Source organism: Marinifilum flexuosum, from assembly GCF_003610555.1.
Classification (GTDB): Bacteria; Bacteroidota; Bacteroidia; order Bacteroidales; family Marinifilaceae; genus Marinifilum; species Marinifilum flexuosum.
This window is the reverse complement of record NZ_RAPQ01000012.1, coordinates 1-56,598: the sequence shown is the minus strand read 5'-3', so window position 1 is coordinate 56,598 and position 56,598 is coordinate 1. Positions and strand designations below refer to the sequence as shown.

General features: G+C 36.5%; 62 protein-coding genes and 7 tRNA genes (1 of these 69 only partly in view). 27 read left to right on the top strand and 42 right to left on the bottom strand.

Going from position 1 to position 56,598, the window contains the following annotated elements:
• From BXY64_RS18325 to BXY64_RS18195, 29 genes are all read right to left on the bottom strand, one after another.
• Window positions 1–1,285 carry the 5' portion of a phage portal protein gene (locus BXY64_RS18325; RefSeq protein ID WP_120241431.1) on the bottom strand. Its footprint begins 17 nt before the window's first position, so only the first 1,285 of its 1,302 coding nucleotides appear in the window; it begins with the start codon at window positions 1,283–1,285; the stop codon falls past the left edge of the window.
• A 348-nt stretch (window positions 1,286–1,633) separates the two neighbouring features.
• Window positions 1,634–1,846 (bottom strand): hypothetical protein, encoded by a 213-nt coding sequence (locus BXY64_RS18320; RefSeq protein WP_147376041.1) that lies wholly within the window; start codon window positions 1,844–1,846, stop codon window positions 1,634–1,636.
• Between the two features lie 49 nt (window positions 1,847–1,895).
• Window positions 1,896–2,345, bottom strand: coding sequence for a hypothetical protein (locus BXY64_RS18315; protein WP_120241429.1), 450 nt, complete (start codon window positions 2,343–2,345; stop codon window positions 1,896–1,898).
• Between the two features lie 198 nt (window positions 2,346–2,543).
• Entirely contained in the window at window positions 2,544–2,828 is a 285-nt protein-coding gene (locus BXY64_RS18310) for a hypothetical protein (RefSeq protein ID WP_120241428.1), read from the bottom strand.
• A gap of 351 nt (window positions 2,829–3,179) precedes the next feature.
• The gene (locus BXY64_RS18305; protein WP_120241427.1) at window positions 3,180–3,626 is read right to left on the bottom strand and encodes a hypothetical protein; all 447 of its coding nucleotides are present in this window, start codon (window positions 3,624–3,626) and stop codon (window positions 3,180–3,182) included.
• Complete coding sequence (locus BXY64_RS18300) at window positions 3,626–4,951, bottom strand: PcfJ domain-containing protein (protein ID WP_120241426.1); 1,326 nt, start codon at window positions 4,949–4,951, stop codon at window positions 3,626–3,628. Before BXY64_RS18300 ends, BXY64_RS18305 begins: the two co-directional genes overlap by 1 nt.
• Window positions 4,951–5,355, bottom strand: coding sequence for a PcfK-like family protein (locus tag BXY64_RS18295; RefSeq protein ID WP_120241425.1), 405 nt, complete (start codon window positions 5,353–5,355; stop codon window positions 4,951–4,953). Before BXY64_RS18295 ends, BXY64_RS18300 begins: the two co-directional genes overlap by 1 nt.
• Before the next feature lie 25 nt (window positions 5,356–5,380).
• Window positions 5,381–5,830 (bottom strand): hypothetical protein, encoded by a 450-nt coding sequence (locus tag BXY64_RS18290; RefSeq protein WP_120241424.1) that lies wholly within the window; start codon window positions 5,828–5,830, stop codon window positions 5,381–5,383.
• Window positions 5,831–5,898: 68 nt separating this feature from the next.
• Window positions 5,899–6,042, bottom strand: coding sequence for a hypothetical protein (locus tag BXY64_RS21390; RefSeq protein WP_170150702.1), 144 nt, complete (start codon window positions 6,040–6,042; stop codon window positions 5,899–5,901).
• A 263-nt stretch (window positions 6,043–6,305) separates the two neighbouring features.
• Window positions 6,306–6,554 (bottom strand): hypothetical protein, encoded by a 249-nt coding sequence (locus BXY64_RS18285; protein WP_120241423.1) that lies wholly within the window; start codon window positions 6,552–6,554, stop codon window positions 6,306–6,308.
• Window positions 6,555–6,557: 3 nt separating this feature from the next.
• Window positions 6,558–6,845 carry a hypothetical protein gene (locus BXY64_RS18280; protein ID WP_120241422.1) on the bottom strand — a complete coding sequence of 96 codons (288 nt, stop codon included), beginning with the start codon at window positions 6,843–6,845 and terminating at the stop codon, window positions 6,558–6,560.
• A 30-nt stretch (window positions 6,846–6,875) separates the two neighbouring features.
• A complete protein-coding gene (locus BXY64_RS18275) occupies window positions 6,876–8,603 on the bottom strand; it encodes a terminase large subunit (protein ID WP_120241421.1) in 1,728 nt (575 codons plus the stop codon).
• On the bottom strand, window positions 8,603–9,091 hold the full coding sequence (locus BXY64_RS18270; protein ID WP_120241420.1) for a phage terminase small subunit P27 family: 489 nt from the start codon (window positions 9,089–9,091) through the stop codon (window positions 8,603–8,605). Before BXY64_RS18270 ends, BXY64_RS18275 begins: the two co-directional genes overlap by 1 nt.
• A 1-nt stretch (window position 9,092) precedes the next feature.
• Complete coding sequence (locus BXY64_RS18265) at window positions 9,093–9,356, bottom strand: hypothetical protein (RefSeq protein WP_120241419.1); 264 nt, start codon at window positions 9,354–9,356, stop codon at window positions 9,093–9,095.
• A gap of 2 nt (window positions 9,357–9,358) precedes the next feature.
• Window positions 9,359–9,634 carry a hypothetical protein gene (locus tag BXY64_RS18260; protein ID WP_120241418.1) on the bottom strand — a complete coding sequence of 92 codons (276 nt, stop codon included), beginning with the start codon at window positions 9,632–9,634 and terminating at the stop codon, window positions 9,359–9,361.
• A 2-nt stretch (window positions 9,635–9,636) separates the two neighbouring features.
• Window positions 9,637–9,939, bottom strand: a complete 303-nt coding sequence (locus tag BXY64_RS18255) for a hypothetical protein (RefSeq protein WP_120241417.1) — start codon at window positions 9,937–9,939, stop codon at window positions 9,637–9,639.
• Between the two features lie 183 nt (window positions 9,940–10,122).
• On the bottom strand, window positions 10,123–11,031 hold the full coding sequence (locus BXY64_RS18250) for a tyrosine-type recombinase/integrase (protein ID WP_120241416.1): 909 nt from the start codon (window positions 11,029–11,031) through the stop codon (window positions 10,123–10,125).
• Complete coding sequence (locus BXY64_RS18245; protein ID WP_120241415.1) at window positions 11,031–11,285, bottom strand: hypothetical protein; 255 nt, start codon at window positions 11,283–11,285, stop codon at window positions 11,031–11,033. Before BXY64_RS18245 ends, BXY64_RS18250 begins: the two co-directional genes overlap by 1 nt.
• 4 nt (window positions 11,286–11,289) lie before the next feature.
• The gene (locus BXY64_RS18240; protein WP_120241414.1) at window positions 11,290–11,679 is read right to left on the bottom strand and encodes a hypothetical protein; all 390 of its coding nucleotides are present in this window, start codon (window positions 11,677–11,679) and stop codon (window positions 11,290–11,292) included.
• The gene (locus BXY64_RS21745; protein WP_394340481.1) at window positions 11,666–11,794 is read right to left on the bottom strand and encodes an HNH endonuclease; all 129 of its coding nucleotides are present in this window, start codon (window positions 11,792–11,794) and stop codon (window positions 11,666–11,668) included. The genes BXY64_RS18240 and BXY64_RS21745 overlap by 14 nt, the downstream gene beginning before the upstream one ends.
• Before the next feature lie 49 nt (window positions 11,795–11,843).
• On the bottom strand, window positions 11,844–12,107 hold the full coding sequence (locus BXY64_RS21570) for a hypothetical protein (RefSeq protein ID WP_245996704.1): 264 nt from the start codon (window positions 12,105–12,107) through the stop codon (window positions 11,844–11,846).
• Window positions 12,104–12,772 (bottom strand): DNA methyltransferase, encoded by a 669-nt coding sequence (locus BXY64_RS18230; RefSeq protein ID WP_211334549.1) that lies wholly within the window; start codon window positions 12,770–12,772, stop codon window positions 12,104–12,106. Before BXY64_RS18230 ends, BXY64_RS21570 begins: the two co-directional genes overlap by 4 nt.
• 31 nt (window positions 12,773–12,803) lie before the next feature.
• Window positions 12,804–13,433 (bottom strand): recombinase family protein, encoded by a 630-nt coding sequence (locus BXY64_RS18225; RefSeq protein WP_120241411.1) that lies wholly within the window; start codon window positions 13,431–13,433, stop codon window positions 12,804–12,806.
• Between the two features lie 111 nt (window positions 13,434–13,544).
• Window positions 13,545–13,757 carry a hypothetical protein gene (locus BXY64_RS18220; RefSeq protein ID WP_120241410.1) on the bottom strand — a complete coding sequence of 71 codons (213 nt, stop codon included), beginning with the start codon at window positions 13,755–13,757 and terminating at the stop codon, window positions 13,545–13,547.
• Entirely contained in the window at window positions 13,754–15,112 is a 1,359-nt protein-coding gene (locus BXY64_RS18215) for a hypothetical protein (protein ID WP_120241409.1), read from the bottom strand. The genes BXY64_RS18220 and BXY64_RS18215 overlap by 4 nt, the downstream gene beginning before the upstream one ends.
• A 148-nt stretch (window positions 15,113–15,260) precedes the next feature.
• Window positions 15,261–15,839, bottom strand: coding sequence for a hypothetical protein (locus BXY64_RS21490; protein WP_211334548.1), 579 nt, complete (start codon window positions 15,837–15,839; stop codon window positions 15,261–15,263).
• Complete coding sequence (locus BXY64_RS18205) at window positions 15,832–16,053, bottom strand: hypothetical protein (RefSeq protein ID WP_120241408.1); 222 nt, start codon at window positions 16,051–16,053, stop codon at window positions 15,832–15,834. Before BXY64_RS18205 ends, BXY64_RS21490 begins: the two co-directional genes overlap by 8 nt.
• Window positions 16,054–16,064: 11 nt before the next feature.
• A complete protein-coding gene (locus BXY64_RS18200; protein ID WP_120241407.1) occupies window positions 16,065–16,376 on the bottom strand; it encodes a hypothetical protein in 312 nt (103 codons plus the stop codon).
• 82 nt (window positions 16,377–16,458) lie between these two features.
• Complete coding sequence (locus BXY64_RS18195) at window positions 16,459–16,677, bottom strand: hypothetical protein (RefSeq protein ID WP_120241406.1); 219 nt, start codon at window positions 16,675–16,677, stop codon at window positions 16,459–16,461.
• A 151-nt stretch (window positions 16,678–16,828) separates the two neighbouring features.
• Here BXY64_RS18195 and BXY64_RS18190 point away from each other — a divergent pair, with 151 nt between their 5' ends.
• The 3 genes from BXY64_RS18190 to BXY64_RS18180 all read left to right on the top strand — a co-directional run bounded on the left by BXY64_RS18190 (window position 16,829) and on the right by BXY64_RS18180 (window position 18,110).
• Window positions 16,829–17,218, top strand: coding sequence for a helix-turn-helix domain-containing protein (locus BXY64_RS18190; RefSeq protein WP_120241405.1), 390 nt, complete (start codon window positions 16,829–16,831; stop codon window positions 17,216–17,218).
• A 354-nt stretch (window positions 17,219–17,572) separates the two neighbouring features.
• Complete coding sequence (locus BXY64_RS18185) at window positions 17,573–17,806, top strand: hypothetical protein (RefSeq protein WP_120241404.1); 234 nt, start codon at window positions 17,573–17,575, stop codon at window positions 17,804–17,806.
• A gap of 4 nt (window positions 17,807–17,810) precedes the next feature.
• On the top strand, window positions 17,811–18,110 hold the full coding sequence (locus BXY64_RS18180; protein WP_120241403.1) for a hypothetical protein: 300 nt from the start codon (window positions 17,811–17,813) through the stop codon (window positions 18,108–18,110).
• 3 nt (window positions 18,111–18,113) lie between these two features.
• Here BXY64_RS18180 and BXY64_RS18175 read toward each other — a convergent pair whose 3' ends face one another.
• The 6 genes from BXY64_RS18175 to BXY64_RS18150 all read right to left on the bottom strand — a co-directional run bounded on the left by BXY64_RS18175 (window position 18,114) and on the right by BXY64_RS18150 (window position 20,716).
• Window positions 18,114–18,404, bottom strand: coding sequence for a hypothetical protein (locus BXY64_RS18175; RefSeq protein WP_120241402.1), 291 nt, complete (start codon window positions 18,402–18,404; stop codon window positions 18,114–18,116).
• Entirely contained in the window at window positions 18,397–18,579 is a 183-nt protein-coding gene (locus BXY64_RS18170) for a sigma factor-like helix-turn-helix DNA-binding protein (RefSeq protein ID WP_120241401.1), read from the bottom strand. The genes BXY64_RS18175 and BXY64_RS18170 overlap by 8 nt, the downstream gene beginning before the upstream one ends.
• A gap of 5 nt (window positions 18,580–18,584) precedes the next feature.
• Window positions 18,585–18,974: a hypothetical protein gene (locus tag BXY64_RS18165; protein ID WP_120241400.1), complete on the bottom strand. Its 390-nt coding sequence runs from the start codon at window positions 18,972–18,974 to the stop codon at window positions 18,585–18,587.
• A gap of 75 nt (window positions 18,975–19,049) precedes the next feature.
• Window positions 19,050–20,213, bottom strand: a complete 1,164-nt coding sequence (locus tag BXY64_RS18160; protein WP_120241399.1) for a site-specific integrase — start codon at window positions 20,211–20,213, stop codon at window positions 19,050–19,052.
• 309 nt (window positions 20,214–20,522) lie between these two features.
• A tRNA-Arg gene (locus tag BXY64_RS18155) sits at window positions 20,523–20,597 on the bottom strand.
• Window positions 20,598–20,641: 44 nt separating this feature from the next.
• Window positions 20,642–20,716, bottom strand: a tRNA-Arg gene (locus tag BXY64_RS18150).
• 279 nt (window positions 20,717–20,995) lie between these two features.
• Between BXY64_RS18150 and BXY64_RS18145 the strand changes: the two genes are divergently transcribed.
• Window positions 20,996–22,168 carry an MFS transporter gene (locus tag BXY64_RS18145; RefSeq protein ID WP_120241398.1) on the top strand — a complete coding sequence of 391 codons (1,173 nt, stop codon included), beginning with the start codon at window positions 20,996–20,998 and terminating at the stop codon, window positions 22,166–22,168.
• A 109-nt stretch (window positions 22,169–22,277) separates the two neighbouring features.
• On the opposite strand, the gene BXY64_RS18140 is transcribed toward BXY64_RS18145, so the two are convergent.
• Entirely contained in the window at window positions 22,278–23,042 is a 765-nt protein-coding gene (locus BXY64_RS18140) for an MBL fold metallo-hydrolase (RefSeq protein WP_120241397.1), read from the bottom strand.
• Between the two features lie 30 nt (window positions 23,043–23,072).
• A complete protein-coding gene (locus tag BXY64_RS18135; protein ID WP_120241396.1) occupies window positions 23,073–24,005 on the bottom strand; it encodes a bile acid:sodium symporter family protein in 933 nt (310 codons plus the stop codon).
• 236 nt (window positions 24,006–24,241) lie between these two features.
• Here BXY64_RS18135 and BXY64_RS18130 point away from each other — a divergent pair, with 236 nt between their 5' ends.
• Window positions 24,242–24,949: an SAM-dependent methyltransferase gene (locus tag BXY64_RS18130; protein ID WP_120241395.1), complete on the top strand. Its 708-nt coding sequence runs from the start codon at window positions 24,242–24,244 to the stop codon at window positions 24,947–24,949.
• Between the two features lie 210 nt (window positions 24,950–25,159).
• Here BXY64_RS18130 and BXY64_RS18125 read toward each other — a convergent pair whose 3' ends face one another.
• The gene (locus BXY64_RS18125) at window positions 25,160–26,194 is read right to left on the bottom strand and encodes a DHH family phosphoesterase (protein WP_120241394.1); all 1,035 of its coding nucleotides are present in this window, start codon (window positions 26,192–26,194) and stop codon (window positions 25,160–25,162) included.
• Window positions 26,195–26,403: 209 nt separating this feature from the next.
• Between BXY64_RS18125 and BXY64_RS18120 the strand changes: the two genes are divergently transcribed.
• Window positions 26,404–26,823, top strand: a complete 420-nt coding sequence (locus BXY64_RS18120) for a nucleoside-diphosphate kinase (protein WP_110360166.1) — start codon at window positions 26,404–26,406, stop codon at window positions 26,821–26,823.
• A gap of 52 nt (window positions 26,824–26,875) precedes the next feature.
• On the opposite strand, the gene BXY64_RS18115 is transcribed toward BXY64_RS18120, so the two are convergent.
• Window positions 26,876–27,166, bottom strand: coding sequence for a DciA family protein (locus tag BXY64_RS18115; protein ID WP_110360165.1), 291 nt, complete (start codon window positions 27,164–27,166; stop codon window positions 26,876–26,878).
• A complete protein-coding gene (gene recF, locus BXY64_RS18110) occupies window positions 27,163–28,272 on the bottom strand; it encodes a DNA replication/repair protein RecF (protein ID WP_120241393.1) in 1,110 nt (369 codons plus the stop codon). The genes BXY64_RS18115 and recF overlap by 4 nt, the downstream gene beginning before the upstream one ends.
• A 176-nt stretch (window positions 28,273–28,448) precedes the next feature.
• On the opposite strand from recF, the gene BXY64_RS18105 reads away from it, so the two are divergent.
• Window positions 28,449–29,141, top strand: a complete 693-nt coding sequence (locus BXY64_RS18105) for a tetratricopeptide repeat protein (RefSeq protein WP_120241392.1) — start codon at window positions 28,449–28,451, stop codon at window positions 29,139–29,141.
• A gap of 57 nt (window positions 29,142–29,198) precedes the next feature.
• Here the strand turns inward: BXY64_RS18105 and BXY64_RS18100 are convergent, their stop codons facing one another.
• The gene (locus BXY64_RS18100; RefSeq protein WP_120241391.1) at window positions 29,199–30,065 is read right to left on the bottom strand and encodes a diacylglycerol/lipid kinase family protein; all 867 of its coding nucleotides are present in this window, start codon (window positions 30,063–30,065) and stop codon (window positions 29,199–29,201) included.
• A gap of 408 nt (window positions 30,066–30,473) precedes the next feature.
• Between BXY64_RS18100 and BXY64_RS18095 the strand changes: the two genes are divergently transcribed.
• The 8 genes from BXY64_RS18095 to BXY64_RS18060 all read left to right on the top strand — a co-directional run bounded on the left by BXY64_RS18095 (window position 30,474) and on the right by BXY64_RS18060 (window position 35,688).
• A tRNA-Tyr gene (locus BXY64_RS18095) sits at window positions 30,474–30,556 on the top strand.
• 40 nt (window positions 30,557–30,596) lie between these two features.
• A tRNA-Gly gene (locus BXY64_RS18090) sits at window positions 30,597–30,669 on the top strand.
• Between the two features lie 21 nt (window positions 30,670–30,690).
• Window positions 30,691–30,773 (top strand) — tRNA-Tyr (locus tag BXY64_RS18085).
• 43 nt (window positions 30,774–30,816) lie between these two features.
• A tRNA-Gly gene (locus tag BXY64_RS18080) sits at window positions 30,817–30,889 on the top strand.
• Window positions 30,890–30,897: 8 nt separating this feature from the next.
• Window positions 30,898–30,982: transfer RNA gene (locus BXY64_RS18075), tRNA-Ser, on the top strand.
• 65 nt (window positions 30,983–31,047) lie between these two features.
• Entirely contained in the window at window positions 31,048–31,830 is a 783-nt protein-coding gene (locus tag BXY64_RS18070) for an EFR1 family ferrodoxin (protein ID WP_211334547.1), read from the top strand.
• 409 nt (window positions 31,831–32,239) lie between these two features.
• A complete protein-coding gene (locus BXY64_RS18065) occupies window positions 32,240–34,666 on the top strand; it encodes a TonB-dependent receptor domain-containing protein (RefSeq protein ID WP_120241390.1) in 2,427 nt (808 codons plus the stop codon).
• Between the two features lie 194 nt (window positions 34,667–34,860).
• A complete protein-coding gene (locus BXY64_RS18060) occupies window positions 34,861–35,688 on the top strand; it encodes a hypothetical protein (RefSeq protein WP_120241389.1) in 828 nt (275 codons plus the stop codon).
• Between the two features lie 309 nt (window positions 35,689–35,997).
• Here BXY64_RS18060 and BXY64_RS18055 read toward each other — a convergent pair whose 3' ends face one another.
• Window positions 35,998–36,768 (bottom strand): hypothetical protein, encoded by a 771-nt coding sequence (locus BXY64_RS18055; protein ID WP_147376040.1) that lies wholly within the window; start codon window positions 36,766–36,768, stop codon window positions 35,998–36,000.
• A gap of 266 nt (window positions 36,769–37,034) precedes the next feature.
• Here BXY64_RS18055 and BXY64_RS18050 point away from each other — a divergent pair, with 266 nt between their 5' ends.
• The 12 genes from BXY64_RS18050 to BXY64_RS17995 form a co-directional block, all read left to right on the top strand.
• Window positions 37,035–37,613: a DUF1287 domain-containing protein gene (locus tag BXY64_RS18050; RefSeq protein ID WP_120241387.1), complete on the top strand. Its 579-nt coding sequence runs from the start codon at window positions 37,035–37,037 to the stop codon at window positions 37,611–37,613.
• Window positions 37,614–37,906: 293 nt separating this feature from the next.
• A complete protein-coding gene (locus BXY64_RS18045) occupies window positions 37,907–38,344 on the top strand; it encodes a VOC family protein (RefSeq protein WP_120241386.1) in 438 nt (145 codons plus the stop codon).
• A gap of 171 nt (window positions 38,345–38,515) precedes the next feature.
• A complete protein-coding gene (locus tag BXY64_RS18040; protein WP_120241385.1) occupies window positions 38,516–39,850 on the top strand; it encodes a DEAD/DEAH box helicase in 1,335 nt (444 codons plus the stop codon).
• Between the two features lie 3 nt (window positions 39,851–39,853).
• Window positions 39,854–40,066, top strand: a complete 213-nt coding sequence (locus tag BXY64_RS18035) for a hypothetical protein (protein WP_120241384.1) — start codon at window positions 39,854–39,856, stop codon at window positions 40,064–40,066.
• A gap of 176 nt (window positions 40,067–40,242) precedes the next feature.
• Complete coding sequence (locus tag BXY64_RS18030; RefSeq protein ID WP_120241383.1) at window positions 40,243–45,798, top strand: alpha-2-macroglobulin family protein; 5,556 nt, start codon at window positions 40,243–40,245, stop codon at window positions 45,796–45,798.
• Between the two features lie 50 nt (window positions 45,799–45,848).
• The gene (gene pbpC / locus BXY64_RS18025; RefSeq protein ID WP_120241382.1) at window positions 45,849–48,236 is read left to right on the top strand and encodes a penicillin-binding protein 1C; all 2,388 of its coding nucleotides are present in this window, start codon (window positions 45,849–45,851) and stop codon (window positions 48,234–48,236) included.
• Window positions 48,237–48,313: 77 nt separating this feature from the next.
• Complete coding sequence (locus BXY64_RS18020) at window positions 48,314–49,360, top strand: CNNM domain-containing protein (protein ID WP_110360150.1); 1,047 nt, start codon at window positions 48,314–48,316, stop codon at window positions 49,358–49,360.
• 130 nt (window positions 49,361–49,490) lie between these two features.
• The gene (locus BXY64_RS18015) at window positions 49,491–50,429 is read left to right on the top strand and encodes a sensor histidine kinase (RefSeq protein WP_120241381.1); all 939 of its coding nucleotides are present in this window, start codon (window positions 49,491–49,493) and stop codon (window positions 50,427–50,429) included.
• A 152-nt stretch (window positions 50,430–50,581) separates the two neighbouring features.
• Window positions 50,582–51,496: a glutaminase gene (locus tag BXY64_RS18010; RefSeq protein WP_120241380.1), complete on the top strand. Its 915-nt coding sequence runs from the start codon at window positions 50,582–50,584 to the stop codon at window positions 51,494–51,496.
• A gap of 76 nt (window positions 51,497–51,572) precedes the next feature.
• The gene (locus tag BXY64_RS18005) at window positions 51,573–52,112 is read left to right on the top strand and encodes a carbonic anhydrase (protein WP_120241379.1); all 540 of its coding nucleotides are present in this window, start codon (window positions 51,573–51,575) and stop codon (window positions 52,110–52,112) included.
• Between the two features lie 62 nt (window positions 52,113–52,174).
• Window positions 52,175–52,900, top strand: coding sequence for a pseudouridine synthase (locus BXY64_RS18000; protein ID WP_120241378.1), 726 nt, complete (start codon window positions 52,175–52,177; stop codon window positions 52,898–52,900).
• Window positions 52,901–53,221: 321 nt separating this feature from the next.
• The coding region (locus tag BXY64_RS17995) for a hypothetical protein (RefSeq protein WP_211334546.1) at window positions 53,222–56,598 on the top strand (3,377 nt) is incomplete at its 3' end.

The window sequence follows — 56,598 nt, the reverse complement described above, 5'->3', positions numbered from 1 at the left end:
CTTTTGTTTCTTGCTTAAGCTTTTCGGCTTCGGCTAGTTGTTTGAGCACATCTGCTTGGTATTTTTCTTTGATAACCGAAAGCGGAATGTTTGCGCCTTGTATGTATCGCTCGTCGCCTCCTTCGAAAGTGTTTTCGCCTTCTAGTTGTAGAATTTTGTTAGGCGAGAAAGCACCAATACTGAACATCTTTGAATAAAACTCGCCTCGTGCTTTAATATCGCCACGTAATAATGAGTTTAGATTTAATCTGGTAAACAGTTCGCCTTGTTCGTTTTGGCGGAATATTTTTCGGTTAAATTCTCCCTCAATTCTCTTTACCCAAGGTCGAATACAATCGGTTACAAACTCTATTGATTGGTGCTCGATATTGTTATTGGTTGATTTGCTTAAATCGCCCAGCTTGTGCGGAGGTATGCGTAGTACTCGTGCTACTTCGATTAATTGGAATTTACGTGATTCTAACAGCTGCGATTGTTCAGGCGAAAGTGTCATTGGCTTGTATTCCATGCCAGCTTCTAAAATTGGTTCGCTCCAATGGTTATCGCTTCCTGTGTTTCTTTCTTTCCACGATTTCTTGATTCGCTCGAATGACTCATTTGATAATTTCTCAGGTGTGGTAATTATTCCTTTGTAAATACCACCATTAGCGAAAAATTTACTGGACAGTTCTTGCATTGCCAATCCCGATCCGATGCTTTCTCGTGCGATATCGGTAAGGGCTACGCCTATCAATCCATCTTTTACGAATCCTTGTATGTGGATCATATCCATAAAGTAGATTGGCTGGTCTAAGCCTACTACTTTGTACCACATTTCGCCTTCCTTCAGAAATGGGAAAACTTTTTGTTTGTGGATGATTTCGAATCCTAATACTTTGTTGAACTCATTGCGGATGATGCGAGCGTATGCATTGCCCCACATTATCGCCATGTTTATCATGGTTTCGCGGAAAATGAAACTGGTGTATAAGTGATATGGTGCGGTGTGCACCAGGTATTGCAGGTTGTGATTGTGTGCTATTTCTTGGTTGCCGCCTTCTAATCGGCGATGCACGTTAAAGGATAGTGAGGCAATGGTTTCGGCTATTACGCGAACTCCAGCTGTTACAGCAGAAAAGCCTATTGCTGTTTCTTGGTTTACAATCTGACCGCTTTTACTTTTGCGACCGCCGAAAAAGATGTCAAGTATATCGCTGCTTGCATCTTTTAGGGAAAAGCTTTGAGTATCGCTGTCCCCACTTCGATACTCAAAGACTGTCTTTCCAAACAATTTCACTTTTCCCATACTTCTAACCCTAAATTTTACCTATGAAAAAATCTACTTACTACTAACAGGTGTAAAGTTGAGGGGCTTTTTTTATTAAAATGGTAAGCATTGCTTACTTTCTAAACTTTTCGTTTAGTGATTTGTTGTGTTTTACCTGTTTTTGGTGGGGTTTGGGGTGTTATCTTTTTTCTTGTGGGGTGCGGTGTTGGTTTGTGGGGTGGGGGCGTTAGAGGGGTTTATTTTGGGGTTTGTGGATTAAACGGTTTGTTTAGTGCAGCCCCCAACTGAAGTTGGGGGTAATTCAAGAAAAAACCATTTTCCTGGGGGTGGGAAAATGGTTGGTTTATCGTTTTGCTGAGGGTGGGTTTAATCCTTTCCGGTTATTGAGATTTTCCCTTGCAAAATATCTTGCAGCAATTTTGTTTTATTAATTGACATGTCATCGTTTAGGTATTCTGAAAAATTGCCAGTTGCTTGTGCAGATATTTCTAAATTGATTCCCAAGTTTAATGGCATTTCATTTTTATTGAAATCAATAGATGTATTAGAAATGCTTGTTATTATAAATTCTGGTTTCATGTTGTTTGTGTTTTGGTGTTCAGCCGCAATGCCTTGCGGCTCTACTGGGTTATAAATATTGGTAGGCTCCATTGGTGGCTGTAAATACATTGCCTTCTTGTTTTATTTCTTGGTTTTTGTAATCCCATTTCATAAATGGAACATCATCAACTAAAAATATTTTTATGCCTTCTTTCTGATAATCTTCTGATCGGCAGCGAGTTTTTATAAAATGTACCAATTCAGCATTTCTTTCAAATTCAAATCCTTTTCGCTTTAATCCTTCAGTTAATATTTTATCAAACTGATTGTTTACTTTTTTTGCAAGGTGGTCTATTTGCATTTCCATAAGGCTTTTATGGGATAATTCGGGATGATCTTTTAAAATATCATCCTTAGGTGCTAAGTACAATTTCCCATTAGTATCTGATAAATCTAAACAAGGTTTCACTATGCCTTCTTTCGACATGTAAGAAGATTTTAAACAAACTTGGTATTTTTCGTAATCTTGTTTTTCCATAATGGTAAATTTAGTGATTTTTTACATTTGTTTTGCACACCCCTCTGCCTGTCGGCATCTCCCCTGAAAAGGGAGAAGTGTTGCGAGGGGTGGTGGTTCTTTTTTGCAGTGCGCAATGTTACTATCGTAACACAGCGCATAACAGTCGATTAAAGCCATTGAAAAACGGCTTTAATCTTGGTGTTAGGGGGTAATGATTTAAAATTCATAACATGGGAAGTCAGGACATAGTCCACAATTAATATCTGGTCTATGGCAAACATCACTACCCCTAACACGCTTTATAGGCAAAACACCGTTCTCGTTCGATTCTTTTGCCATTTCGCGCAAACAGTTTTTACAAGTCACTTCATTTTTATTTCTAGTAACCTTGTAAGCCTTTCCGCATGCAGTTCCATCAACACCGTCAGCTCTAAATTTTTCAATCACAAAGTCAGGCGCTAATTCTAAAGTTCTATGGTCATAATAATGTAATTTCCCCACGCTCGTAAATTTTAAAGTTTGTATCTCGTTTCATTATTTGTGTAATTTGGTTGGGTGTTCAGCCCATACAGCAACCACGTTATGGAGTTAATTTTTTGCAATTCTTTATCCTTTTACCCCGACTTAAGTCGGGGGCTAGGCAAAGGCTGCTGTACTGTTTACAAATACGCTTCAGTAAATTCCTTTTCAATAATATGATTGCAGGTTACCACGGTAACGGTTTCCAATGTCACTTTAAAATCTTCATCGATTGCAGCATAAATTGCCACTTTGGCATTTTACCATAGTTCCGATGTAGTTCTTTGAACTCATCTTGCAATTGGGCTAACTGATCGTAGAGGGTTTGCATGCCTAAATCAATTCAATGCTATTGATTACAGGCAATGGCAGATTTTCGCAGTTGGTATATGGTGCGATAATGGTTTGCAAATCGCCAAAGGTTTTCGATTCCCGAAACATTTTCGATATCAATTCGGTTTCTTTTTCCTTTAGTATCGAATAACATTGGTTCAACTTTTCTGCAAATACATCATCATAACAGTATTTGTCGGCAACGCTTCCTGTTGCAACAAATATGGTTGGTTGTGGAAATTTGGTGACGTGATGTACTGCTATTGGTCGTATCATTTTTAAAAGCAGATAAATGAATATGTGCTTTGCATCAACGGCAAATGGTTTCCTGCGGTGGTTGTAGATTTGCTCGCGCGATACCGATGTTACTTGCTCTACTACTTGCAAAATTTCCTCCACCTCCAGGTGGCGTAAATGCATTTCTGGTAATTCTCTTTTTTGTTTCATTAGGCTGTTTTTTGTAGGTTTTGAACTTCTTTTATCTCTGCTATTTTGCTGATATTTTTTCGCACTGTTTCGATTATCTTATCGTGATACTCACTAGCCTGATTACACTTGCCTCTGCTTTGTATTATCTTGTAATCGGTAAGTGATAATTCAATAGTTTCGATTGGCTTGCCGTTTATTCGTGCCGACATTATCAATGAATCTTCCTTATTGAAGTACTTGTTTGAATAAACACAATGATTAAGGTTGTCGGCTTCCTCTTTAAATCCGGCAATTGTGGTAATGGGTTGTATAATGATATCACCGGCTTTAAATTTTAAACCAAAGAACATGCCTTTTTGCTTGGAGTATTTTTTTTGATTTTTCTTATCTGCCAACTCAGCTCGTATCCTTGCTTCCTCTTTTCTAATTCGTCTTTCTTCGGCTTCTATTTTTCTTTTCTTTTTAAGCAATGTATCATGAGCTGCTTTCAAATTTTCAGGACAAATAAATTTAGGATTACTTGTGTCTTTCCTGAAGTATCGAAGTAAGTCCATGTAATCGAACCATGTTATTGCATCGGGGATTATATATGAATGCCTGGTGCAAATGTTTATGCTTTTCCAGTATCCAGATACTAAGCCGTCACGGTTGTTATAGCAGTTAAGTACACTAATCTGACCTGATTTATAAAGGGTTTCAACTCTATTGTCTTTTAGCAACAGGCAGAATAATTGTTGCGGTGAGTAGTTGCCAAAAGATCCATTAAAACCATTCCTTTTGATAATTGGTAATACGCATTTAATCGGGTAAACTTTGTAAGGGTTAATTGTGAAACGTAAATGATGATTGTATGTATGTGTTCGTACTTCCAATGGGCCGTAACTCCATGCATCGTAAATGTTACTCATGGTGTTTACTGGTTGCGAAAGTGTTTCGTATTCACCATCTTCATCAATCCAATGCTGCATAACTTCACTAATCCAGTAGGTGGATTTTTGTTTTTTCTTAAAATTTTGATGAAACAGGAACATGCGAACTACTTGCATGCCTCCCTGAGTAGTAACTATGGCAAAATATGAATCTTCGTATCTAATGTTTCTATCGCTGTTATATTTTAGTTTCGCTTTACAGCTAGGACAAACACACTTTTCTGTTAGTTCTACCATACGAATATTTTCGTTCCATTTGTGCCCACACTCCAGGCAAAAGGTTCTGTTTCGGGAAACAATTGCATATTTTTTCGATAAGTTTTTTACTGCCCAATTGGTCTGCTTTTGGCTGATTGGTTTAAGCTTTTTGCTTAAGGCAACAACCATTCTTTGAAAATTTGTTTTTGGCTTCATCAGAATAACAATGATTGTTGGGGTTTAACTTCAGGTTTACTGGTGCTTTTCTTCTTGTGGAGTTTCGTGCGTTGTGCTTCAACTTCACGCTCAAAAGCTTCTTGCTTGGCTTGCTTTTTTTCTTCCTCGCTTAGTTCTGCAGAATGATTGGTAACAACTTTGCAATTCAATTTGCCACCAATCTTAATTTCGTCTTCATCGTAATAGTGCATAGCCATGCCAAATATCTCATCATCCGAAAAACCGCACACACCACTGCTTTTTACTGTATTCAGAATGCAGGTGATGCAATCATCAATATTTTTGTTTTTCTTTTTCAAGTTTTCGGCAAAAAGTGCATCCTTACTGGCAATTTCTTCCAGTTTTGCTGCAATAATCTTTTTGAATTGTGCTGATCCTTTCATGTTTGTGGGGTTAAAAGGTTAATGATTAAACGTTTTGTTTAGTGTTTAGGTAGAAAATTTTTGACTGTTGAAGTTTTTCAACTGCTTTTTCGATGTGTTCTTGCTGATAATCGAGGTCTTTTTTGAATAATTCTAGTATTCGTAATCCTAATTCCTCGCTTACATTGTACTGAAATGTAAGTGAGGGTTCGTTTTTTTGCTTTTCGTAGTTTTCAATATCGGCCTCTATTTGAGTAATTAGCTCGTCCATCCACTCAGGGCGAGGAATGTTTACTTTTACAATGTTCTTTTTCTGCTCTTCGTGTATCTCGCGAGGGCTTAGTATTTTTTGCGGTGGGCCTGTACTAATGCTCATTTGTATTGGAAATTGTGTGGTTCCAAAGGTTTCGGCTATTTTGGTTAGCCTTGCTTTTTGTACGTCTATCCACTGCAATTTGTCAATTAATAGCAGTAATAATTTAAATTCGTCTTTCATAGGTTTGTAATTTCACCCCTCTGCCTGTCGGCATCTCCCCTGAAAGGGAGAAAAGGGTGCGTTGGTAATTATTTTTTATAAAACTTCCATGCATGTTCTAATGCATCAGAAAAAGATTCGAAAAAATCAATATTGGCATGTGCGCTTTCAAACACTTCTTTTCTTGTAGCAAGAGAGGGAGCTTTTACAGATTTATTTAATTTATCATACATGGTATTTACTATTAGAGTTAGTTAAAATTTTCAACTAAATTAAACCAAAGGTTTAATTTATACAAATAAAATAAACAAAAAGTTTAATGTGTGGATAAAAAAATATTATTCTGCCACAAATGGTGTAATGTGTATGGTGGTGTTTTCTCGCATTTTTCCACTTCCTAAACATTGGGGACAATCAATTTTTACATACGATACATCGATGCAATCTTGTGCTGGGCGTACCACTTTGCCTTCGCCTTGGCACTTGTCGCAGATTATTATTTTTTTCTTTTGGTAAAATTTGCCTTTTGGGTTCTTCTTTTCTTGTTCCATCTTGTTATTGCATTTTTAAATGTTGGATAACTTGAATATCTGTTGGTGCCGAATAGTATTCTGTATTCCTCTTCAGCCATTTCGTATGCTTCCTTGCAAGTTTTTGCATGCCGCATTTTTTCTTGATAGCTTTCTATGAATCCATCGGGCGTGGTTAGCCGGGCAATAGATTTGGGCAATTTGGTTACTTCCATAGTTTAGTCGGTTAAATAGTAATATGTTGGTTGTGGTATAAATTCCTTTAATTTTTCAATTGCCTCTCCAAGTGTTTTAAATGTTTTTAAACAAGCCTCTTCTGCAGGTATGTTATTAAAAAAAACTTCATCACCCAAATAGCCTCCAGTTGATGAAACTGATCGCCAAAAAACTTTCTTAGTTTTTTTCAATTTTAAAAATCCTAACCTTTCAATAATAACCTCTTTTCTTTGGATGATAAACTCACCGTTTTCCTCTTTAATTCTGTAATCTTCAAGCTTTCTTTTCATAACTCATCATTTATAATTCATCATTAAAAACTAATCTTCTAAAAAACGTATTCCATGATCGGCGTAAGCCTCAGTTTCATCATTGGCAATTGCGGTTAGGTATTCGCCGTAAGCCATAACTCCCGATACTGGCCCATCAACTTTATCTTTCGATTTCTTTTTACTGATTTTGTGATTGTCGGCGGCATCCTTTTCGATTACTGCATTTGATATCTGCCAGCGTAATACAGGATTGCCAAAGTGATTGATTTCTGATTTTAGCACCAGTTTTTTTAATTCTTTGGTTGGATAACTCATACTTACAAAGCCTTGACCAAATTGTGTCATTTCAATTCCATCTTTGCCTAAATCCACAACCAATTGAGAGGAATTAAAGCGGTCGAAAGCACAGGATTTTAAATCGAACCAAGTGGCTACACATTCTTCGCTTGTTTCCATTTTGCCATCAAGCAAGTGAACGCCTGTAATAAATTTGCGAATTGCATCGTAATCCTGAATGTTACCTGGTGTGGCAAATATCCAACCTTCGCGCACCCAATCATCATATGGCAACCCATCAACATCTACTCGTTTATCAATGGTGTCTTCAGGTACCCAAAAGAATACCAACCATTCGGCTGGCTTGCCATTTTCAGCAGGGAAAAACAATGATAATGCCGATAAATCTTCTACGCTTGCCAAGTCAATCCCACCATAACAGGTACGGCCTTTTAATCTTTCAATCTGTTCTTTAAGTGTTAATTCTTCGAAAGCGCAGCGCATCCATTCTTTATCGGTTATCCAAACTTCATCGCCTTTAACCCAAATGTTTAAATTTTTGGTTTTAAAGTTCGATACCATAGAAGGATTGTTCTTTGCATCTTGATACTCATTTTTTAAGAAATCTTGCAGCGTATCAATGGCATGATAGGAGGGATTCCCTTTTTCCCAAATGGTAGGATCTTCCCAATCATCATCTTTATCAATCGTGTAAATCAGAGCAAATAAATTATCTTGCTCTATAATTCCTTTTAAAATTTTCTCACATATTTGCTGATATTTATGACAAGGGCCTCCAATAGTTTTCCCTGCGGTGGTTATTATGGCTATCAAAGGTTGTTCGCGAGATCCTAAACCAGATTTTGACACCTTAAACATTTCATCTGTCTTGTGGCCATGATATTCGTCAATGATTACACAACTAGGGCCTGTGCCATCCTCTGTCCCTGCATCGCTGGCAAGGGGTTCCATTTTGGATGAGCTTGCAGGAACATGCATATTATACTGAAAACGTTTAATTCGTTGCTTTAGTCCTGGAGATTTGGAAACCATTTCTTTTGCATCGTTAAAACAAAGTTTTGCTTGTTTAAATTTGGTTGCAGCGGTGTAAACCTCGGCAGCTTGTTCGCCATCGGCAATCAGCATGTAAATGGCAATCCCAGCCATTAAGGCTGTTTTTCCATTTTTACGAGGTACAGCAATATAAGCATATCGAAAACGGCGTTTTCCATTAGCCTTTTTCCATCCGTAAATGTTCCATAGTGCAAATTGCTGCCATGGTTCAAGTACAAATACTTTACCAGCAAATTTACCTTTGTAGTGTCGTAAGAATTGGAAAAAACTAATTGCCTTTTGCGCTGCTTGCCTGTCAAAATACAAACCACGGTCAACGCCTGTTTCCAAATCATCAAAGTATCTTTTACAGGCTAATATCACTTGCTCGCATGCAAGTATTTTACCGGATACAACATCTTTTGCATATTTCTCCGCTGGATGCATTAGCTCGATTTTTTATTGTCGTTCAAAAAATCTTCAAAAGCATCCTTTTCCTGCTTTTCAAGTTCATTAACTCTACTACGAGCTGAAGGCGTACAACCAAATTCAACCAGCATTTTAGCTACACGATCCCATGCATTGTTCATTATCTGTACTTCGGGCCTTGCTTTTATTTGCTTGCCGTTTCTTCCTTTACTTTCAAAGGTCAATCCTAATTTTCTCACTTCGTTTCGAGCTTCGCGGTAAATGCTATATTGGTCGCAAAGCATTCCCAATGCTGCACGGTCACTTTCTGCCAGTACGTTCATTCCATCGGCACCAACCAATTTCACCAACTCGCGAAATGCGGTTTTTGCGGTGTTGTTTAAATAAGCTGGTGGTTTCATTTTTGCCACTGGCTCGGTAACTGGCTCGTTTTGGTTCAGTCTGTCTTTTCTGTCTGTGCCTTTCAGCACTTTCATTTTTGTTGGTTGTGGTTTTCTTCCTGTCATATCAAATTATAATTTTCAATTCATCCCTTATTATTTGTTCCAACTTCTCAACTCTTTTTTCTAAATCTGGAGGTGGGGCCTTGGGGTTTTTACCCCTCCATTCTGACAAGAGAAAAAAAAGACTCTCTCTCCGTTTACATTTTTTACCCCGGGGAGGATTTTGGGTACCCTCCCCAAAGATTTTCTTATTAACCACCAACACTCCAATTATGAATGGAATTGCTGCGCTAATTCCTATAGTGATATGTAATTGTAGTTCTGTCATTGCTATCGATGGTATTTGTAATGTGGTTGGTGACGTTGATATGCTGGATCTCTCTTCTGTGATTGAGTGAGTATATCTGTTCGATGCAAAGCACTGCGATGATTTGAATCTAATATCTTTAGCGGCTTAGCAGTTTTATTCAATACAGCTGATAACTTATTAGAAGCCTCACTAACTTCTATCATACTAACTCCAAGTGTTCTCAATCGTGCTACAACTTCTGCCTGTCTTGTAGTATTAATTAGAATATCAATTGTAATTATTTCTTTCTTCTCCATAACTAATTCAATGTAAGTTTAACAGCTTCGCCCCAACGATAGACGCGAGTAGAGTAGTGCTTGCAACATCCATTCTTTCCGTTGCGTGGCTCGTAATCCTCACAGTTCTTTGTACCGCACGAGCTGGAAGAATCCACACCGCATTCCTGAATAGCTTTACACCAAAATATTCCTTTCTCTGTGTCGGGTACAGCTTTGTATACTTCTATTTCTTCTAATCCTTCTTGCTTCATTCTTTCAATGAAGTACTCTTTTGTATAGCAGTACTCAGCTCCTATACTTGCGAAATAATATTGCTTTTTCATTGTATTTAACCTCCCATATTATACTGAGCATCCAGAGCATTAATAAATTATATCATTATTAATGTTCTCGCTCAAAATTGAAATCGTTTAAACATCGTATCAGAACACCATATAAGCAGGTTTAAACGTTCTGAATCTTTTTGATGTGCTGATCGTGTCTAACACTTATTGCCTTAAATCGGCTTAAAACAGTTCATCTAATTTTTTACCTGGATTATTCCTGTGTATCAACTCATCGTTAATACTTTGCATGTATATCTCGGTAGTTTTACTAGATGTATGTCGGAGGTACTTTTGCACCTCGTAGAGTTCAACACCTGCACGTAATAACATTTGTGCGGTGGTATGTCGTAAACTGTGTGCTGTAATGTGCTTATCGTTAATGCCAACCTTTATCATTTTTTGTTTTATAATGGTTGAAAGTGATACTGGTGACAACCTGCCCGAACGATTGTTATAGGCCAATGATGCAAACAATGGTTGATCATCGTTCAACTTCTTTCGGGTAAGTAGGTAATCGTGAACCGGATCAAATGCCTTATCGGTTAAAGGCATCCATACTTTATCGTTTCGGGCCTTACCCCAAACATTAATGCCAAGCTTTCCATTTTCTTCGCAGATATCACCAATGTTAAAGCGAATTACTTCTGTACATCTAAGGCCATTGCGCAGCATCATATTAACTATTGCATAATCTCGCTTGCCTTTATCGGTTGATAATTCGAATCCGTTTAGTAGTGTTGATATCTGATCAGGTAACAATGCTTTCTTTTTAAACACACGGTTTCGTCGTGGCATCTTAATTCCACTGGCTACATTGGCATGCCAATCTTTTTCGCCCAGCCATTTGTAGAACATTTTAACAGCAACCAGGTAACTTTCGGCGGTGGTTACTTCGTGTTTCGATAGCATATCATTTTTGTATTCAATGATATCAGCACGGTACACTGTGCGCTGGTCTTTACCTTTTGCCGATAGCCAAATAAAGAATCGTTTCAAGTTTAGTTTGTACAACTTTCTACTGTTTTCTTTCACATCGGCATCGTTGCAAAACTTGTTAATTAGTTCTGATATGGCATAGCTTACCTTCATTAGCTTGCGAAGTATTTAAAAATGAAATAGCCAAGAACTAAACTCCATACGGCAACTACCCATGCATAGCGTTTAAACATTTCCCATTGCATCCATGTTTTTACTCTGCTTAGGTTCATATCAATAAGGCGAAATCCTCGTTTTGCTCTTTTGCTTTTTTCCAACTGGAAAACAATTTTACTCATGCTTTTGCCTTTTTTTGCATGTTGCTTGTGCCCTCGATATCGTAATCGTATTGCTTTTAAAATGTTCATTTGGTTAGTGTTTAATGGTTAATTCTTCGCCCATTGTTGCGAAGTAGAAATTTTGTAGAGAATGTAAATTGGCTGGGATATAGCAGAATAATGTGCCATCAAAATAGATCGCTGCTTTTCTTAACTCTTGTTTGACTTCTATTAGCAGTCGTCCTAATGAATATATCCTATTGGTTTTATTTATAAACAAAGGATCTGTTTTAAACTCTGTTTTCTTCATTACTTCATCAGTAAGAGGAATTGGCTCAATTTCATGCAGACCATTAATCGATCTTTGTTTTTCATCTTCGCCCTTTGCGGTTACTACTGTATTTCGAAATATTGATAAAACACATTGAGTAAAACCTTCAGCTTTAATAAAATTTCCTCGTCTTAATTCATTAACGTTTATCATTTCCCTGCTTTTTATAATGCCTCTCCTTTGCAGATTTCCGGTTATGGCATTTATGACACATTGATTGTAAATTATCCCAATCCAGCTTTTCGCCTCCATCTTCAATCCTTACTATGTGGTCGCAGACTTCGGCAGGACTTATTCTATCTTTTCGCTCGCACTCTTCACAAAGGGGATGAGCTTTGCGATATGCTTTGCTGGTTTTCCTCCAGGCGGTAGTGTGATAAAATGAATCGTCCGCCTTTCTTCCTTCTTGCGGTTTCGATTGTTGCCGTTCCCACGGTCGGTGTACTTTCTTTGGTTTTACTGGCATGTTCCTTTTCTTTTTCGTTAAACAAACAGATTATTAAAATCACTATGAGCAAGCCAAACCAACCGATAACAGCTAGCATGTTGGCTGTGCTTTTGTCTTTTCCTTGTTCTTTCATTGGGTTTGATTTTTAATAAATAATTCACTATTGCTAAATTCATTTTGGTATCTATTTTCTTGATTTTGAAATGCAATCGAATCAATTTCAAATGCCCAAAAATCATAGCCTAATTTCCTTGCCGCAATTCTAGATGATCCGCTGCCTAGATGAGTATCTAGTATTTTTGAACCTTTGGGAATAAACTTATCGAACAACCATCCATACAGTAAAACAGGTTTTTGCGTGGGGTGTATCTTCTTTTCATTCTTTCTTTTATCGCCTTGTTGGATATGTCCCTCTTTAATGCTTTTGCCTTGCATCATGCCATTCCACATGTACTTAAATATTCTTGTAGAATCTATAGAGCTAATTGATGCCAATTCAGCATCAGAAAAAGAAGAATCACCATTGCATTTGTCCCAAATAATACGACCGCTTCCAACTGCAGCTGCAAATTCGAAATAATTAATACCCCAAATAATTTGATGTCTTGAAACTCTTATCAACTCCTCATAATAATCGAATCCTGGTATTTGTTTTGACCAATCAGATACAGGATAATCAACTCTTTTAATTCCTCGATTACTAATTTTTGATCCATAATACATCCGTTTTTCTGGGCCTTCAAAGTATGGTGGATCAACAACAGCCCAATCAAAATAATTATCTGGAAATTCTTTCATTCCCAACATACAATCGATATTTTCAGCTTTACTAATCAATTCCATTACTTTCTTCTTTAATCCTCTTACTAATTTTCGAAATCGTACCGCGAGCACATCCCAACATGTTTTGTATGTAGTTGTAGCTCTTGCCATCGGTAAGCAGACTTTCAATTTTTTCCTGTAGTTCTAAATCTTCGGGTCTGCCTTTGTACTTGCCTTGCAGTTTTGCTTTTTTCACACCTTCGGCTTGTCGTCTTTTTCTATCCACATAATCTTTGCGAGCGGTGGCGGCAAGAATATCCAGCATCATGCTGTTAATGATATCAAGTATTCTTTTTTGAAATTCATCATTCGATTTTGGAAGATTGTAAGAGGTTGGCAAGTCCATCGAAATAATTTTTAATTTATTCTCGATAATGATACTTTTCAATTTCGTCCAATCGTTTTCATCTAATCTTGTAATTCTGTCGATTTGCTCAATCAAAATTCCATCACCTGGCTCAGCCAATTCCAACAATCGAAATAATTCGGGGCGACTTAATTTTGCGCCCGATTCATTTTCGACAAACCAAGCTGAAATTTTTATTTCCAAACTTTCGGCGAAATCACACAAAGTGGTTTTTGCTCGGTTTGCATCCTGATCGTCGGTCGATGCTCTTAAATATCCATAAACTCTCATGTGGGGTTCGTTTTAAATGGTTTCTTTATTGTGGTGCATTTTACATACTCGTTTCGTACTTATTGAACCACTTTAAGCATGGTTCGCGAAAGGCATACCCTATTTGCACCATTATTTTTTTGTTTCTATCAACTCGAAAAAATTATTATTCAAAGTTTCACCGAATCTTATTTTTTCCTCTCGTCTTAATTCGTGCAATGCCGATTTTAATCGTTTCCTTATTTCCTTGTTCAAATCCAACTCCAGTACATGAGTAGGAAACTGTTTTGCATCTTTCTTTTCCTGGGTTAAGCTTTCGAGTGCATCTAATACAATTTGTTTCATAGTTTAGGTTTAGGTTTCATTTTCTTTTCAAATTCATTTAAGAAGAATCGAGCTTGTGCACCGTGGTAATGTTTCGATTTACCATTTACCTTTACTACTATTGATGTCTGTCTCGATTTGCCTTTAGCCCCTTTCTTGGGCTTAGAGGTTTTAACCAGCTTCAATTGCTGGCCCATTGTTTCAATCAGGTTCAAAATCTCTTTTTCCTTCTTGCTTCTGTTGGCCTTTCGTTTTTCCGATACCTTAATGTTGTATGCTTTATCTCTGCATTTTCGGTTGTCGTTGCAGTACTTCGAGTTCTTATTTTGGTGGGTGATATCCTTGCCACATATTATGCAGTACCTTCTTATCGACTCCCTTTGGTCGTCGCACCCTACTATACGTTGTGCATTCGTCCCCTTTTTTACTGCGTGATTTTCCGAGCACCATTTTTTAAGCTTCTCAAAGGCGGTGTATTCGTCCCCTTTTTTTCTGCGTGTAATGGCTTGTAGCTCCAATGATATTAAGCCTTTCAGAATGTTTTTGATATCGCGTTTTGCATACAGCTTAATCAGTTTTTCAAGCAACAATTTGTTACGATGTCGTTCCTTTCGGCTGCGCTCATCTTTAATCCACCAATCAGGATTTCGTAAATCTTTAAACTTGCTTTTGTACTTTTTGGGGATTTTACGAGTGCTTGGAATTTGCCTCCATTCAAAAAAGATGGTTTCCTCAATGGGTTTCAGGAATTTATCTACTATCAGTTTATCCAGCTTGCTTTCGTTTAGGAGGTCGGCTAAGGTGTTAATGCTGTAATTCTCAACCGAGCGCATGCGTGTAAACTTGGTTTCAACTCGCAACAATTGCTTATCCTTTATTTCCGATTGTATCGATTTATCGTACCATTTGTATTTGGCATTCGTGGTTTTGTAAACGTAACCGTAACCCAGCTTTTCATGGATCTCCATATCAGAACGTTTTACACCTTTGCAAAACACAATACTTTCCAAGTAGCTTTTATTATCGATTTTGCTTAAACTGGTATCAAGATTTACACCCAGCTCAAAGCTTCTCAATATTGCTTCATCAGCCTTTATGCCAAATTCGGTTAACATGTCAACAGCAATTGCAAAATTTTCAAAAGTAAAACGGTCGGCATTGTGCGTTCCTTGGTTGTAATATCTGTGAATAGATCCTTTTACTCTGGCCGTTCCCTTCGGTTCTATTATAAAGGTTAAACCTTCGTAGTGTGCTCGCTTGCTTCCCATTGGTTCATCGCTTTCGCAATCCTTTAAAACAGAAAACTTAAGCCTAGAGTTCTTTTCCCAAATCCTGCAATCGAAGCCAATCAATTCTATGTTTATTCCGTCTATCAATGTTTAGATTTTGAGAGCGATAATTTTCCGCAAATTATCGGTGTATGCGTACCCTATATTTGTGCGTGTTTGCTTGCGCTATTGGCAAGTTTTAAAAAATTACAGGCTAAAAATGCCTGTGTATTCGTACCCTTTTTTGTGCGTGGGTTTACTCTGTATTACCTACAGGGTAAAGCTTTCCAAGTTTAAGCACGTAATACTTTTTATTTGGTTCAGCTCCCCATTCTTCTTTGCCTTCTCGGATAAAAATTCCTTTTAATTCAATTTCGAATTGTGGGCGGTCTTTCGAATAGCCATTAGAGAAAGTAATTGTTTTTACTTCTGACATTTCAAAATCACAAAGCATAGATGCGAAACGGTTATTCCAATACTCTGATATCTCTCGATACTCTTCCTTTTTCTCGCCTGACTTGATTAGTTCAAACCATTGCTTTTTGAGGTTTAGGTGTAGTGTTTTCGCTTCTTGCCATTCACTTTCCATTATTATATGTCCGCACTTATCGCATTCATGAATGAATGTTGGGAATGGTAATGTTTTCTGTATGGTTCCAACTTGAACTAAATTACATTCGGGACATACTATTGTTTGTTTACTCCCCAATCCTCCCATGAAGGCATTTTCATAGATCTTGTCTGTTATTTCGCAAAACCTCTCTAACTCTTTATCTGATAGTTTTAAATCTAACCAAAGCTCACCTAATGACTTTTTAAATTCCTCTTTAGTCATCACAACCTCCTTTCAATTCTTTGCCAAACATTTTGCAAATGGTGGTTAAGTCGGAGGTGGTTGCACCTTTTTCTAGTAGTCCTTCAAAGCCGCCAACCATTGCGTAAACACCCATTTTAAATGCTCTGCTTTCTTCAGGTGTTGCACCTTCATTTTCCAGCTTTACATTAAACTGGTTTATAAATTCGTCGGGGTTAAAATTTTCAAGGTTCATTAGGTAAAATTTTAGGAGTTAAAAACTTGGTTGTAGTATTCAATAAACTCAGCTCGTGGCATTGCGTAGCCCTTGCCTTCCTTAGTCATTGGTATTGGGTTTTCTTCATCTTGCAATCTTCTGCTAAAAGTAGATTCACTCCAACCCATAATCATTCGCACGGCCTTGCCTGTTACAATATCGCCTTTGCAATACACATCTAACTTTGCATTTAGGGTGAGGTTTTTCATTTCTTCGCGCATACCTTGTACGGCATCAACCAATGCTGTTAATTCGGCACGTTTAATTACTAGTTCATCTTCTTTAATTTCAATTAGGCTCATTGTTTTTTAGGTTTTTAAGGTTAGTTTTTGTTTAAAGACTAAACAAAACGTTTAGTAATTGAGCAAAAAAATATCAAAGAGATTATTGCTCTCTCATCTCTAATCTTAACTTCGATACATCCAAAACTCTATAAATACTTACTGGATGTTTATAAAAAAATTCAGCACACAATACTTTTAGAATGGCTTCGCCTCGCTTGCCTTCGCGGTATAATTCGCGCCATCTATCTTCCATTAATTCAACTTTTGATTTAATTGGTTGCTCATTTATTTCAACCGTTTCATTAGTTTTTTCTTCCATTTCATCTATTTTTTAAACATTTTGTATAATTTATACGTATATTTGAATAATTCGACAAGGCAATATTAAACCTATTGTTTAAACTAAACAAATAATTTAGTCTATTTTTGATGAAAAAAATTAAAATAATTGCTAACTAACATTAAATCAAATGATAAAAGGATTTTTATTAAAACAACTTCTGATCGACAAATTTGGAAGTGTGAAAGAGGCAGCCGAAAAAATTGGTACTACCGAACAAAATTTACACAAATTAATTCGTGCCGATAAGATTAGTACTGGCATACTAAACAAATTGGCGAAAGCAATGAAAATTAGCGAGGCCAAAGTGTTAGAGAAAATTGAAGGGATTAATACCAGTTCATCTAACTACAATGTAAATACCATTAACAATGATGTAAGTGTAAGGGATCATCAATCGCATTACGAAAGCGACGTGGTAAAACAATTACGTGAAGAATTGGAAGAAACTAAAAAAGAGCTGGCAAAAACTAAAGACGAGCTTTTAGAAATGTATCGCAAAGAAATGCGAAAAGAGTAAACTTCAAACCCAACTAACCACTTTCCTAATATATAAGGTTGTCAGGGCGTTGACGACTAATCAGCGGCATACCGAGAAAAGTTGCGGCTATTCACACTCGAAAGTACTTATTTACACGCTACCCTGACAATATGATTTGTCAGAATTACGGTATAGCCACATTAAAATTTTAGTCGTCACTGCAAATGTAAAAAATCAATTTAAGCTTGCAAAACAATATTACATATTATAGTGAAAAATTAAATATTTAATCTTTCTATCCTTTTAAGTTCCTTTAAACTTTACCCTTCTTTAATTCTGATAAATAAATATTTTTTTTATTTTCGTTCACGACGACTAATCTGAATTATTGCTATGGGAAAAGAACTGGAAGAAATTCTCCGAAGAGAGGAGAAAATACTGGAAAAAGAAGAAAAACTACTACAAAAAGAGGAACTGATTTTAAAAAAAGAACAAGAACTTTTACAGCTTATTAATAATTTCACTCATAAATTTTCTAGAATTTATAACATTATAGAAGAGCCAATTGAAACAGATAAAAATATTACTATTAATGTAAATATAATTAACAATAACATTAAAAAATGATATCATGAAAAAATTACTACTTGTAAGTTTATTTATTCTTGCTACATCGGCTTTTTGCTTTGCCGATAAATATGCAGAAGTAACCGTTATTCAATCTGGTATCGTTAACAAAGTAGATGTGTACTTTGATAACGGAAAAGAAAAGCCATACAAAATTAAGAACGAAAAAGGTGGAAGGTTTTTAAGTCCGGTAGCAGTGGTTAATCATTTTAAAAAGAAAGGCTGGACTATTAAAGAGGTTCACATGAGTGTAGCAATGGCAAACACCATACGAGTTTATATCATTACAAAAAAAGAGGAATAGTTTTTATTCCTCTTTTTCTTTAAAATATAAGTCTAAAGCTTCGCGCACTATCCGGCTGTGATTTCTCGAATGGCCCAATTTTTTATAATGCTCTTCGGTTACGTTGGCAATTATCTTTTTGTTTGCCTTTCGTTGTTTTCCATCGCGAATTAACAAGCCCAATTGGCTGGCTTTCCATTGCACTGCATCCTTGCTTCGTCCAGGTAACAATTTCAATACTTCCTCAATTGCATTGCCTACATAGTGTTTCTTTAACACTTGTAATTCGTCGGCACTCCATCTTTTCTTACTCATCAGCTTTCAATTTTTCCCAAACAAATATCATACTCTTTGCCCAGGTAGGCAGTTCTTTGCTGCTTTGTGTCTGATTTTTTACGCTATTGGGAGATATGCCAATTATCTCAGCAATGTCGGCATTAGTCAATCCTAATGCCTTTTTCATTGCTTTGTATTTTTCGTGGGTGGTCATATTTATTATTTTACGATATAGTAACCTTGTGATACTTTAAACGAATCAATACCATATTTCTCGCAATAGCGGTCTTTTTTCTTCATTGAACCTTTACCAGAAATAGCGTGATAACCTTCGATAAATTCAGCAGTAACTTCTACTTTTTCAATAGTAATACTTGGCACATATTCTTCATCTGGATAATCTTTAATAATCTCGCTAAATAGCTCAATATTTAAATCGTTTTTTTCGCAATATCTTTCAATTTGACTAATAACGCTTAGCTTGGTACCGCAAGCGTCAACTGTGTAAAGTTCAACATTATTTCTTCCTCTAATTCTATCCATTGAGAAATTAGGTTCGTGATCTGATACTCTTACTTTTAATCCTTTTATTTTGTAATATTCACTCATGATATTGTGCTTTTATTTATTCTTTGATATATCAAAGGTAATATATTTATTACAATAAATCAAATAAAAAGTAATTTATTTATTACTTTTTTTCATTTTCTCACGAAGGTTATTCATATCCTCCAGCATTTTAGTATCTACAATCTTTGCATAAATCTGTGTGGTTCTTAAACTACTATGGCCCATCATTCGGCTAACCGTACTTATTGGCACATCATTGCTCAGTGTTATTGTGGTTGCAAATGTATGTCGGGCCATGTGAAAGGTTAGATTCTTATCTATTTCGCAAATTGTGGCAATCTCTTTTAAATATTCATTCATCTTCTGATTGCTCTTTACTGGCAGCAAACAACCATCATCGGCATATCGTTCTATAATTTCGGCAGCTTGTGGCAGCAATGGCACTTTGTATTCGAAATCGGTTTTAACTCTATCGCGCCAAATCCATTTGTTCCCTTCATGATCTATGTACAAATCCGATTTTTTCATGTCGCAAATGTCGGCGTATGATAATCCGGAATAAACCGAAAATAAAAATACATCGCGAATCTCTCGAAGTCTTTTCGTGCTAAAATCTTTTTCCTGCAATTTGCGCACCTCTGTTTCATCCAAATACCTTCGCTTGGCATCGGGTACTCTTTTAGGCTGAAATTTAATGTACGGATTATTCTGCACCGCTAACAGATCCATTTTAATGGCAGTGCTCACAAATGTTTTTAGCACCGAGTGATATTTAAAAACGGTTCGTGGTGCTTTATCCTGCAACAAGATATTATCGAGCTTTAAAATGTTCTCGAAAGTTAAATCTTTAAAGCTTGTGAGTATCCCTGTTCGTTCAATTACATTCAGCTTGCCAGTAATGGCACGGTAAGTGCTTCCTTTTAACGATTGTTTTTCCTCCAGGTTCTTTCGGCACCATTCTATAAAACCTATATCCGAATCGCCCGATAAAAACTGCTCAACATGTTCGAAAGTAAATTTTTTACCTTCGTCCATTATCCGGATCTCGTAATCTTCCAAACTCGAAATCATATCACGAAGCTTCTTATTCTTTTTAATTGCATTCGGATGATTAACAATCTTTTTCTTTTCATCATCCCATTGCGACTCTCGCAAATACTCTCCAGTAGTAAAAAACTTTTGCTTGCGATTCATATACACACGAAGTTGCACCAGTGCTTTATTCTCGCTGTTCAGTTTTCCTTTTCGATTGTAAACAAATTTATAGCTTGCACTCATAATTTGGGGACTTAATTAAGTGGGTACTAAATTTTCATTTGGGTACTAAAACCCGATTTTCGGTATTAAAAAACAGCATCAAAACAACCAGGTATTTATTGCACATTTTTTCACCATCAAATCTTTCTATTTTCGATACTGATTTTTACCCTAAAAAATAGGTGGGTACTACGCACGGTATCGAATTGGTACTAAAAATATGAACGGTATTGCATATTTAATGCCATTCAAAAAAAATCCGATATTCCAAATTTACGAGGATTTGCGGGGTATAACAACAAAAAAGGGTAGCAATTTGCTACCCTTTCGTGATCCAGCCAGGATTCGAACCTGGGACCCACAGCTTAGAAGGCTGTTGCTCTAATCCAACTGAGCTACTGGACCGGCCTTATAGAAACATTAAAATTTTAACTTTTAAGAAAGTTTTGTGATCCAGCCAGGATTCGAACCTGGGACCCACAGCTTAGAAGGCTGTTGCTCTAATCCAACTGAGCTACTGGACCATCCTTAAAAGGCGATGCAAATATAGGGATTAATTGCGCGTTTAAGCAAATGTTTTTGTGATTTTTTTTTGAAAAGAATAGCTGAAACGCACTAAATGCTTAGGTTTCAGAAAGAATAATTTTCAACGTTTTTTATGGTGGGTAAAGATTTTTTAATAGGAGTGTGGAATTCTGGAGCAAAGTTTGGATGAAGTTTGGTTTTCTTTCAGAGAAAACTTCTTTTTTAAGGTGTTTTAAGATTTGAATAGAGAAATTATCTTTGCAATTCAATTTAGAAAAATGTCAAGAACGTACGCAGGAAATATCCCTAAGCTATATGCTATTAAAATTGCAAAGTGGTTCATGCTAACCATGCCCATCATTGTTCTGTTTTATCAGGAAAATGGTTTAAGCATGCAAGATGTACTTACCCTAAAAGGGATTTATTCTGTTGCTGTTGTAATTCTTGAAATTCCTTCGGGATATTTGGCCGATGTCTGGGGGCGCAAAAAATCATTGATTCTTGGTGCGATATTGGGATGTTTGGGATTTGTTGTTTACTCGTTTAGTTATGGGTTTACAGGCTTTCTTGCAGCTGAATTAATTCTTGGAATAGGGAGTAGTTTTATTTCTGGCTCCGATTCGGCAATGCTTTACGATAGTCTTTTAAAAATGAAACGTGAAAAAGAATATCTAAAACAGGAAAGTAGAGTAATGTCAGTTGGGAATTTTGCAGAAGCTATCGCCGGAATTGCAGGAGGTAGCTTGGCTTTGATTAGTTTGCGAACTCCTTTTGTATTGCAATCATTTATTGCTTTTATAGCAATACCAGCAGCATTTTTACTTTTAGATCCCAATCAGGATTCTAAAAAATCGAAAGCTGGCTTCAAACACATCCTATCAATTGTTAAGTTCTCCCTTTGGGATAGTGCAAAACTTCGTTGGAACATTATGCTTTCATCGGTAATAGGTTGTGCTACATTAACTTTGGCTTGGTTTATTCAGCCCTATTTAAAAGATTTAGATATGGAAGTGAGCACCATTGGAGTGATTTGGACCCTATTAAATTTAACGGTTGGTTTTGTGGCTTTGTTGGCTCATCGGGTTGAAGGATATTTGGGAAAAATAGGGACTTCAGTTTTTATCGTAATTGGTATTTCAAGTGGCTTTATTTTAACAGGTTGGTTTCACTCTTTAATTGGAGTTGGTGTTCTGTTTTTCTTTTATTTTGTGCGAGGAATTGCTACTCCTGTGTTGAAAGATTACATCAACAGAATTACCGAGTCTGATATGCGAGCAACAGTTTTATCGGTGCGCAACTTTATTATCAGGATCTGTTTTGCTGCAATAGGACCATTCCTTGGATGGTACACCGACCATTACAGCATCTCATCGGCCTTAATGTTAGCAGGAAGCATTTTCTTTGTTCTGGGTGGAATGAGTGTGATTTTTATGAGAAAAGTTGAGAGATAATTGATTTTTCTTCCAGATACCCCCAATTAATCTACCTTAAAGGGGAGAAATTAGTTCGCAGATTTAAGTTTTTAGGTGCAAACATTTTACCCATTCTACTTTTCGACTGTCAGACTTCAATCGTAAGTTCATCGTAAGCCAAATAAACATTTGCAGGAAGTTCGGCCTGAACATCATCATAGAATCCCATTTGGTGACTGATGTGAGTAAAGTAGGCCTTTTCTGGTTTTAATTCATTTACCAGATCAAGAGCTTCTGACAAATTGTAATGTGAAATGTGCTTTTCTTTTCTAAGAGCATTAACTACCAATACTTTTATGCCTTTTAGCTTCTCCATTTCTTCTGGCGAGATATAATTTGCATCAGTGATGTAAGCCAAATCTCCTATTCGATATCCATAAACCGGAAGTTTTAAGTGCATGGCTCTTATGGGTTGAATCGTTGTTCCATTTATTCTGAATGCCTGCTTGGTTACCTCGATTAAATTCATTTGAGGAATGCCCGGATACTTAAATTCTGCAAAAACATAGGCAAATTCTTTTTTTAGAGATTCTTGAACTCGTCTCTCTGCATAAATATTTACTGCAGTTTTGTTTACCCAGTTGAATGCTCTAATATCATCCAAACCTGCAGTATGATCCTTATGCTCGTGGGTAAATAGTATGGCGGAAATATTTTCTACACCAGCGCGCAGCATCTGGTACCTGAAATCAGGACCACTGTCAATCACAATGTTTTGATTGTCAATATGAATTAATACAGAAGTTCGTAATCGCTTGTCCTTTTTATTTTCAGATAAGCAAACAGGGCATTTGCATGCAATAATTGGCACGCCTTGAGAAGTTCCAGTTCCAAGAAAAGTTAGTTTTACCATGCTTTGTTCTAATCAGAATTCAACTCTTACCTAATTTGATTTTTTTGAATCTCTGAGTTCTTTTCGGATGGATAGAAATAGTAAATAGGCCAATACAAATACCGCTAAAACAGCAGATGGAATTGCAGCTTTTTCGCCAAATAAAGTTAATGCTGTAACCACAGCAAAACCAGAGCTTTTTACCGTTACCAATAAGTTTTGAGTCATTGCAACAGGAGCAGCAACTCCAATTTTTTTGCTTATTTTCTCAAAAGTCCATCCTAAACCAAATATCCCCAGAAATAAAACCAAAGAAACCAGTAAGAGTATTTCAAAATTAGAAAAAAATACCTGTCGGTTTAAACCTACAGCGGTAAAAATTATGAGTGCAAAGCCCCAATCAACAATTCTACCTCTTACTTTTTCTACTGTTGGTTTTATAGGCTTCCACAGTAGAAGTCTGGAAATCAACAAAGGAACTATTACCAGCTGAACCATAGCAATGAATAAATCTGTAGGGTTTATTCCTCCGTCAACATTTGAGAATAGGCCTACGATTAGCGGTGCAAAAAATAATGAAGATATAAATGCACCTAAAGTTCCTACAATGGCATATTTCAAATCACCATCCAGAATATGAGAAAATGGAATAACAGCAACACCTGGAGGCGTAGAAGCGATCACTACAAATCCTAAAAACAATTCGGGGGTAGGCATTAGGAAATAAGAAAGAGAAATAACTACTGCTCCAAAAACCACATAATTTAGAAGGGAACCAATAATCATTGGTTTGATCATTTTTTTTAATGGAAACATGGCTTTGGTTGAAATTCCTGTTGTAGAGAAGGTCATAACCACGGCCAATACGTAAAAAGTGTAATTTTTAAACAGGGATGCATGCTGGCCAATGGCTAAGCCTAAAATGACTGCCAATACCAAGATGAAGTTTCTATTTAATATGATTTTTGTAGCAAGTTCTTTCATTTTGTAATGATAAACGATGATTTAGATGTAAAGATGAAACTTTTTTGAATGGTTTCAAAATTATTTAGAATTATTCCAGATAGAAAACAAAAGAGAATAATAGGTCGGTAGAAAAATAAAAAGTGGAGGCGATATGCACTCTTTTTTGGTACGCCGGTTTACAAAACGATAATTCCAACTTGATACAAAATTAATAATACAAGTAATTTTGTACATTTGCCGAAAATTAAATCATCATGAAAGGCAAGTTATACCTTATCCCAACAACTTTGGGAGACACATCCATTAATCAGGTAATTCCTCAGGATATTCAAGAGCTGATTCCTACGATTAAGCATTTTATTGTGGAAAATATAAGAACAGCACGCAGATATCTTAAAAAGGTAAATTCAGCTATTGATATTGATGAACTTCGCTTTTACGAATTAAATAAACACAGTTCGCCTAACGAAATTTCAGGATATCTGAATGCGATAAAAGATTTTGATATCGGAATTATTTCGGAAGCAGGTTGTCCAGGTGTTGCCGATCCGGGAGCAGACGTTGTAAAATTGGCTCACGAAAAGAATATTCAAGTAGTACCATTGGTTGGTCCATCTTCCATTTTAATGTCGCTGATGGCATCAGGATTTAACGGACAAAACTTTGCCTTCAACGGATATTTGCCAATAAAATCCAATGAACGAGCCAAGAAAATAAAGCAGTTAGATTCAAGATCTTTAAGCGAAAATCAAACGCAAATTTTTATCGAGGCACCATATCGTAACAATAAATTGGTTGAAGATTTAATTGCAAATTGCAGTGGTGGTACAAAACTGTGTATTGCAGTTGATATTACCATGGAGAGTGAGTTTATTAAAACTCTTCCGGTAAAAGCATGGAAAGGAATGGATATCGATTTACACAAGAAACCAGCTATTTTCCTAATGCACAGAGAAAAATAATTCAAATAAAAACAGCGCAGATTGTAAAAACCTGCGCTGCGAACATCATAGTTAAAAATTTAGGCATAATCCCGACCGCCTAAAACCGGGATCATTTCTTGACTTAGTCTTAATATCCCCTAAAATTTACAAAACCACTATGTAAGACAAGACTATGGTCGCCTTAAATAACACAAATATCATACCATCAGGTCTTTTTTGTTGTCTAAATTAGACGTCAAGACTTTTATAAAACTCAGGTAATACTTTTTTAAACTTGGCAATTGCCTCGCTTAATTTGTCGGTAGTGCGACCACCAGCAGCATTCATATGGCCTCCACCATTAAAGTGTTCGGCAGCAACCGTGTTAATTGGCACGTTTCCTTTCGAGCGGAAAGAGATTTTTACCATATCCTCTTTTTCAATAAATATTACTGATGCCAACATTCCTTGTATAGATAGAGGATAATTTACAAAACCTTCAGTATCGCCATCTTTGTAGTTGAATCGTAGTAAATCGTCTTTGGTTAAAGTGATAATTGCGGTTTGATATTCACTTAAAACCTCAAGTCCTTGATCCAAACAGTGGCCTAATAGTTTCATTCTATAGGTGGAGAAATTATCGTATACATTCGAGTGAATTTTACTCTTATCGATTCCTCTTGCCAATAAATCTCCTACAATTTGGTAGGTCCTTGGATTAGATGAATTATAACTCAATCCTCCTGTATCCGTAACGATTCCTGTGTATAGGCATTCTGCAATGTGAGTGTCGATTAGGTTCTCATCTCCAAGAGCTTCGATAAATTCATACATTAACTCGCAAGTGGCACACATTGCTGTATCTGAAAACATCAAATCAACAATTTGTTCAGGTTCCGGATGGTGATCAATCATGATCTTCTTTGCAGGTAAATCTTGTAGAATTTTCTCCAAATCTCCTGATCTTTTAAATGAGTTGTGATCTACAATAAATACCAAATCGGATGATTTTAAATAATCCTTAGCTTTCTTCTTATTCGAAGGGAATATTAAAACCTCTGAGTTCTGAGGTAACCAGTTTAAGAATACTGGATAATCACTTGGACTAATTATTTTAGATTCTTTGCCTTTTTTCTTTAAGTACTGGTACAAGGCTAAGGATGAACCAATGGCATCACCATCAGGACCAGAATGTGGGATTATTGCAATTTGTTTTGATTCTTCCAGCAGAACTTCTGCCTTCTTAATCAAATCACTATCAATTCTATTCTTTATATTATTCATTCTCTTAAGAGTAAAGATGATTCAAAAATTAGTGGGTAAAGATAAAGATTGCGATGCAGATTTCATCATCAAAAAATAATTGTAGATGTAATTGAGGTTTATTGGATAAATTAACTAGAATTAATCCAAATAAATAGTTCTATTCTATTGCATGCCTAGACAGAAATATTATTTTTGTATACCTAGGTTAAACTTATACACACAAATTAATGAGAAGCGATAGAACTTTTACAATGATTAAGCCTGATGCTGTAGCAGCGGGTCATATTGGAGCAATTCTTGCAAAAATTAACGAAGCTGGTTTTAGAATTGCAGCCATGAAATACACTCAAATTACAAAGGAACAAGCTAAGAAATTTTACGAAGTTCATAAGGAACGTCCGTTTTACGATGAATTGACCGACTTTATGAGTTCAGGTCCTATTGTAGCTGCAATTTTGGAAAAGGAAGATGCTGTGGCTGCTTTCAGAAAGTTAATTGGTGCAACCAATCCTGCCGAAGCAGATGAGGGTACAATTCGTAAAGAGTTTGCTGAATCAATGTCGAAAAATGCTGTACATGGCTCGGATAGCGATGAGAATGCTTGTATCGAAGGAGCATTTTATTTCTCGGCAACTGAAGTGATTTAAATTATATCAAAATATTCGGAAAGCACATTAATAACTTATTGATGTGCTTTTTTTATCTCACTACAATTTCATCTATAATATTCGCCTGAACTTCTCGATTTAGTGCTTTTGCCAATCCATCTCGTATGATCATGAGTTCGTTTCGGATTACCGATGAGCGAACAGCAACGAATAATCTTCGGTTACGAATGTAGATATCGGTAGTAGCATTGGCTACTGTTTTCCCAATTACTTTTTCCCATGAGTTTACCAACTCATATTCTTTCAATTTTACATCAAGTTTCGATTCTTTTAGAACTTCCTTGATCAATTCATCTATTTTTTGAGTGTTGCTTCTTCTCATGATTCCGAATTTACAATAGCACCGTTAGCAATGGTAAAAAGTTGATATTCCAGAGCTGATCCTGATAGGATTTCATCCAAATGATCGCGATTGGTATCAGAAATGAAAATCTGACCAAATCGTTCTTCTGAAACCAAACGAACAATTTGCTCAACGCGATTTGAATCTAGTTTATCGAAAATATCATCTAACAAAAGGATAGGGGTAAAGCCTGCAATTTGTTTTATGAATTCAAACTGAGCCAGCTTTAGCGCAATTAGATAAGTCTTTTTTTGTCCCTGAGAACCCATTTTCTTAATTGGAAACTTTCCTAAGTTTAGGACCAAATCATCCTTGTGAATTCCCACTGTTGTATATTGCATTACCTGATCTTTCCAACGTGCATTGTCCAATAATTCACGCATTCCATGTTCGTGCAATTGCGATTTGTACTCCAGGCTAACAATTTCGTTTCCCTGAGAAATAATAGAATAGTATTCCTGGAAAACTGGCATTAATTTGTGCAGAAAATCTTTTCTCTTCTTATAGATTTCGGCACCTAAATTTATTAGCTGCTCATCCCAAATGCTTAAGGTGTCTTCGTCGTATTTGGTTCCTGCAGCAAAATCTTTCAATAATTTATTCCGTTGTTGAATAACTCGATTGTAGCGAATCAGATCATCCAGGTATTTTCTGTCGTATTGCGATATTACACTGTCCATGTACTTTCTGCGTTCCTCGCTGCCATCGGTAATTAATCTGCCATCGGCAGGAGAGACCATAACAATAGGAAGCAAGCCAATGTGCTCAGATAGTTTTTTGTACTCCTTTTTGTTTCGCTTGAAATTCTTCTTTTGTCCACGCTTTACACCGCAATAAACCACTTCTTCCAAGTCTTTACGTTGATAATTTCCTTCTAAAACCATGAATTGAGCATCATGATTGATGTTGTGCTGATCGGTAGACGAAAAGAAGCTTTTACAGAAGCTTAAGTAGTAAACTGCATCGAGAAGATTGGTTTTTCCCATTCCATTATTGCCGATAAAACAATTGATTTTTGGAGAAAAATTTAATTCCAACTCAAGTATGTTCTTGTAGTTTATAAGAGATAGTTTTTCAAGATGCATGTGTAAAACTTTAAGGTAACGCTGCAAAATTACGAAATAAAATCAATTCAAATCAGCGAAAGCTTTGCAATAATTAAGTTCTAATTTATTCTCATTTTTTATATTAATCATGCTTAATATTTGGTAAAAAAAATTACATTTGCGTTAGAAAAAATAAACCTATTAATTATTTGAGTATGTCGAAGAACAAAAACAATCCGGAAACTGCGGATAATTTCGAGAATCTAGAAGAGGCGTTAAGTAAAACTGAACAATATATAGAGAAGAACCAAAAGAAATTGACTAGCATTGCTTTTGCTGTTATTTTGGTTGCTGTTGCAATTTTTGCTTATCAAAAGTATTACAAAACTCCTCTTGAAGAAAAAGCTCAGAATCAATTGTTCCAGGCTCAAAGATATTTCGAACAAGATTCATTTAAATTGGCTTTAAATGGTGACGAAAACTATCCTGGATTTTTAGAAATTGTTGACGAATTTGGTTCAACTGCAGCTGGTAATCTTTCTAAGTACTATGCTGGTATTTCATATTTAAGAATTGGTGAGTATCAAAATGCGATTGATAATCTTAAATCTTTTAGTTCAGATGATTTCCTTTTAAGTTCTTTAGCTAAAGCTGCAGCTGGTGATGCTTATATGGAATTAGGAGAAAATGCTAAAGCTGCTTCGAACTATATGGATGCAAGTACAATCAATGCAAATGATTTTACAACTCCTATTTACTTGCAAAAAGCTGGTTTAGCTTACGAAATGATGGGAGAGTATAAAAAAGCATTGTCTGCTTACGAAAAAATTGAGAAAGATTTTGCTAAATCAGCAGAAGCTCGTGATATTGAAAAATACATTACAAGAGCGAAAGCAATGATGAAGTAATCATCTTTTATAAAATATTCGAAAACGGAAATCTTTATTGGTTTCCGTTTTTTTGTTTTAATAAATTACTGGTAGTGCTTTTTCTTCAATAGCTACAGTAAACTTCGTCCCTACCTTTGTTGGTTCTCCATCTAAATGCGCAAAATCATTCTCTTGAGTGATTTCAAATTCACTTCCATTTATTCTGCTATACAATGAGTGATTTTTTAGTGTTCCTGTAAATGTTTTAAAGGCAAATATGGGAATTTGTAGGTAAGATGGCTTTTTAACCAATACCAGATCTATAATTCCATCCGAAACATTTGCACCAGGGGCAATGTAGGCGTTGTTTCCAAACTGACTTGCATTGGCACAGCACATCATGAAACCATTTAAGTGATGTTCTTTCTGTTTGATGCGTACAATGAAGTCTTGGTTTTTACTTTGATTAAAACAACGCAAGCAAGCTATAATATATGAGAAAAGTCCTCTGGCTTTCATTTTCTGAAACATTCGGCTGACTTCAGCATCAAATCCTATTCCTGCTACACAAAATGAATACATGCCGTTTATTCTTATGGCATCCATCTGAAGGATATCCATCTTATTAATGAGTCTTACTGCACCTTTTACAGATAGGGGAATTCTAAGATGCCTGGCGAGTCCATTTCCCGATCCTATGGGAATTATTCCCATTGGAATATTGGAATGAACCAAAATCCTTCCAGTTTCATTTACCGTGCCATCACCGCCAACAGCAATAATTACTTTGTATTCTTCTATCAATGCTTGTTTTGCAATCTCCGAAATGTGCCCGGCATATTCCGAATACTTAAAATGAGGTTTAAAATTATCGGTATCCAAATATCGAATAATATCCTGATTGATATTTTTGCCTGTTTTTTTACCTGCAATTGGATTTATAATGAAAAGAATTTTCTCCATGCTTTACTATTATTTCGAAAATGTAATTGTTGAATTAATTTCAAGAATATTTTAAAAACGATTCGCAAGTACATCATCGAATATAATCAATAAAAGAACTCTAAATGCTCCGAAGCTTAAGATTCAATGCTTTAGAATGTAACTGGTTTAAAGGTGAAGTTGAAAATATTGTCGTAATGCATTGACATTGTGACGTTAAGGTGTTGTTGGGGTAGTGTGATATTTACTTGAAAAAAGTATTTGAAAAAAATGACAAAAATATTTACTAGGAAATCAAACACTTACATAAAAAACTTAGTTTTTTTTCAAAAAAAAGCTTGGTAGCCCTTGTATATTCTGCCAAAGCCCCTATATTTGCAACCGCAATCGAGAAACAAACAACAGTTCTTTTACATAGCGATTGCTTTTGGGGAGATACCAAAGTGGCCAACTGGGGCGGACTGTAACTCCGCTGACTTTCGTCTTCGTAGGTTCGAATCCTGCTCTCCCCACAAAATCAGATTGAAAACGTTCAATCTTTGAAAATATTTTGCGGGAATAGCTCAGTTGATAGAGCATCAGCCTTCCAAGCTGAGGGTCGCGGGTTTGAGTCCCGTTTCCCGCTCAAACGTATTGAAAATTATTTGGGGAGATACCAAAGTGGCCAACTGGGGCGGACTGTAACTCCGCTGACTTTCGTCTTCGTAGGTTCGAATCCTGCTCTCCCCACAAAATCAGATTGAAAAAGTTCAATCTTTGAAAAAAAATTCTTGCGGGAATAGCTCAGTTGATAGAGCATCAGCCTTCCAAGCTGAGGGTCGCGGGTTTGAGTCCCGTTTCCCGCTCAAATTTTGGAGAGATGGCAGAGTGGTCGAATGCGGTGGTCTTGAAAACCATTGTACGGCAACGTACCGGGGGTTCGAATCCCTCTCTCTCCGCAGAATATAAGCACTAAGGTTGAAAAACCTTGGTGCTTTTTTTATGCAATAAAGTGAATGTGAATATGTCATCAATTAACCTAATCTACTTTTCTCCGACCAACACCAGTAAAAAAATAGCCCAGTATATTGGACGAGAATTAGATGTTCAAGTCATCAGTGAATTTGATATTACAAAGCCAGATCTTACAGATTTGGAAAGCAAGAGATTTGAAAATGAATTGACGCTAATGGCCATTCCTGTGTACAAAGGGCGTTTGCCAAAAGAGGCTGTTGCCCGATTAAGAAAGTGCAAAGCAAATAAAGCTCCGGTGATTATAGTGGTTGTTTATGGGAATAGGGAATTTGATGATGCACTACTTGAACTAAAGGACTTGAGTATTGAATTAGGCTTTGTGCCAATTGCTGCTGCTGCTTTCATAGGTGAGCATTCATACTCGAGCGAAGATAAACCAATTGCTCATAATCGTCCGGATGGTAAAGACATGATGAAAGCAAAAGAGTTTGCCAATAGAATTGTTGAGAAAATTCAGAGTGCTGACGAAAAACCAGTTGAGGTTCCTGGTAATTATCCTTATAAGGAAGTGCCTAATGCTGCAGTAATGGCACCTAGAACCATATCAGAGAATTGTTCTTTATGCGGAATTTGCGCAGATGTATGTCCAGTCAAAGTAATAGATATTAAAGCATCAGTAGTAACGAATGCTGAAGAATGTATCTGGTGCTGTGCTTGTGTGAAATCTTGTCCGGAAGACGCAAGATTATTTGATACTCCATTTATGGGGCAAATAAAAAATATGTTATTTAAGAATTGTTCAGAAAGAAAAGAGCCCGAGTTCTTTGTGTGACATTTTTAGCGTTTAAAATACTAGGGTGGCAATTTGCCATCCTTTTTTTTATTTTAATTTTCTTGTGAATAAGCTCGTTTAATGTTTATTGAAATTGCTGTTTAGGAGAAGTGTTTTCTTGTAGATGGAACCTGAATGTCCTATCTGAAACCGTACATCAATCTGTCCGTTATCGAACATGAAAATAAAATATCTATAATCTTACTGGTTGAAAATGTGTTATATGTGATTTTTGGCACTATCTCTGATTGTATTGTGGAGAATGTCTGAATAAGGCGTTCGTATTTACTAACTGACTACGCGTTTTAATACAAATATCGAAACGAAATTTGGGGTAAATAACAAGTAGATGTGATGATTGATTTGATGTAGTCTAATTTTTAAACCCACTAACAAATTAAAAAGTATTATGAAAGAAAAACTACTAATAGTTGTTTTGTTGTTGTTGAGCTTTTCAGTTTTTGCAGAAACTGAAATTACAACTGCGGTAAAAAGCGGTTCATTAACGGGTGTAATATTAGATCAGAAAACTAAAGAGCCATTGCCATATGTAAATGTAGTGATACGTGATGCCAATGAAAAAATTCTTACAGGAGGGATTACTGATGTTGAAGGAAAATTCATCATTAAGAAAATCCCTGAAGGGAAAAATGTGGTTGAAATACAATTTATGGGATACAAACCTTATACAAGACAGTTGGATTTTTCTAAAACAAAGGCGCACAAATTAGGCACTGTTCATTTGGAAGAGGATACGGAGATGTTGGGTGAGGTAACCGTTAGAGCTGAATTATCTACTATTACTCAGAAAATTGACCGTAAGGTGGTAAACGTTGGAAAAGATCTTACTGCTGCAGGTGCAACTGCTTCTGAGGTGTTGGATAATGTACAATCGGTAAGTGTGAATAGTCAGACTGGTGCTGTTAGTTTAAGAGGTAACGAAAATGTAAGAATTTTGGTTGATGGTAAGCCTACCAATATCAGCCCATCGCAATTGTTGCAACAGATTCCTTCTACATCGATTAAAAGTATCGAGTTAATAACCAATCCATCGGCAAAGTACAATCCGGAAGGAATGAGTGGAATTATTAATATCGTTTTGAACAAGAATGCCAATATTGGTTTTAATGCCAATGTAAATATGGGTGTAACTCGTGGTGAAAATACACGTGCTAACGGTTCATTTGATATGAATTACAAGCAAGGGAAAGTGAACTTTTTCCTAAATTATGGAGCAAACGGTGGTAAAAGAAATAATTATGGTGATGTTTTAAGAAGTGCTTTGGATGAAAATGGACAGGCAATCTTATCAGATGATCTTCATCAGAAATTTAATTTCGATAGTGAAAATTACTCTCACTTATTAAAAGTAGGTGCTGATGTTTATTTGAACGAAAAGAATACACTTTCTTTTTACACAACTCAGAACTTTCGCGATGGTGATTTTGAAGGAACAACCAAGATTTACAGAGGTAATAGTTTGGACTTCCACAATTTGATGAATTCAAAAACCGATAATTCAACAGGAACCTACAACATTAACTATAAAATCGATTTTGAGAAAGAAGGGCACAACTTGGAGTTTGAAGCTACCTATAGTGAGAGCGATGCTCCTGAAGATGCATCTTATAGAGAATTGTTAAATCCAGATGATCGCAATTCCAATTACTCAGATAATATTGAAAATGAATATACCAATACACTTCTGAATTTAGATTACACAAATCCGTTGTCAGAAAACACAAAATTGGAAATGGGTTTGGAGTTAAGGCTGAATGATACAGATAACTTACGAGTAACCGATCAATTTGATTTTTCCAATACTAAGGTTGATAATTCGGCATTTAGCTACGACAGAAGTATTTACTCAGGATATGTGAATTTGAACCATAAAATCGATAAATTCTCGATGCAAGTAGGTGCAAGATTGGAGCAATATGAAGTGGATGGAGATTTTATCAAAGGCGATGAAAAGGCAAAATATACCGATAGCAGATTTACAGTTTATCCTTCGGTATTCTTCACCTTTAATCCAAGTGAGAGGAATCAATTTCAGTTGAGCTACAGTCGAAGAGTCGATCGTCCTTCAATCAGACAGGTAAATCCTATTCGAGAGTGGAGTACACCTTTGATTAGTTCTTTTGGAAATCCAGAATTGGATCCTCAGTTTACCAACTCGTTTGAGTTCAATTACACAAAAGGATTAAAGAAAGGATCGGCAACAATTGGAGTATTCTACCGCCGTGTTAGCGGAAACATTTCACGAGTGTTGAATAAAGATCCACAAGATATTGAAAAGGTAGAGATGTCGTACTATAACACCGACGATAATGATCGTTATGGTGTTGAGTTATCGGCAAATTACCGATTCTTTAAGTGGTGGTCGATGAATGCAAGTTCCGATTTGTATATCCAGAAAGAAACAGGAGTTTCGAATGGCGAGAACTTAGAGATTACCAACAATTCGTTCAATGTGCGTGTTGCCAACAGCTTTACTGCAACCAAAAAGTTAAGATTCCAGTTGTTTGCCATGTATCGTGGTGGCGGAAAAGACTTGCAGTTCGAAGTTGATCCGATGTGGATGATTAATACTGGTGCAAGCTACCGTGTATTGAAAGGAAAAGGTACCATTACCTTTAGAGTGAACGACATTTTTGAAGGAATGAAGTTCAAGTTTGATTCGGAAGTGCCATACCGTCAAAATGGTGAGTTCCATTGGGAAAGTAGAACTGCTTACCTGGGATTCTCTTACCGATTTGGTAGTGGTAAAAACAAAGCCAAGCAACGTAAGCGTAGAGACAATCGCGAAACGCAAGGTGGCGGTGGTTTCATGTAATAGCTAGCTTACAACAACTACATATAATTAGTTTAATTGCAATCTCCCTGTTCAGTAATGAGCAGGGAGATTTTTTTAGATGAACTTATAGGTTAAATTAGATGTTGATTTCCAATAATCTAAAGATGTATTTTTTTGAAAGCCCTATAGTGAATTCGTAACTTTGTATAGAGCGAAAACTTAAATATAGGGTCATGAAAATTTGCTGTTTGTGTATTGTGTTTTTTGTTTTAAATATAGCTTGTTCAGACTGCTTGGTAAGTGCTTCTTTTGCGGAGTCGCAGCGAAAGAATATTATCATTAGTGACGAGCTTTTGACCAGTGCAGAAGTGTTGCAAGTAAAGTTGAATCTTAAAAAATCGAAGTGGGGTGTAAGGTTTGGAGATTATTATGCACTCGAAATTGAAATGGATGCTTCTGAGCCTAGAGAAAGCTCAAATTTTATAGAATCAAAGGTAGAAACTAGTGTGAAAAATGAGGTTTCTTTCATGTTGGTTAGTGATTTAGATTCAGCCAGAGTTACTGGACTTACCAATATTGTAACGAAAGAAAATAGAGCTGTAAGAATACTTAAAGATTGTTGGGGGGTAGATTTTTATTTGGGGAACAATGAAATAAGAAGGCATTCTCATTTCCTGTCGTCCTCAATAAATACAAATATCATAGGGAATGAATATTGGTTGTTAACAATGGAATTGGTGTATGGGAGCAGTGTTGAAGATATAAGCAAAGCTTATTTAAGCAATGGAACAAGGAAGATTGAGATTGTTCCTGTTATTTCTACCAAAACTGGTGATAGACCTAAAATGTATCCTGCCTTAGGTTATGAGTTTATCGAGAATGGAAAATCTCTGTGCGCTGTTCAATATCATAGCGGGGGAATGTTAGGTTTGTTCAAAAAAAGGGTTTGGCTGAGATCCGATTTACCTTCTGATATTAAATTCATACTTGCTTCGGCAATGACATCTATGATTTTGTTACAAGTGCCCGATAGTGAGGAAGTGCAACAGTTTGAATATTAAATTACTGTGGATTCATAGGTTGCGGGGAGTTTGCCATTAAGGATGAAAACATATGCCACACATTGATGTGTTAGGACCACACTTATAATTGATATATCCACCCAATAAATAAAATAAGCCACACTGTTACATAGAAGCTCCACCCCAATAAATTATTGATCCACACTATCGTTTGTTATCTCCACGCCGTGTGGAGCAATGCGATTAGGGTGTGGATCAAGGGAAATAGGGTGTGGAGATGATCGTAAATGGTGTGGAGCAATTGTGTTGTAGTGTGGACTATTAATATAATGGTGTGGCTATACTTATCTATGGTGTGGATGGCTCATTCTTGGTAACGGACTTATTTAATTTGCACTTTTTTAGATACTCTCTCTTCTTTTCTCTCCTGTACTTGCTTGCGTAAGCTTGTGCTATATTTGGTTGATCAGCAAAAGCAAACTGTCCATGTTTTCGCACTTCATCAACACATTCTTTTAGTAGTGTATAGGCTTTGTTTCTGATTATAAGCATATCATCCTGAAAGTACAAGCGGGCATTTTTATTTGCCTTTACTTTAGCCATTCGTTCCGAAGTTTCTGCTGCGCGATCGAGAAGAGAAAGATCGAAATTGATGGCTTCGAGCAGTTTTGAATTGTCCTTCCCCAAAACAGAAAGTGAACAAAGATCCATCAACATGTCATCCATAGATCTACCTTTCTTGATCTTTGATAATTTTTGCATGGCAACTTCGTTGTTTCTAAAGGCAAACTGAAAGCTTTGAATTAATTCTTTGTGAAGCTTTAGTAATTCTGGTTTTGCAGCTTTCCAATCGGCATTTGCTTTTTTCTTATCGTTATTTAATTCTACCCAGTTCAATTGTGCTTTTCTTAGTGCGTTGGTTCGCATACGCAAATTGTCAATCAGATCGGTAGGCATATTTATGGCAGTTAGCTTCGGCAAATCTTCACTCGCCCTTGTGTATAGGCGTTCTGCTTCATAAATGTAAATTTCGAATGGTATGGCAGGCTTTTTGATATCTGCTTCGTCAATGGCATTGATTTCGTTTAATAAGTTTTGCAAATCTTGTTCGTCAGTCATGGCCATGCATTTAGGGTTCGGGTTTTGAAATTACATCTTTGAATTTAGCAATAAATTTTAGATTGTTCTGTAGATTAAGTAAATTGTTGTTAGTTTAACTCCTACGGAGTAGTTTTTATACAGAGTTGACATTTGTTACAATCGAGTATGCCCTATGGGCAAAATTTATGAAGTTCTATTGTAATGAATCTATCGCGTAGCGATTAAAGGATTGTAGAATTAGAGAATATGTTTTTAATTTCCCCCTAGGGGATAAACAAAAAAGTATGAGAAAATTAATTGTAAGTGTTTTTATTCTATCTTTTTCACTTGCGACCTTTGCGCAAGAGTTTAATAAAAAGTTGTCTGATGCGGCAAAAGAACTCACCAAGCAACATGTGGTTTACGATCCATCTTATTTTGCAATTGATTATCCTAATGGTGATGTTCCATCAGATAGAGGAGTGTGCACTGATGTAGTAATTCGTGCTTATCGCTTGTTGGGAATCGATTTGCAAAAGGAGGTGCATGAGGATATGAAGGCCAACTTTGCACTGTACCCTAAAAATTGGGGGCTGAAAACCACCGATAAAAACATCGATCACAGAAGAGTGCCGAATTTGATGACTTTTTTCGAGCGCAAAGGGATGATCAAAACCAAAAACAGAAATCCAAAGGATTACTTGCCTGGTGATATCGTTTGTTGGGACCTGGGCGGTGGAATAACTCATATTGGAATTGTAATTGATCAGGTGTCTCGCGATGGGAAAAGACCATTGTTTGTTCACAATATTGGAGCAGGTCAGGTGGTGGAAGATTTGCTGAATAAGTATACCATTATTGGTCATTATTCTTATAAAAAGTAAAAATGTCTGAGTGTAACTCCTACGGATTAATGTTTGGGTAGGTTCAGTTTGTTACAATCGTTTATGCCCTACAGGCAAGATATTTATTTGATTTGTTAAATCTATCGCGTTGCGATTAATCGATTGTAGATTTAATTAATAGCATTTACTTTTCCTGTAGGGGATAAACCAAGGTTAAATTCATTTCTAAATTGTCGTACGCTATTGATTTTGCTATTAATCTTCTGTAATTTCAGTAGAACTTTTCAATTCATACTGAAAAACAAATTAATACAAATCTTAATACATAAATCATGACAACACTTAATGTTTACCTTAATTTTAATGGAAATTGCGAGGAAGCTTTCGACTTTTACAAATCGGTTTTGGGAGGAGAATTTGCACATGTAGCTCGATTTGGTGAAATGCCTCCTTCGGATAATTGTCCGCCAGTTGCAGAAAAAGATAAGAATTTGATAATGCATGTTTCTTTGCCAATAAGTAAGGAAACCGTGCTAATGGGTAGTGATGCTTCAGAGGCATTCGGACCACTTCCAACTCCAGGGAATAATTTTTCTTTATCAATTGATACGGATTCAACAGAGGAAGCGGATCGTATATTCGCTGGATTATCTGCTGGTGGAAATGTAATCATGCCAATGGATAAAACATTTTGGGGATCGTATTTTGGGATGCTTACCGATAAGTTTGGTATTCAGTGGATGGTGAGTTTTCAATTGGAACCACATTGATCTGTGAAAATTATCAGTGAACAGTGATCAGTGAACAGTAAACAGTAATAAAGTGTAGCCGCAAGGAATTGCGGCTTTTGTATTTCTAAAAGGTTGATTTAGAACTAATATTGTTAATATGCTGCTAATCCAAACTATTAAACTACCTTTGCCGCTCATTTATACGAAGACATGACATTTGACAAATTAGATATAGTAGAACCCATATTAAAAGCGATAGAGGCGAAGGGTTATACAAACCCCACTCCGATTCAGGCGGAGGCAATTCCAGTTTTATTACAAAAAAGAGATCTTTTAGGTTGCGCCCAGACAGGAACTGGGAAAACTGCAGCCTTTGCCATTCCAATTCTCCAGAATTTATTGGAAGATGGGCACGGTAAAGTAAAAAGAAAGATAAAGGCTTTGGTGGTTACTCCTACAAGAGAGTTGGCCATTCAAATTGGCGATAGTTTTACCGAATACGGATTGAATACAGGTATCAAAAACACTGTAATTTTTGGTGGAGTAAAGCAAGGAGCTCAAACCGAGGCATTGGCCAAGGGTGTTGATGTGCTGGTAGCTACTCCAGGTAGACTGTTGGACTTGATTAATCAGGGATTTATCTCGTTGCGAGATATCAGGTATTTTGTGTTGGATGAGGCAGACCAGATGTTGGATATGGGATTCATTTACGATATCCGAAGAATTATTGATCAACTGCCAAAACGCAGACAATCATTGTTCTTTTCGGCTACTATGCCTCCTAAAATTGTGAGCCTGTCGAAGCAGATTTTGGGAAATCCTGAGAAGATTACCATTCAGCCACAGCAAACTACAGCTGAAAGGGTTGACCAGTCCATCTATTTTACCAGCAAGAGTAAGAAGTCAAAACTTCTAACACACTTGCTAAAATCAAGAGAGTTGGGATCTACTTTGGTATTCTCGAGAACCAAGTATGGAGCCGATAAAATTGCTCGTATTCTTAAAAAGGCAGACATAAAAACTGAGGCCATTCATGGTAATAAAACGCAGAATTCGAGACAGAAGGCTCTGAATAATTTTAAGGAGGGAAGTACTAAGGTGTTGGTTGCAACAGATATTGCAGCGCGTGGGATTGATGTTGCAGGTTTGGCTTTGGTGGTGAATTATGATTTGCCAAACATTCCGGAATCATACGTTCACCGAATTGGTAGAACGGGTAGAGCCAGTGCAAGTGGGGAGGCCTTATCTTTTTGCAGTCAGGATGAATTGCCATATTTAAAGGATATTCAGCGTTTAATTAAACAGACTATTCCGGTAATTAAGGATCATCCTTATCCGGCAGAGGAAATGCCAGATTTACCTAAGGAGGAAAAGAATACAGAGAAGAAAAGCGAGAAGAAAAAGCCAAGATCTCGTTCGGGTAAGCCAAATGGTTCTGGCAAAAAGGATTGGAGAAGAAGATCTAATTCAAAAGGAAGTTCTGGTTCTCAAAACAGATCAGGATCACAGAAAAGGTCTGGCAAGAAAAGATCATTTAAAAAGTAAGTAATGGATCAGAAAGATTTCGACAAAATCAGAAAGATTAAAAAGGAACACAAAGAGGCTTATAAGCCTTGGAACAGGGAAGATGACGATGAATTAATCAACTTGTTTTTTGATGGTGTACCTGTTGGCGAAATGGCCATTAAGCTGAAGAGAACCAAAGGAGCTGTTCGTGCTCGCATCCGTAAAATGGAACTCACAAAGATCAAAAAGAAATAGTTGTCCAAAGAAAATTTACTAATTGCTAAGTTGCATATAATAAGGTCGAATAGAGAAATCTGTTCGATCTTTTTTTATAATATGCCTTTTAAAAACAATAAGATTGTATTTTTATTTGATTAGTCATTTTCAATTACTAATATTATGCTGAATTATCAATCCCAACTATTTATAAAATGAGAAAAATTTTCTGCCTTCTAATTGTGCCGTTAATTCTCTTAACGGCAGTCAATTCCTGTAAAAATAAAAAAGTAAGCAAAAGAAAAGTTGATCCTGGATTTGGGCAGTATATTGCTGCATTTACTTCGGGAGTAGTATCTGCAGAATCGATTATTGAAGTTCGATTGGTGAGTGATTATAAAAATCCGATTGAGCCAGGACAGGAGTTAGAAGCGGGAATCTTTACGCTTACTCCAAAGTTGAGAGGTAAAGCTTACTGGAAAGACCCAAGAACCATTGAGTTTAGATCCGATTCGAGAATGAAATCGGGTGGCGTTTACAATGTAAATGTAAAAATCGGGAAGTTGCTGGAAGTGCCTGAAAAGTATAACAATTTGAAGTTTAACTTTCAGGTAATTAAACAAAGTTTCAGTTTTACGGGTGAGGGTTTACAATCCTACGACAAAAGCGATATGAAGTCGCAGAAATACAAAGGATATCTTACTACTGCAGATATAATTAATGACGATGAAATTGAATCAGTGTTAACTGCAAGCTTGGATGGAGAAGAGAAGCCAATTAGCTGGACTCATACTGGCGATGGCAAAATTCACCATTTTGTAGTGGATAGTTTGTTAAGAACCGAAGATAAACGAGAGCTGATAGTTCGATGGGATGGTAATAGAATTGCTGTTGATGAGAAGGGGAAAGAAGAGGTGGAGATTCCTGCATTAAATGTGTTCAAATTGATGAGTGCAACAGTGATTCAACAGCCAGAGCAATATGTTTCTCTTCGCTTTTCGGATCCTTTAAAGAAAGATCAAAATCTGAAAGGATTAATTCGTATTGATGCTCAATCAACTTTCAGATTTATTATTGATGGAAATGAGGTAAGAGCTTACCCTCAATACAGATTGGCAGGCAGAAGAACAATTAATATTGAGGAGGGAATTAAGAATGCACTAGATTACTCTTTGACGAAGAGCAAGAAGTTAGAGTTGATTTTTGAAAACATTAAACCTGCAGTTCGCCTGTTGGGGAAAGGTGTTATTTCTCCTTCATCACAGGGATTGATTTTGCCATTCGAGGCAGTTAGCCTAAAGGCAGTGGATTTAAGAGTAATCGAAATTTTCGAAAACAATGTTCATCAGTTCCTGCAGGATAATAGAATGGGTGGACACGAAAGGTTGAGAAGAGTTGGTCGATTGATTTTACAAAAACGTATTGACTTAGGGAAAAATGAAGCCATTGACCTAAGAAAATGGAATGCTCATACTATTGATGTTGCCAGTTTTATTGATGTAAACCCAGGAGCAATCTACCGATTGGAACTTCGATTCAGAAAAGATTATTCATTGTATGGGTGTGAGGATGAGGAAGAAAAAGAGGATAATCTTGCAACGGTTGATGAAATGATTGCTGAGCAGGAGTTGGAAAATGAAATGAAGGAATGGGATAAACCAGGATGGTACGATGATTATTTTTATCCAAGAGGATACAATTGGAATGAAAGAGAGAATCCTTGTCATGTTTCCTATTATCGATCAGGAAGATTTATTAACCGCAATATATTTGCTTCTGATTTGGGTTTAATTGCAAAGGCTGGAAACAATAAATCAATCACTTTTGCAGTAACCAACCTGCTTACAGCACAACCTGAAACTGGTGTTGAGTTGGAGGTTTACAATTATCAGAAGCAACTAATGGCCAGATTGAAATCTGATAATCAAGGATTCGCTACTGTGCAATTGGATAGAAAACCTTTCCTTTTGGTAGCGAAAAAAGGTAATCAAAGAGGATACCTTCGTCTTGATGATGGTTCGTCATTGTCCTTAAGTAATTTTGATGTTGGTGGAGCAAGAATTCAGAAGGGAATTAAAGGATATATTTATGGAGAGCGTGGGGTTTGGAGACCGGGAGATAAGCTGTTCCTTACTTTTGTATTGGAAGATGCAGGAAAAACTTTACCCGAGAATCATCCTGTAATCTTTGAATTGTTGAATCCGGAAGGACAAACTGTTGTTCATAGAGTGAGTACAAGTGGGGTAAATGGATTTTATTCATTCAACTGCGAAACAGATGCTGAAGCTCCAACAGGAAACTGGATGGCAAGAGTAAAAGTTGGAGGAGCAAGCTTTACCAAAAAAGTTAAAATTGAGACGGTAAAGCCAAATCGTTTGAAAATTAATTTGGATTTCGGAACTGATATTTTAAAATCGAAAGCATCGGGTCAAAATCTTGACATGGAGGTGAAATGGTTGCATGGTGCTACTGCACGCAATTTAAAGTCAAATGTTAGCCTTAAATTTTCGCCAAGCAAAACATCATTTAAAAATTACAAATCATACATTTTCGATGATCCAGTTAAAGAGTTTGAAGCGGATGAACAAGTGGTGTTCGACGGTAAGGTGGATCAGAATGGAAAGGCTGTCGTTCCTCTTAACCTGAAAGGAAACAAATCGGCTCCTGGTATGTTGAATGCGAATTTTGTTACCCGAGTGTTTGAAGAAGGTGGCGATTTTAGTATCGACATGCAAAGAGTAAAATTTGCACCATACAATTCTTTTGTTGGGATGAAAATGCCGGAATCGAAAAGAGGATGGTACTTGACAGATACAGATCATGAACTGAAAATTGCTACTGTTGATGCAGAAGGTAATCCTGTTGACAGGAAGAAAATTGTGGTGAAAGTTTACAAGATTGGCTGGCGCTGGTGGTGGGATTCCAGCGAAGAAAATTTGGCATCCTATATCAGAAGATCATCTACTAGAATTGTTGATTATAAAACCATTTCAACCAAAAATGGACAAGCTACCTATAAGTTGAATATTGAATACAATGACTGGACTGATTATGGACGTTATTTGATTCAGGTATTTGATCAGGAGAGTGGTCACTCAACAGGAACTACGGCTTATTTCTCAGAATATTATGGAAGATCACCGGAAGGAATGCCAGGCAATGCAAATATGCTTTCGTTTGTTTCAGATAAAGACAAATATGAAGTTGGAGAGGAAGCAACAATAACAATTCCTTCATCGAAAACAGGAAAAGCATTGGTGAGCATTGAAACTGGCGCTAAGGTTTTGGATGCTTTTTGGGTCGAAACCGATTCTCGAGAGTCGAAGTTTAGCTTTAATATTACTCCTGACATGGCACCAAATGCCTACGTGCATGTAAGTTTAATTCAACCTCATGCCAATGTTGAGAATGATTTGCCAATCAGAATGTATGGTGTAATTCCTATTATGGTGGAAGATCCTGCTACACGCTTGAACCCACAAATTGATATGCCTGAGGTATTGGAACCAGAGAAGGAGTTTGTGGTGAATGTATCGGAGAAAGATGGCAAACCAATGACTTATACCATTGCTGTTGTTGATGATGGATTGTTGGATTTAACCCGATTCAAAACTCCTAATCCGTGGTATACATTTTATGCTCGTGAGGCGCTTGGGGTTAAAACCTGGGATATGTTCGACTTGGTAATGGGAGCATTCGGAGCTCGTTTGGAGAATGCATTTGCCATTGGTGGTGATGAGGATTTGAAGGGCAAGAAGCAGGCCAAGGCAAATAGATTTAAGCCTGTGGTAATGTTTTACGGGCCGTTTACTTTACACTCGGGAGATTCTAAAAAGCACAGAATTGAAATGCCAAACTATGTGGGTTCTGTAAGAACTATGGTTGTGGCTGGAAACAAGGGAGCTTATGGGAATGCTCAGAAAACCTCGAAAGTTCGCAAACCATTAATGGTATTGGCAACCTTACCTAGAGTGGTTGGTCCGGATGAAACTGTGAAATTACCAGTTACTGTTTTTGCTATGGATCCAAAGGTGAAAGATGTAAAAGTTAGGATTCAGCCTAATGAATACTTGATTCCTAAGGATGGTAAAGAGAAAGCCATTGTGTTTGAAAAAACAGGCGAGCAAGTGGTTAATTTTGATTTAAAAGTTGCTGCTAAGCTTGGTATTGCTCGAGTAAAGGTGATTGCCGAAAGTGGTAATTTAAAAGCTACATATGATATTGAATTGGATGTTCGTAATCCGAATCCAAGAGTTGTTAATGTTACTGATACGTTATTGACCAATGGAAAAACATTTGAAATGGTGGTTGATTTGCCGGGAATGGAAGGAACAAACAAGGCAGTTTTAGAACTTTCAAATATTCCTCCAATCGATTTTGGTCGTAGGTTAGAATACCTGATTGATTATCCTCACGGATGTATTGAGCAAACTACCTCTTCGGTATTCCCTCAAATGTATTTGAATGGAGTTGTTGAATTAACTGCAGACCAAAAAGTAAGAATTGAAGAGAATATTCGTGCTGGATTAACCCGATTATTGAAGTTCCAAATGGCAAATGGTGGTTTTAGTTATTGGCCGGGAGGAAATTATGCAAGTTCCTGGGGAACAAGTTATGCAGGGCACTTTATGTTGATGGCTGAAGAGAAAGGATATACGCTTCCTATCGGATTAAAATCATCGTGGTTGAAGTATCAAAAATCGGCTGCCAAATCATGGAAGAAATCTACTTATGAAGGTTATTCTTACCGAAGAAATGATCTTCTTCAGGCATATAGATTGTATACTCTGGCATTGGCAGATGTGCCTGATTTGGCATCGATGAATAGATTGCGAGAGCAAAGCAATTTATCGAATGATGCAAAATGGAGATTGGCTGCAAGCTATAGAATTATAGGTAAAAAAGAAGTTGCAGAAGAGTTGATCTCAGGCTTGAGCACGGAAGTAAAATCGTACCGAGAGCACTCTGGTAGTTTTGGTTCTTCATTGCGTGATAAGGCTATGATTTTGGAAACCTTAAGCCTTTTGGATCAGAGAACAAAAGCTTTCCCATTGGTTCAGGAAATATCTAAAAAACTATCCAGTGATTCTTGGATGAGTACCCAAACCACAGCCTACTGTTTGGTGGCTATGGCCGAATTTGCAGGTGGCGAAAACCCAGGGCAGATGTCATTCTCTTATACCCTAAATGGTAAAACGGAAGAGATGATAAGTTACAGTCCTGTAAAACAGATTCCAATAGACGTGAAATCTGGTAAACCAAAAGTGAAGATTGAGAATTTATCAGATGCAGTTCTTTACACTAGAGTAATTGCCAGCGGAATTCCTGTTGCAGGTGATAGTACTGCAGTTGAGAAGAATCTGAAATTAAGAATTGTGTACAAGGATATGCAAGGAAAAGTTATTGATGTAAGTAAGTTGCAGCAAGGAATAGATTTTAAAGCAGAGGTTACAATCGAAAATCCTGGTGTAAACAAATATGAGCAAATGGCCCTGACACAAATTTTCCCATCAGGTTGGGAAATTCTGAATACTCGATTTGGAGAAGTGGATCAGGTAAATGAAAACGATATGCCGGATTATCAGGATATCAGAGATGATCGTGTTTACTCTTATTTCGATTTGGACCGATATAAGGACAAAACGTTTACCATTGCTTTAACTGCTGCTTATGTAGGTAAATATTATTTGCCAACTATTTCTTGTGAAGCAATGTACGATAATAACATTAATGCCCGCAAACCAGGGCAATGGGTTGAGGTTGTAAAATAAAATCATAAGAAAACCTGTTAGGATATGTAGTACTGACAGGTTTATTTCTGATGAAAATATTGAATGTAAAATATTGTAAATCGAGAAAATGCCGCATTTTATTGTTGGCATTTTTTCTGTTATTGATTTTGTTTTGGTTTTCATTGCCAAAGCAACTTTTTCATGATCCGTACTCAACAATTTTGTATTCGAAGGAAAGTAAACTGTTGGGAGCCAGAATTGCAGATGATGGTCAGTGGAGATTTCCTGAAATAAAAGAAGTGCCAAAGAAATTTGAGAGATCACTATTGGCTTTCGAGGATCAATACTTTTATTCTCATCCTGGAGTGAATCCTGTTTCGATGGGAAGAGCGCTCATTCAAAATTTAAAAGCAGGGAAAGTTGTAAGTGGGGGAAGTACCATTAGTATGCAGTTGATTCGAATTTCCCAGAAAGGCAAATCGAGAACGGTGTTTCGTAAGATTCTGGAAATGATTTTGGCATTCCGATTGGAAATAGGATATTCCAAGGAAGAGATTTTGGCTTTGTATTCTTCTCATGCTCCTTTTGGAGGAAATGTAGTAGGATTGGAAGCTGCATCCTGGCGATTTTTTGGACGTACACCCGATGAATTATCCTGGGCAGAAGCCGCAACTTTGGCTGTTTTGCCAAATGCGCCATCTTTGATTTATCCGGGAAAGAATAGTGAGATATTGCAAAGGAAACGAAATGGACTATTGGAAAAACTGTACAGAATTGGAGAGATTGATTCGACCACTTGTGAGTTGGCAAAACTAGAAGATATTCCGCGCCAAATTCACCATTTGCCAAGAGTTGCACCACATTTGCTAGACCAGGTACATAAGAAGAATAAAGGGGAGAGGCTTGTTTCTACCATCAATTTTGGTTTGCAGAACAGGGTAAACGAAATTGTGAAAAGGCACCAAAGGAATCTTGAGGCAAATCAGGTGTACAATATGGCTGTTTTGGTAGTTGATACCAAAAGCAGAAAAACTTTGGTTTATGTAGGAAACACTGAAAATACAGGAAAAAGAAAGCATGGTAATCAGGTTGATATTATTCGTTCGCTTAGAAGTACCGGTAGCCTTTTAAAACCATTTTTATTTGCTAGCATGTTAAACGAAGGTGAAATTTTACCCAATACTTTGGTTGCAGATATTCCTACTCAAATTGCTGGTTATTCACCTAAAAATTTTGATCTAAGATACAATGGAGCAGTTCCTGCTCAAAAAGCATTGGCTCGATCCTTAAATGTTCCGGCTGTGAGAATGCTAAAAGATTATGGGGTGGAAAGATTTCATTTCTTTCTGAAAAAGATGGGCATGTCTAGTTTAAACAGACCAGCTGGTCATTATGGCTTGTCGCTAATATTGGGAGGAGCTGAGGGAAGTCTTTGGGATATGTGTAGCATGTATGCGAGCATGGCTGGAATTTTGAATCATTATAACACTGATGATGGTGTCTACTATTCCAACGAATTTCAGGCGCTTGGATATACAGGGGATTCAATTCAATGGAAAAACCCCGATTCTCAAGCATTTTTAAAAGCATCATCCGTTTATCAAACATTTGAAGCCTTGTTAGAAGTCAATCGTCCAGATGGAGAAAGTGGTTGGAGATCTTTTTCTTCATCGCAAAAAATAGCATGGAAGACAGGAACCAGCTTTGGATTTAGAGATGCGTGGGCCATTGGTCTAACATCGGATTATGTAGTTGGTGTATGGGCAGGAAATGCCGATGGAGAAGGTCGACCTGGTTTAACTGGAGTCGGAGCTGCTGCACCCATCATGTTTGATGTGTTCGATTTATTACCCAAAAACGAATGGTTCCAACAGCCTGTTGACGAGATGGAATTGGTTCCAATCTGTCGAAACAGCGGACACAGAGCAGGAAGATGGTGCGATCAGGTTGATACGGTTTGGATAGGAAGATCTGGTTTGGAAACAAATGTTTGTCCTTATCACAAACAAGTTCATTTGGATGCAACCAAAAGATATAGGGTAAATTCGGATTGTGAAAATGTGGATAAGATGGTACACAGATCATGGTTTGTTTTGCCACCTGCAATGGAATGGTATTATAAAAAACGAAATCCATTGTACAGACCCTTACCGCCATTTAGGGATGATTGTGTTGGAGTCGCTGAATCACAAGCGATGGAATTGATTTATCCCAAATCAAATGACAGGATATTTGTGCCAGTTGGATTGGATGGTAAACGTGAGAAAATTGTATTTGAAATTGCCCACCATGATCCTAATACAAATGTTTATTGGCATCTTGATGGAGAGTTTATTGGAATAACTTGTGGGAATCATCAGTTAGAAATTGCTCCGGGAGAGGGAAAGCATTTGATAACATTTGTTGATGAGGAAGGAAACTCCTTATCCAAGCGATTTCAAATTGTTGGAAAACAAGAACATCAATTGAATTACTAAAATTCGGGATTATGCTGATTAAAAATCAGTAAAAAGAAGTATTTTGGGGCAAAATAACTTGTAACAAAAAAATCAACATGTTTCTTCTGTTTTTCTACCTCTTTTTAGCACTCTTTGTTTCCTTTCTGTGTTCAGTAATGGAATCGGTACTTCTTTCTACGCCAGTTTCTTTTTTGAATGTGAAGAAGGAAAATGGAGTAAAGTCTGCCAATACTTTTATCAAACTAAAAGAGAATATTGAGAGGCCTTTGTCTGCCATTCTTTCATTAAATACAATAGCGCATACAATTGGTGCAGCTGGAGTAGGTGCTGAAGCAACAAAACTGTTTGGAGAGGTTTACTTTGGTGTTATATCGGCAGTATTAACTTTTCTAATTTTGATATTCTCCGAAATTATACCAAAAACCATAGGAGCATTGTATTGGAGGAATCTGGCCATTGTTTCTGGTTTGATTATTAACGCGATGGTGTTTTTAACATATCCTTTGGTGGTTTTAACTGGCTATATCTCAAAAATATTTTCTCGTGGTGAAGATGAGGTTTCTGTGAGTCGTGAAGAAATATCAGCAATGGCTAAAATTGGAACTGAGGAAGGTGTGTTCGAAGAAAAGGAGAATAGAATTATTCAAAATTTGATCAGGTTAAAAAGCTTGAATGTTACGGAAGTAATGACACCTCGTGTGGTTGTAGAAGTGGCTGATGAAAATATGTTATTGAAAGATTTTCTGGGGAAAAAGAAATACTTGTATTACTCAAGGATTCCTGTTTATCAAGAAAATAAAGACAATATTACTGGCTATGTGTTTCGACAAACTGTATTTGAGAAGTTGGCAGAGGGACAAACGGATTTGAAGTTAAAAGATCTGATTCGTCCAATAGTTGTGGTACCTGAATTTCAAACGCTCCTAAATACCTGGGATAAGCTGCTAAGTGAAAAAGAACATATTGCCCTAGTGGTTGATGAATATGGTGGAATGGATGGTATTGTTACCATGGAAGATATCATTGAAACTTTACTTGGTTTGGAAATTATTGATGAGCGTGATAAGATTGTAGACATGCAACAATATGCCAAGGAAAGATGGAAAGAAAGAAAAGCCAAGTACAATATTTTTGAAGATTAGTAAAGTGATGTAATTTTCACCTTTGTTTTAGGATTATCCATTGTGATCTAATTGACAGTTGTTTAATGTTATTGGATTAATTATTTTTGTAGACTTTATTTAGATCTTTTTTGTTATTTGATTTGAGGTTGTGAAAAATACGAAAATAAAGTTCGAATATAAATTTTTACTTAGCTATCTGATCATTGGTGGTTTCTGGATATTATTTTCCGATCGAGCATTAAAATCATTAATATATGATATTCATTACTTAACGGTGATTCAAACATATAAAGGCTGGTTTTATGTATTGGCTTCGGGACTCTTATTCTATGCTTATTTAAGGAAAAATCTTTATAAAATCCGCAAAGCAGAACAAAAAGCAAAAAAAAGTGAATCCTTAAAATCTGCATTTCTACAAAACATGTCACATGAAATTAGAACTCCTATGAATGGGATTGTCGGTTTTGTGGAGCTGTTAAAGAGTGAAAACTTAAGTAAAGAGCAAAGAGAAAGATATATGGATATCATCCATAAATGTTCGAATCAACTATTGGGTGTGGTTAACGATGTTCTTGACTTGTCATTAATAGAAACTGGAAATATTACGATAGAACGAGGAAAGGTTAAATTGAACAATTTGCTTGATGAGGTTTTTTCTTCTCACATCGAAACACTTGATAATGGTGTGCAATTAACCCTTACAAAGTGCGAAATTATAGCAGATGCAGAGCTTATCACTGATGAGGTTAAATTAAAACAAATATTGGATAACCTTCTAAGTAATGCGAAGAAATTTACTTCTCATGGAAAGATTGAATTTGGTTTTGAACGACAAAATAGAAACCTTTTATTTTTTGTAAAGGATTCAGGTTCAGGGATACATCCCGATATGATTAAAAGGATTTTTAATCGTTTCGAAAGAGCAGAAGTAGAAACTACCAAACTATCTGGTGGAGCAGGTTTAGGCTTAGCCATTTGTAAAGGAATTGTTACTAAAATGGGAGGTGAAATTTGGGCGGAATCTGTTCTTGGTCAAGGTACTAACTTTTATTTTACCTTACCGTATCTGACGGAAAGTGATGAATAACTCAGGTATTAGAGGAGGAATTAATCATTTCTTTTCCAACTTTTTAAAACAAGAAGAATTTTTTGCAATTAATAGGAAAATACTGTGTGAAGATTATGGATTAAGGCAATCTATTTTCTAGTTTTGAGGCAATTTGATTTCAGACTTTTTCAATGGATTACAACAAGATTTTTACCGATATTAATGCAAAGCTGAGTTCTTATAAAGATGATGGAGTAGTTGCATCGTATATTCCTGAATTGCAAGGGGTATTGCCAGATAAATTTGGTATTCATTTATGTTCTGTTGAAGGAATGAATTACCATTTTGGAGATTCAGAAGAGAAGTTCTCAATTCAAAGTATTGTTAAATTACTTTCATTAACAATAGCTTTTGAAATAGAAGAGGATGAGCTTTGGAAAAGAGTTGGTGTGGAACCATCAGGAAATCCTTTTAATTCATTGGTTCAATTGGAATATGATGAAGGAATTCCTAGAAATCCGTTTATTAATGCTGGAGCGATAGTTATTGCTGATGTGTTAGTGAGTAAATTGAAAAATCCAAGGGAAGATTTTATCGAATTTGTTAGACAATTATCTGGCAACAGCCAAATAGATTATTGTGATCGTATTGCTCAATCAGAAAAATCCAAAGGACATAGAAATGCAGCCTTATGTAACTTAATGAAATCATTTGGCAATATCGAGAATAACATTCATGAAGTAATTGAATTTTACTTCGATTTGTGTTCTATTGAGATGACTTGTAGTGAATTGGCACGAACATTTTTGTTCTTGGCCAATTATGGAAAAGATCCGGTTAATGGCAATCACATAATAAGTTCTAGCAAGTCAAAGCGAATTAATGCAGTAATGCAGCTTTGTGGTTTGTACGACGAGGCTGGTGAGTTTTCTTTTAAGGTAGGATTGCCCGGAAAAAGTGGAGTAGGAGGTGGAATTGCGGTTGTGCATCCAGGTAAATATAGCATGGTTGTTTGGAGTCCTCGATTGAATAAAAAAGGCAACTCAAATAAGGGTGTGAGATTTTTAGAGGAATTCACTACTTATACTGAATCATCCATATTTTAATTTGGAGTATTTGCAAAAGAGATTCAATTGGTTATCTTTAGAACTGTTCTAAACATTAACTATTGTCAAAATTACCATGAATCAGCTTATTGAAATTAATTCTTCGGAAGATATCCTTTCGAAGTATCAGGATACCCCTATTGCACTACTGTTAGAATATCATAACCTTAAAAGACCTTTTACAGATTATACCAAAGCAGAGTTGTTGGTAGGAATGTGTATGGATCATAGGAAACATTTGAATATTCCAGAGAACTTTTCCTATATCATTCGCACGGGAGGAGCAAATCTTCGATACAGTGAATTTAAAGTATCATATGCCATTTCGGTTGGTGGGATTAAGCATATCGCATTGATTGGACACAACAACTGTGGAATGGTTAATTTGGTATCGAAGAAAGGACAATTTATTGATGGATTGGTGAATAATGGAGGCTGGAGCAAGGAAAGAGCAGAAGAACATTTTAATAATTTTGCTCCAATGTTCGAAGTAGGAAATGCTGCTGAGTTTGTTGCCATGGAGGCAAAAAGACTACGCAAGAAGTATCCAAACATAGTTGTTGCACCTCTTTATTACAATGTTGATAACAACAAAATGTATATGATTGAGGAGTGATGGTATGAAATATTCCATTACTTTTGTCAACCTTTAAATATTAATAACAGGCGATTTAAGGAATGGAATATACCCGATTGAATAAGGCAATTGCAGAAACAGGATATTGTTCACGTAGAGAGGCGGATAAGCTGATCGAAACGGGCAAGGTGAAAGTGAATGGCAAAGTAGCTGAAATGGGGTTAAAGGTTACAAGTTCCGATGAAATATCTGTTAAAGGTCAGGTTGTAACCAAAACTGTTCGAAATATTTACCTTGTCTTTCATAAGCCTGTTGGAATTACATGTACTACCGACCTTCGAGTTAAAGGCAATATTGTTTCATATATCAATTACCCTGAAAGAATATTTCCAATTGGTAGATTGGATAAACCGAGTGAAGGATTGATATTTATGACCAACGATGGTGACATTGTGAATAAAATTCTTCGCTCAAGAAATAATCATGAAAAAGAATACATTGTTCGTGTAAACAAAAAAATTACCAACGACTTTATTCGCAGAATGAGTAATGGAATTCCTATTTTGGATACTATTACCAAAAAATGTAAGGTTTGTAAGGTAAATAATCACACATTTAAAATTATACTTACCCAAGGTTTGAATCGCCAGATTCGTAGAATGTGTGAATATTTAGGCTATGAGGTTACCATGCTAAAACGTCTCAGAATCATGAATATTGATTTAGGGACTTTAAAGCCAGGTAAATATCGTTCCTTTACTAAAAAAGAGCTCAGAGATTTGTTGAATTTGTGTGAAGATTCGCGAAAAACACATGATGGTTTTTAATCTCTTATTTTTATTTTAAATACCTTATTTTGTTGCTATCCCCCTTATCCTTATTGTGTTCTAGAAGATTTTTGATTGAAAAATAATCTTTTTGTGAGATGTAATTTTACTATTTAATCTCAATTTGAATAAAATAATCTGGTGGTGCAAAACTTCTCATTATCAATGAGATGATTTTTTGTTTAAGAAAACTTAGCTTTTAATTGAGTGTTTTGCAAACTTTAATCACTAAATTTACGTAGTTAAAGAAATAAAAGTAATCATTCGTCAAAATGAATTATTGCGAGGGAATTGTGAGCCTAAGTAAAATGAGGAGGGGAAATGAATAAACTTTTACGACTGTTTTGTTCTACGTACTTATTAATAATTTGTTATCATTTGGGGACGGCACAAATTGTAAGCCCCCAAAGTGATACCACAATTTGTGTAGGCGAATCTGTTGTACTCGAGGCGCGACCAGGCTCTTATATGTACAATTGGAATACTGGTGATTTGTCAAAAACCATCACGGTTTCACCTTTAACAACTACAAACTATTCTCTTAGAGTTTTTATTCCCGATACAGGAACAGAATTGATTACAAATGGTGATTTTGACTATGGAAATACAGGTTTTTATAGTGAATATGTTTATTGTCCCGATCCAATATTATCTTCCTCTAATCATTCACATCCTCAATCTTTATGGGAAGAGGGAAGGTATGCAGTAGATGATAATCCGAATGAGTATCATGCAAATTTTTCACCTTGTGGAGGTCATTCTGGAAATAGTCCAGACAATTACTTAATTGTAAATGGCGCACCTGATGAAAATGTTGTTGTATGGAGTCAAACCATTACAGTAAATCCAAACCAATATTACGCATTTTCAACTTGGGCATGTAATGTTCATCCAACCAACCCTGCTCGTCTTGAGTTCATGATTGATGGTGTTCTTATGGGTGACTATATCGAACCAAGTTCAGGATCAACATGTAATTGGGAGGAATTTTATTCATTATGGTATTCTGGTTCTAAAACTTCCATTGTAATTTCAATCGTAAATAAGAACTTGATTCGAAGTGGTAATGATTATGCCTTGGATGGCATTTCATTTAACCCCTTGGTAGAAGTTCCTGATTCAAGGACTGTGAATGTCGTAGATCCTGCGACGGTTAATGCAGGGTCGGATCAAACAATATGTGGTAATGTTCAGGCCAGTTTATCAGCTTTGGTTTCAAATAATACCGGATTTTATTGGACAAGCTCTGGTGATGGAACATTTTCAAACCCCAACGATGTTAATTCAAGGTATCTGCCCGGAATCAATGATAGAACAAGTGGTTTTGTGGTTTTAACGGCGAATGCTGTTTCAAATTCACCTTGTGGATTAGTAACGGACCAGTTAAGATTGGATTTAAATCCGGTACCTGTAATAGGATTTGGAGATCATATTGCTTCTTGTGGGGGAGGTGATGTAACATTGGATGCAGGAAATTTGGGTTCAACATATGTTTGGAATACAGGTGAAACATCGCAAACCATTACCGTATCTGCAGATGGCGACTATTCAGTAGAAGTGACCAATGCTTTTGGTTGTGTTGAATCAGATACGGTTCATGTAGGATTCTATGCTAATTTGAATATTGACTTAGGTCCAGATAAAACAGTTTGTAGTGGAGAACCAGTTGTTTTAGATGCCGGTATTTCAGGAGCAAGCTACCATTGGAGTACTGGTGAGATTACACAGGAAATAATTGTTTATAATGCAGGTAATTATTCGGTTACAGTAACCAATTCGTATGGATGTAATGCTACTGATGATATCAATGTTAACCTTGTTCCTCCTCCAACAGTTGATTTAGGCCCAGATCAGGAGATTAATGATGGAGATGTGATTACGCTGGATGCGGGGAGTCATTTCAGATACACTTGGGATGATGGATCGAGAGGAAGATATTTAAATGTTGATAAAGCTGGTTTATATGCAGTTCGCGTAATGGATATTAATGGATGTTCTGCAATGGATATGATTAATATTACTAGCTCATCTGGAACAATACCACCTGTTACACTAAATGATACTATTATTTGTAGAGGAGAATCAGTAGAACTTTATGCTGGAACTGATTTTCTATTCAATTGGGATGTAGATGGTCTCTCTTCTCGAGTAGTGGTGACACCCGATTTTACTACTACTTATAATCTAAGAGTATTTTATGTAGATAAAACTTTGGAACTGGTAAATAATGGTGATTTTACATTAGGTAATATTGGCTTTCAGAGTGACTATTATTATTGTTCCAGACCTTGGAGATGGTCTTGTAGATCAAGAAGTAGTAAGTATGCAATTGATAATGATACAGATGTTTTTGGTTCAGATAAAAGCGATTGTGGCGGAATTACCGGCAATTCGAGCGATAATGTTTTGATTGTTGAAGGAGGAAATATAAACACAACGGTTTGGGAACAGGATATTGCTGTGGATGCAGATAGTTATTATACTTTCTCATTAAATGTGACAAATTTAAAGAACTCCAGTTACGACGATTTTGAGGTAATCATTAATGGTAAAGTTGCTATGAATTTTAGTACTACCAATCCTTGTGATTGGACAGAATATAAAACTTTAGTTTATTCGGGAACGGATTCTCAATTAAATATTAAAATTAATAATACATCTACTTCAGGTAGCGATAATGCATTTGCTTTTGATGGTATTAGTATGTACAAATTAGCAGAGATTCCATTGGATGTGACAGTAACAGTAATTCAACATGTAATTGCGGATGCAGGTTTAGATTTATCAATTTGTGAATCAGGAATTGCCTTTTTAAATGGTACAGTTCAAAATGAGTCTTCTTTTGTTTGGAGAACTTTAGGAGATGGTACTTTTGATAACAACAAAAATTTGAATGCAAACTATACTCCAGGTTTAACTGATATAGTTAATGGATATGTAGATCTTGAATTAGGCGCTCAACCCATTGCTCCATGTACTGTACCCGATTTGGATACACTTCGCGTGGATATTAATTCAAACCTATCAGTTGACCTAGGGCTTGATAGAGAATTTTGTCAGGGAGATTCCGTTACACTCACGGCGAATTTTGCTGGAGGAACTTATTTATGGAATACTGGAGAAACAAGTCAGTCCATAATTGTAAAATCAGCAGGAAATTATTCTGTTATCGTTACCGATATTAATGGTTGTACTGGAACAGATGATGTTGATGTAAGGGTACATTCCAATCCTGTTATTAACTTGGGACCTGATAAAGTAACATGTGATGGAGTTGCTGTTATGTTGGATGCTGGACATCCGGGTTCATCATATGTTTGGAGTAATGGAGAAACTCTTCAAGCCATTTTAACTCCAATTGGAGGTAACTATTCTGTAGTTGTAACTGATGTTAATGGTTGTGTTGGAATGGATGATGCTAATATCATTGTCAATATGCCTCCAACAGTTGACCTAGGTTTGGACCAGGAAACCTGTGATGGAAATATTATCACCTTAGATGCCGGCAATTCAGGCGCTACCTATCTGTGGTCAAATGGTGCAACCACCCAGACCATCACAGTAAATGCAAGCGGTAATTATTCAGTAGTTGTTACAGACGCTAATGGCTGTTCAGCAACGGATGATGTGAATGTAACAGTTCATCCAAATCCTGTTGTGGATCTTGGAACAGACCAGGAAACCTGTGCTGGTGGAAC

What these genes read in the sequence shown, in the direction of transcription:
- BXY64_RS18320 (WP_147376041.1), bottom strand. Translation starts at nt 1,846, where the DNA reads ATGAAACCAGAATTTATAATAACAAGCATTTCTAATACATCTATTGAT.
- BXY64_RS18315 (WP_120241429.1), bottom strand. Translation starts at nt 2,345, where the DNA reads ATGGAAAAACAAGATTACGAAAAATACCAAGTTTGTTTAAAATCTTCT.
- BXY64_RS18305 (WP_120241427.1), bottom strand. Translation starts at nt 3,626, where the DNA reads ATGAAACAAAAAAGAGAATTACCAGAAATGCATTTACGCCACCTGGAG.
- BXY64_RS18300 (WP_120241426.1), bottom strand. Translation starts at nt 4,951, where the DNA reads ATGAAGCCAAAAACAAATTTTCAAAGAATGGTTGTTGCCTTAAGCAAA.
- BXY64_RS18295 (WP_120241425.1), bottom strand. Translation starts at nt 5,355, where the DNA reads ATGAAAGGATCAGCACAATTCAAAAAGATTATTGCAGCAAAACTGGAA.
- BXY64_RS18290 (WP_120241424.1), bottom strand. Translation starts at nt 5,830, where the DNA reads ATGAAAGACGAATTTAAATTATTACTGCTATTAATTGACAAATTGCAG.
- BXY64_RS21390 (WP_170150702.1), bottom strand. Translation starts at nt 6,042, where the DNA reads ATGTATGATAAATTAAATAAATCTGTAAAAGCTCCCTCTCTTGCTACA.
- BXY64_RS18285 (WP_120241423.1), bottom strand. Translation starts at nt 6,554, where the DNA reads ATGGAAGTAACCAAATTGCCCAAATCTATTGCCCGGCTAACCACGCCC.
- BXY64_RS18280 (WP_120241422.1), bottom strand. Translation starts at nt 6,845, where the DNA reads ATGAAAAGAAAGCTTGAAGATTACAGAATTAAAGAGGAAAACGGTGAG.
- BXY64_RS18275 (WP_120241421.1), bottom strand. Translation starts at nt 8,603, where the DNA reads ATGCATCCAGCGGAGAAATATGCAAAAGATGTTGTATCCGGTAAAATA.
- BXY64_RS18270 (WP_120241420.1), bottom strand. Translation starts at nt 9,091, where the DNA reads ATGACAGGAAGAAAACCACAACCAACAAAAATGAAAGTGCTGAAAGGC.
- BXY64_RS18265 (WP_120241419.1), bottom strand. Translation starts at nt 9,356, where the DNA reads ATGACAGAACTACAATTACATATCACTATAGGAATTAGCGCAGCAATT.
- BXY64_RS18260 (WP_120241418.1), bottom strand. Translation starts at nt 9,634, where the DNA reads ATGGAGAAGAAAGAAATAATTACAATTGATATTCTAATTAATACTACA.
- BXY64_RS18255 (WP_120241417.1), bottom strand. Translation starts at nt 9,939, where the DNA reads ATGAAAAAGCAATATTATTTCGCAAGTATAGGAGCTGAGTACTGCTAT.
- BXY64_RS18250 (WP_120241416.1), bottom strand. Translation starts at nt 11,031, where the DNA reads ATGAAGGTAAGCTATGCCATATCAGAACTAATTAACAAGTTTTGCAAC.
- BXY64_RS18245 (WP_120241415.1), bottom strand. Translation starts at nt 11,285, where the DNA reads ATGAACATTTTAAAAGCAATACGATTACGATATCGAGGGCACAAGCAA.
- BXY64_RS18240 (WP_120241414.1), bottom strand. Translation starts at nt 11,679, where the DNA reads ATGATAAACGTTAATGAATTAAGACGAGGAAATTTTATTAAAGCTGAA.
- BXY64_RS21570 (WP_245996704.1), bottom strand. Translation starts at nt 12,107, where the DNA reads ATGAAAGAACAAGGAAAAGACAAAAGCACAGCCAACATGCTAGCTGTT.
- BXY64_RS18230 (WP_211334549.1), bottom strand. Translation starts at nt 12,772, where the DNA reads ATGAAAGAATTTCCAGATAATTATTTTGATTGGGCTGTTGTTGATCCA.
- BXY64_RS18225 (WP_120241411.1), bottom strand. Translation starts at nt 13,433, where the DNA reads ATGAGAGTTTATGGATATTTAAGAGCATCGACCGACGATCAGGATGCA.
- BXY64_RS18220 (WP_120241410.1), bottom strand. Translation starts at nt 13,757, where the DNA reads ATGAAACAAATTGTATTAGATGCACTCGAAAGCTTAACCCAGGAAAAG.
- BXY64_RS21490 (WP_211334548.1), bottom strand. Translation starts at nt 15,839, where the DNA reads ATGACTAAAGAGGAATTTAAAAAGTCATTAGGTGAGCTTTGGTTAGAT.
- BXY64_RS18205 (WP_120241408.1), bottom strand. Translation starts at nt 16,053, where the DNA reads ATGAACCTTGAAAATTTTAACCCCGACGAATTTATAAACCAGTTTAAT.
- BXY64_RS18200 (WP_120241407.1), bottom strand. Translation starts at nt 16,376, where the DNA reads ATGAGCCTAATTGAAATTAAAGAAGATGAACTAGTAATTAAACGTGCC.
- BXY64_RS18195 (WP_120241406.1), bottom strand. Translation starts at nt 16,677, where the DNA reads ATGGAAGAAAAAACTAATGAAACGGTTGAAATAAATGAGCAACCAATT.
- BXY64_RS18190 (WP_120241405.1), top strand. Translation starts at nt 16,829, where the DNA reads ATGATAAAAGGATTTTTATTAAAACAACTTCTGATCGACAAATTTGGA.
- BXY64_RS18185 (WP_120241404.1), top strand. Translation starts at nt 17,573, where the DNA reads ATGGGAAAAGAACTGGAAGAAATTCTCCGAAGAGAGGAGAAAATACTG.
- BXY64_RS18180 (WP_120241403.1), top strand. Translation starts at nt 17,811, where the DNA reads ATGAAAAAATTACTACTTGTAAGTTTATTTATTCTTGCTACATCGGCT.
- BXY64_RS18175 (WP_120241402.1), bottom strand. Translation starts at nt 18,404, where the DNA reads ATGAGTAAGAAAAGATGGAGTGCCGACGAATTACAAGTGTTAAAGAAA.
- BXY64_RS18170 (WP_120241401.1), bottom strand. Translation starts at nt 18,579, where the DNA reads ATGACCACCCACGAAAAATACAAAGCAATGAAAAAGGCATTAGGATTG.
- BXY64_RS18165 (WP_120241400.1), bottom strand. Translation starts at nt 18,974, where the DNA reads ATGAGTGAATATTACAAAATAAAAGGATTAAAAGTAAGAGTATCAGAT.
- BXY64_RS18160 (WP_120241399.1), bottom strand. Translation starts at nt 20,213, where the DNA reads ATGAGTGCAAGCTATAAATTTGTTTACAATCGAAAAGGAAAACTGAAC.
- BXY64_RS18145 (WP_120241398.1), top strand. Translation starts at nt 20,996, where the DNA reads ATGTCAAGAACGTACGCAGGAAATATCCCTAAGCTATATGCTATTAAA.
- BXY64_RS18140 (WP_120241397.1), bottom strand. Translation starts at nt 23,042, where the DNA reads ATGGTAAAACTAACTTTTCTTGGAACTGGAACTTCTCAAGGCGTGCCA.
- BXY64_RS18135 (WP_120241396.1), bottom strand. Translation starts at nt 24,005, where the DNA reads ATGAAAGAACTTGCTACAAAAATCATATTAAATAGAAACTTCATCTTG.
- BXY64_RS18130 (WP_120241395.1), top strand. Translation starts at nt 24,242, where the DNA reads ATGAAAGGCAAGTTATACCTTATCCCAACAACTTTGGGAGACACATCC.
- BXY64_RS18125 (WP_120241394.1), bottom strand. Translation starts at nt 26,194, where the DNA reads ATGAATAATATAAAGAATAGAATTGATAGTGATTTGATTAAGAAGGCA.
- BXY64_RS18120 (WP_110360166.1), top strand. Translation starts at nt 26,404, where the DNA reads ATGAGAAGCGATAGAACTTTTACAATGATTAAGCCTGATGCTGTAGCA.
- BXY64_RS18115 (WP_110360165.1), bottom strand. Translation starts at nt 27,166, where the DNA reads ATGAGAAGAAGCAACACTCAAAAAATAGATGAATTGATCAAGGAAGTT.
- recF (WP_120241393.1), bottom strand. Translation starts at nt 28,272, where the DNA reads ATGCATCTTGAAAAACTATCTCTTATAAACTACAAGAACATACTTGAG.
- BXY64_RS18105 (WP_120241392.1), top strand. Translation starts at nt 28,449, where the DNA reads ATGTCGAAGAACAAAAACAATCCGGAAACTGCGGATAATTTCGAGAAT.
- BXY64_RS18100 (WP_120241391.1), bottom strand. Translation starts at nt 30,065, where the DNA reads ATGGAGAAAATTCTTTTCATTATAAATCCAATTGCAGGTAAAAAAACA.
- BXY64_RS18070 (WP_211334547.1), top strand. Translation starts at nt 31,048, where the DNA reads ATGTCATCAATTAACCTAATCTACTTTTCTCCGACCAACACCAGTAAA.
- BXY64_RS18065 (WP_120241390.1), top strand. Translation starts at nt 32,240, where the DNA reads ATGAAAGAAAAACTACTAATAGTTGTTTTGTTGTTGTTGAGCTTTTCA.
- BXY64_RS18060 (WP_120241389.1), top strand. Translation starts at nt 34,861, where the DNA reads ATGAAAATTTGCTGTTTGTGTATTGTGTTTTTTGTTTTAAATATAGCT.
- BXY64_RS18055 (WP_147376040.1), bottom strand. Translation starts at nt 36,768, where the DNA reads ATGACTGACGAACAAGATTTGCAAAACTTATTAAACGAAATCAATGCC.
- BXY64_RS18050 (WP_120241387.1), top strand. Translation starts at nt 37,035, where the DNA reads ATGAGAAAATTAATTGTAAGTGTTTTTATTCTATCTTTTTCACTTGCG.
- BXY64_RS18045 (WP_120241386.1), top strand. Translation starts at nt 37,907, where the DNA reads ATGACAACACTTAATGTTTACCTTAATTTTAATGGAAATTGCGAGGAA.
- BXY64_RS18040 (WP_120241385.1), top strand. Translation starts at nt 38,516, where the DNA reads ATGACATTTGACAAATTAGATATAGTAGAACCCATATTAAAAGCGATA.
- BXY64_RS18035 (WP_120241384.1), top strand. Translation starts at nt 39,854, where the DNA reads ATGGATCAGAAAGATTTCGACAAAATCAGAAAGATTAAAAAGGAACAC.
- BXY64_RS18030 (WP_120241383.1), top strand. Translation starts at nt 40,243, where the DNA reads ATGAGAAAAATTTTCTGCCTTCTAATTGTGCCGTTAATTCTCTTAACG.
- pbpC (WP_120241382.1), top strand. Translation starts at nt 45,849, where the DNA reads ATGAAAATATTGAATGTAAAATATTGTAAATCGAGAAAATGCCGCATT.
- BXY64_RS18020 (WP_110360150.1), top strand. Translation starts at nt 48,314, where the DNA reads ATGTTTCTTCTGTTTTTCTACCTCTTTTTAGCACTCTTTGTTTCCTTT.
- BXY64_RS18010 (WP_120241380.1), top strand. Translation starts at nt 50,582, where the DNA reads ATGGATTACAACAAGATTTTTACCGATATTAATGCAAAGCTGAGTTCT.
- BXY64_RS18005 (WP_120241379.1), top strand. Translation starts at nt 51,573, where the DNA reads ATGAATCAGCTTATTGAAATTAATTCTTCGGAAGATATCCTTTCGAAG.
- BXY64_RS18000 (WP_120241378.1), top strand. Translation starts at nt 52,175, where the DNA reads ATGGAATATACCCGATTGAATAAGGCAATTGCAGAAACAGGATATTGT.